Below are 57671 nucleotides of genomic sequence, written 5' to 3' on the forward strand. Positions count from 1 at the left end.
CCGGGGCCGGGAACGGGATCGGCGCGGGGAAGGCGGCCGGGGCCGGGAACGGGATCGGCGCGGGGAAGGCGGCCGGGAACGGGACCGGGACCGGGGCCGGGAACGGGAACGGGGCCGGGGCCGGGAACGGGAACGGGGCCGGGGCCGGGAACGGGAACGGGGCCGGGGCCGGGACCGGGAACGGGGCCGGGGCCGGGGCCGGGGCCGGGGCCGGGACAGGAGAGCGGACCGGGGCGGGGAACGGGACGGGAGAGCGGACCGGGGCGGGGAACGGGATCGCGGCGGGGAACGGGATCGGCGCGGGAAGCGGGATTGGGATCGGGTTGGGGAACGGGATCGCGGCGGGAAACGGTCGTGAACGGGCGCTGGTCGACGCTGTGCTGCGGTTCGCGCAGGACACGGGCGTCGAGTGCACGGTCGCCGGCGCGGAAACGGTGCCGCCGCGGGCGGAGAGCGCTCTCCAAAATTCGTCGTGACCTCTTGACAGCGGGGCCCCGGGGCGTGAGGCTCAGTCCTTGGAGAGCGCTCTCCCGGTACCGAGGAAAACCCGCCCCGAACCGCTCCGCGGCCACCGCCATCCGGCCCGGAGCCCGACCCCCACCGGCCGGACCACCGCGGCTCGCGGTGGCGCTGGCGCCTGCCCTGACACCGGGAGCACAAGCATGCGAACCGCCGTACCGCCGACGGCCCTCCGCCACCGGCGCCGAACTCTGCTCATCGCCGCCGTCGCCACGTTCGTGCTGCTCGCGACGTACGCGGTGACGACCACCCTCACCGCCAGCGCCGCCGACACGCTCATCTCGCAGGGCAAGCCGGCCCTGTCGTCCTCCGACGAGAACGGCGGCACCCCCGCATCGGCCGCCGTCGACGGCAACACCACCGGCACGCGCTGGTCCAGCCAGGCCGCCGACCCCCAGTGGCTGCGCGTCGACCTCGGCGAGACCGCCAGTATCTCCCAGGTCAAGCTGTACTGGGAGACCGCGTACGCCACCGCGTTCAAGCTCCAGACGTCGCCCGACGGCAACACCTGGACCGACATCAAGACCGTCACCGGCGCGACCGGCGGCACCCAGACCTACGACGTGACCGGCAGCGGCCGGTACGTGCGGATGTACGGCACGGCCCGCGCCACCGGCTACGGCTACTCCCTCTGGGAGTTCCAGGTCTACGGCTCGTTCGGCACCAACCCGACCGCCGGACCGTGCAACACCGCCGTCAACGCCGCCCAGGGCCGCCCGGCCGACGCGTCGAGCACCGAGAACGCCGGCGCCAACCCGGCCTCGGCCGCCGTCGACGGCAACGCCGGCACCCGCTGGTCGAGCCAGTTCAGCGACCCGCAGTGGCTGCGCGTCGACCTCGGCTCGGTGCAGAGCATCTGCCAGGTGACGATCAACTGGGAGGCCGCGTACGGCAAGGACTTCCAGGTGCAGACGTCGACCGACAACGCGAACTGGACCACGATCAAGACCGTCACCGGCGGCACCGGCGGCAACCAGGTGCTCTCCGGCCTGTCCGGCTCCGGGCGCTGGCTGCGCGTCTACGGCACGGCGCGCGGGTCCGGCTACGGCTACTCGATCTGGGAGCTGGTCGTGAACGTCGGCGGCACCGTGCCGACCTCGTCGTCGCCGTCGGCGTCCCCGTCGCCGTCCACCTCGCCCAGCGGCCCGCAGCTGCCCGGCGGCGGTGACCTCGGCTCGAACGTCATCGTGTTCGACCCGTCGATGTCCAGCGCGTCGATCCAGGCCAGGCTGGACCAGATCTTCACCCAGCAGGAGCAGGCCCAGTTCGGCCCGGGCCGCTACCAGTTCCTGTTCAAGCCGGGCTCGTACAGCGGGCTCAACGCCCAGATCGGCTTCTACACGTCGATCAACGGCCTCGGCCAGAACCCGCAGGACGTGCAGATCCACGGCGACATCACGGTCGACGCCGGCTGGTTCGGCGGCAACGCCACGCAGAACTTCTGGCGCTCCGCCGAGAACCTGTCGATCTACCCGGTCAACGGCATCGACCGCTGGGCCGTCGCCCAGGCCGCGCCGTTCCGCCGCATCGACGTGCACGGCGGCATGACCCTCGCCTCGCCGAACTGCGGCTGGGCCTCCGGCGGCTACATCGCCGACAGCCGGATCAGCGGCAACATCAACCCCTGCTCGCAGCAGCAGTGGTTCACCCGCGACTCGACGATCGGCAGCTGGAACGGCTCGGTCTGGAACATGGTGTTCTCCGGCGTGCAGGGCGCCCCGGCGACCAGCTTCCCGAACCCGCCGTACACCACGGTCGCGCAGAGCCCGATCAGCCAGGAGAAGCCGTACCTCTACGCCGACGCGAGCGGCGCGTACCGCGTCTTCGTCCCGTCGCTGCGCACCAACTCCAGCGGCGCGACCTGGATCAACGGCCAGACGCCGGGCACGTCGCTGTCCATCAACCAGTTCTACGTCGCCAAGCCGGGCGTCACGGCCGCGACCCTCAACCAGGCCGTGGCGCAGGGCCTCAACCTGCTGTTCACGCCCGGCGTGTACCACCTGAACCAGACCGTCAACATCAACCGCGCCAACACGGTCGTCCTCGGCCTCGGCTACGCCACCATCGTGGCCGACAACGGCGTCCTGCCCATGCAGGTCGGCGACGTCGACGGCGTCAAGATCGCCAGCCTGCTGTTCGACGCCGGCCCGACCAACTCCCCGGCCCTGCTGCAGGTCGGCCCGGCCGGCGCCACCGGCAACCACGCCGCCAACCCGAACCTGCTCTCCGACGTGTTCCTGCGCGTCGGCGGCGCGGGCGCGGCGAAGGTCACCAACGCGCTCGTGGTGAACAACCACAACACGATCATCGACCACATCTGGTCGTGGCGCGCCGACCACGGTGACGGGGCGGGCTGGACCACCAACCCCGCCGACACCGGCCTCGTCGTCAACGGCAACAACGTCATGGCGTACGGGCTGTTCGTCGAGCACTTCAACAAGTACAACGTGATCTGGAACGGCAACGGCGGCCGCACGATCTTCTTCCAGAACGAGCTGCCGTACGACCCGCCGAGCGCGGCGGCCTGGTCGCACGACGGCATCGTCGGCTACGCCGCCTACAAGGTCGGCAACAACGTCACCTCGCACGAGGCGTGGGGCCTGGGCAGCTACTGCGTGTTCACCAGCGACCCGTCGATCGCCGCGTACCACTCGTTCGAGGTGCCGGTGAACCCGAACGTCAAGTTCCACAGCGTGCTGACCGTGTCGCTGGGCAAGGGCTCGATCACGCACGTCATCAACGACACCGGGGCGGCGGCACAGGCCTCCAACGTCGTACCGTCCAATGTGGTGAGTTTCCCGTAGGTTCGCGGTGCGGGCGGGGGCCGGTGCTCCGGCCCCCGCCCGTGCCCCAGCAATCGTCAGAGCGCCGCGACCAGGCGGAACCTCTGCAGCACAACGGGCGTGTCGTCGTTCACCGTGAAGTCCGGGATGCCCAGCCAGCCCCGGTAGTCCGTTCCGTGCCAGTAGCGCTCGTGCCCGGCTCGCCAGGCCGCGACCGAGTCGTCGCCTTCACCTTCGTCGCGGGCGTGCTCGACGTCGACGTCGCCGAGCCGGCTGATCCGGACCTCGGTCAGCTCGATCACCGCGACCCGGCGGCCGGCCGAGTCGACCACCGCCGCCCGGGCACCCACGACCGGTAGCGGCTCGTCGTCGATCTCATAATCCTGGAGCAGGGCGGTGGTGGCCGTTTTCGTGCCGTCGAGCACGGCAGCGACCAGCTTGTCGCGCAGCGGACCGGGAAACGCAAACTCGAACACAGGCAGACCGGCGGGCATCGGGCCAGGCTACCGGCCCGGATCGGGTCGTGGACAGCACGACGATCGTGTCCGCACTGTGCCGAGCGGGAGATTGTGCCGTTGCCGATGGATGCCACCGTGGGGCATGCGCACACGGTGGCAGGTGCTCGCGGTGCTGGCGGTCGTCGTGGGTGCCTGCGTCGGCCTGTCGTTCATGGCCAGTGGCCTGCGCCAGCAGAACCTGCGAGCGGTCGGGGAGGTGACCGCCGTCGTCGACGGCCGTCGCCCAGGCACGGTCGTGGTTCGCACCGAGCGGGACGCGCTGACAACGCGGTGGCTGGTGGACGACACCGCGGCAGCGACGGACGTCGCGGGCGAGGCCGACGAGGTCCCAGACGTACCACGCACAGCGGACTGCGTGGGCACCGTGTGCTACCGCGTGGCGACGACGGCGCTGCGGGTCGAGGCGAGCGGTGACGGCGGCAGGACCTACTCCACCGCGTGGGAGATCGCCGGTGCGACGTACACGATGCTCACCGAGACATACCCGCAGGTGGGAAACCCGGAAGAGCACCTGTCCTCGCGCTCCGTCGTGGTGCACGCGGTGGCCGGAGGCCACGTCGTGTTCGTTGCCAACGGTCGCGACGGTCTGCTCTACCGGGATGTGGGCGGCGCGTGGCGCCGCCTCGGAGCTCCCGCGTCCGGCGAGGGCTGCTGCTACTACGAGCCGGCGCTGCGCGTTGCCTCCGACCCGCAACCGCTTGACCTGACCAGGTATGCGATGGCCGTCGTCGTGCTCGCGATCCTGCTGTCCGGCGCGATCACCGCGATCCGCCGGCGCGCGCTGCGGTGGACCGGCGCGGTGGCTGTCCTTGCCCTGGCCGGCTTCGCCGGCTACGGGACGCGGTTGGCAGGTCATTTCCCCGGCGCCGGGATGTTCCCGGGGTTTGTTCTCGGCGTCCCGCTCATGCTGGTCATGCTCGCGGGCGGTGTCGCCTTGGCCGCACGGTTCGTCAGGGGCCCTGCGCCCCGTCATCCAGGACCCGGTTCCAGGTGATCGACAAGGCGGACGTGGTAAATCCGGTGACGTCGGTGGTCATTCCCGCGATAATCGCCGGCGTGGAGCAGGTCGAGGTCGTCGTCGCCCATGACGAGCGGGCGACCCTGCGGGTCGGTGATGTGTTCCTGAAGGTCGACGCCGATCAGACGCGCATCGACGTCGAGGTCGAGGCGATGGCTCTGGCGCCGATCCCGACTCCGCAGGTGCTGTGGCGCAAGCCGCCCGTGCTCGCGCTCGCCGCCCTGCCCGGGACGGCACTGGGCCGCCTCGGCGAGCCGTCGCCCGCGTCGGCGGCGGCGTGGGCCGCGGCGGGTGCCGCCGTACGGATGCTGCACGACGCGCCGCTGCCGCCGTGGCCCGGCCGGAGCCTCGACGAGATCGCATCGCGCCTCGACGGCGAATGCGAGTGGCTCGTCGCGAACGGCGTCCTTCCGGCCGACCTGGTCGCCCGCAACCGCCAGGTTGCCGAGGCCGCGCTGCGGCCGTCGACACCGGTGTTCATCCACGGCGACCTCCAGCTCACCCACGTGTTCGTCGACGCTGACGAGATCACCGGCGTGATCGACTGGTCCGAGGCGAGCCAGGGCGACGCCCTGTACGACCTCGCCAGCCTGACGCTCGGGCACGAGGAGCACCTGGGCGACGTCGTCGCCGGCTACGGCGCCGACGTCGACCTCGACGTGATCCGCGCCTGGTGGTCGCTGCGAAGCCTGCTGGCGGTGCGCTGGCTGGTCGAGCACGGCTTCGACCCGTCCTCGCCGGGCTGCGAGTTCGACGTGCTGAGATCCCAGATGTGAGGACGTGCTGAGATCCCGGATGTGAGGACGCGCTGAGATCCCGGAGGTGAGGCGGCACGAGCCCGACGGCCGCGCTGCTCAGGTTCAGCCGGGCAGCACGAGCGGACCGCCGTGGCCGGGCAGGCCCCGGTCGGCCGGGATCGACTCCTCGACGGCGCTGCCGGCGGCGACGCCCTGGCCCCGGGTCTGCTCCGCGAGGCGCTGATGGTAGGCCGAGACCGCCGCCAGCGCCCCGCGCACCGCGCTCAGCAGCGTGGCGCCCGCCTGCTCGACGACGTCGGCCTCGTGGGTCTCGAACGCCCGGATCCCCTGCAGGACCGCGGACTTCAGCTCGCGCAGCAGCAGGATGTCGACGTGCGCGTAGACCCGGCACAGCGCCGTGACGCGCCGGAGGTCGTCGCCGGAGAGCAGGAGCTCCTTGACGGCCGGCACCGACTGCCGGACCAGGGCGACGTCCGGCCGCGCCGCCATCGCCGCGACGTCGGCGTCGTAGGCCCGCACGTCCAGGTGCGGGTCGCAGAAGCCGACGGTGAGCTGCCACAGGGTGCGCAGGTCGTCGTGCACCAGCCCGTCCAGGTAGCTGACCAGGAACCGCCGGTGCGCCTCGAGGACGTACTGCGCCTTGAACGGCGTCAGCTCCCGGGGATCCTCGCCCGCCGTGGTGACCGCCGCGGTGAACCCGTAGTCGGCGGTCAGGGCGTTCTCCATGCCGACCAGTAGGTACACGAACCGCACCCAGGTCCGGAACAGCTCCTCCAGGGGCATGGAGTGCAGGCCGTCCTCGGTGAGCACCACGCCCCACCGGGCGCCGAAGCGCAGCCGGCGCAGGTGCCCGATCTGGTACATCGCGAGCTGCGCGTCGATCTCGGCGTGCGCATGGTGCAGCACCTTGCGGTACGCCGCGGTCGCGTCGAGCCCGACGTGGTTGCGGATGATGTGCGGCCCGCCGACGTGCAGGTGCAGGAACTCGCTGACGTCGAACACCGCCCCGCCGACCGCCATCCAGTAGCCCGCGTCGGCGGTGTTGTGCCGCGCCAGGTCCGACACCTCGAACCGGGGACCCTGCTGCGCGTGGCCCAGATAGGTGGTGAAGACGTCCTCGCCCAGCCGGCCCTCGGCCGAGAGCCGGCGCAGGAACTCGCGGCCGTCGCCCGGCACGACGCCGGCCAGCGCCTGGAGCACGGAGACGGCGAACCGCGCGGTGCCGCACACGTAGACGTGCGCGCCGCGGCCGCCGTCCTCGACCGGCCGCACCAGGTCCCACAGCGCGTCCGCCTCGGCGCGGATCACGTCGTCCACCCGGCGTCGCTGCCCGGCCTCGACGACGTGGCGCCGGCCGTCGAACCCGATCGCGGCGTCGGCGCGGGAGAACGCGACGGACAGCCGCAGCCGGCCCGCGGCGGCAGCCGTGTCCAGCGCGGCGTGCTCGACGAACTCCTCCGGCGTGCGGATTCCCAGATAGAGCCGGTTCTCGCCGGGCCCGGTGCGTGCGGCGACGAACGCCAGGAACGGCGCGATCCCGGAACCGGCCGCGAACATGACGACGGGCCGCGCCGGATCGGCCGGCAGCCGGAACCGGGGCGTGGGGACGATCCGCAGCGACAGCCGGTGCCGGCCCTCGGCGCTCACCCGGCGCAGGAAGTGCGACGCCGTGCCGCGCCGTTCCCGCGGGTAGGACCACGGCGTGCGGGCGGAAGTGTAGTCGAGGCCGGCGACCACCAGCCGCAGCGTCGTGGCCGGCGCTCCGGGCGGCGGCGCCGAGGCGATCGAGTACAGCCGGAACGGCTCCGGCGGGATCACCGCGCAGAACGCGTCGTCCTCGCCCGGGTCGGCCTTCCACAGCCGGGTGACGTCATACCCGCCCGAGTACAGCAGGTTGAGGACGTCCCACAGCTCCCACTGGTCCTCCATGCGGGCGTCCACCACGCGCTGCCAGGCACCGACGGCGGTCAGTTGCACCAGCCGCTTCGCGACGTCCCGCCCGATCGGCCGGAGCCGGGCGAAGCGCAGCAGCGTCCGCAGCGGCAGCACGTCGACGTCGCCGTACCCGGCCCGGCAGGCCACCGCCGCCACCCACGCCGGGGTGAGCCGCACCAGCTCGTCACCGGTCGCCTGCAGCGCGGCGACGGTCCGGCGCACCAGCTCGTCGTCGTTCTCGGCCAGCACGCCGACCCGGTCGCCGGGCAGGTGGTGCACGCCCTGCCCGGTGACGTCGAGCTCCAGGTGGCAGGTCCAGGCGCCGGACGCCCCGGTGACGACCCGGCCCCGCCGGGCGGTCCCGAACACCACCGGCGGACCCACCGGCGGGCGGCGCTCGTCGCGGACCACGGCCAGCTCGCCGTCCACCTTGTCCCAGGTCCGGTCCTTGAACAGGCCGGTGAACCGGGCGCCGGTCGTGACCTGCCGGCCGACCTTGAACGCCACCTCCAGGAACCCGTACGCCTTGATCCGGTGCAGGCCCATCCAGCCCCGGTCGCCGACGTAGGCGTCGAGTACCGCGTTGTACACGCCGCGCAGGGTGCTGTTGCGGGTGTCCTCGACGTACTGGCGCACCGACACCTCGCGCAGCGCGGCCACCAGCTCCTGCCAGTGCCGCGGGAAGAAGCCGGCGAGGTAGACGCTCTGCTGCCCGACGAGCGAGCCGTAGTCCCGCCGCTCGAGGAACGCGTCCAACGCGTGGACCTGCGGTTGCGCGGTGCCGCTCGGGCTGGGTGCGCCGTCGAAGATCGGCACACCCGCCGTGCCGACCGTCTTGGCCCACAGCACCTGGTCGAGCGGATACCGGCCGCGGGGGTTGGGGTCGATCTGCGGATAGACGGTCTGGGTGACGTACTGCAACCGGTCCAGGATCACCAGCAGCGCGCGCTCCACGGCGGCCGGGTCGTCCGCGACGGCGGCCTCCTGCGCGTCCAGCATGGCGCCCAGCACGGGCGTGAGCCCCATCGCGAACTCGGTGGTGACCAGGTAGAACACCCGCTCCGCGGCGTTGTTCCAGGTCGGCACCAGCAGGTCCAGGTTGTCCAGCGCCCGCGGCCCGGCCGGGTCCCGCAGCCGCCAGTTGTAGAAGAACAGGTCGATGTACGACACGGACGGCACCTGCTTGCCCAGCCGGCGCGACACCGTCCGCCACGGCCGCAGCAGCGACTCCGGCAGCTCGGCCGGCGGGTCGATCGCCATGTACTGGTAGGCGTGCGCGAACACGCCGAGCAGCGTCGAGGCGCGCAGCAGGTAGCGGTCGGGCAGCGCCTCGGGCCGGGCGTCGAGGACCGGCATCGCGTCGAACGCGCGGCGCAGCGACAGCCGGCGGAACAGCTCGGGGAGCCGGTCGCTCATCTCGTCCCAGGCCCGGTGCGACTCGGGGAAGGCCAGCAGCGGCGGCTCGACCGGCAGGAACCCGTGCGCCAGCGACAGGAACCCGTCCAGCTCGTGCCCGACCCGCCGGTTGTGCGCCTCGGCGGCCTGCACCACGCGGCGCGCGGCGACGCCCGGCGGCACCACCGGCCGCAGCGCCGTCAGCTCACCCGGGTCGATGAACGCCGTCGCGTCCGGGTCGAGGAACAGCCACGCCAGCTCGTACCGGCCGACGCGCACCCGGTCCCCGGGGGCGAGCACCCGGCGGGACACCCGCTCGTCGTTCACGTAGGTCCCGTTGGTGCTGCCGAGGTCGGTGAGCACCAGCTGGTTGTCGAGCAGCTCGAGCCGCGCGTGGCGCCGCGAGACGTCGCGGTCGTCCAGCACCACCGCGGCCGCGGCGCTGTCCCGGCCGAGCGTGGCCGGCAGCGCGCACACCCGCTCGCTCGTCTCTCGGGTGTGCCGATCGGTGAGGACCAGCCGCAGGTCAGGAATGGTAGATCACCGCACGACACAGATCGGCCCGGGACAGCGTGCCCACCAGGGCCCCGTCGTCCACCACGGGCAGCCGCCGGATGCCGCGGTCGATCATCACGATCGCCGCCCGGGCGAGCTCGTCGGTCGAGCGCACCGTCGCCGCGTCGCGCACGACGAGCGGGTCGACGACGCGGTCGGCGAGGGAGCGGCCCCGATCGAGGAACAGCTGGAACGCGTCGGCGAGCGTGCCACCGGCCGCGGTCACGTCGTCGAAGCCGGGCAGCATGGCCCGAACCAGATCCTCCTCGGCCAGCGACCCGACGAACCGGCCGTCGTGGTCCAGGACCATCAGCTGGCCGACCTCCGACACGCTGACCACCTCGGCGGCCCGCCGGATGGTCGCACCGAGCCGGATGTAGGCCGGGAACGCCGTCATGACGTCGCTGACGAGCACGCCACCTCCCAGGTCCGCCCCTGAGGTCACTCACCGCCACCCGTGTCCGGCCGAGTGTAGCGGGAGCGGATCACCGGCGACGATCAGACGATCGGCGGACACCGTGGCCCCACTCGGCGGCCCGGGCGGCCGGTGTCCGTTGCCGGCCACGTGCCGCGTGCCGGACCGAGGAGGACCTCGGCATGGACGAGGCCGGCGCCGACCCGATGGTCTGCCGCGCCTGCAGCACCACCACCGAGGCCAGCACCAGGGCGCCGCCGGCGAGCTGGACCGGGGTCAGCGACTCGCCCAGCAGGAGCGCCGCCAGGCCGGCGGTGACCACCGGCTCGAACGTCGAGAGGATCGCCGCGGTCGAAGGGCCGGTCCGGCGCAGACCGGCGAAGAAGGCGAGCACCGCCAGCACCGTCGACACCACCGCGATGCACGCCAGCCACCACCAGCCCGCCGGGCGGAAGCCCAGATCCAGCTCGCCGGCGAGCAGCGCCCGCGCCACGAAGGCGGCGGCCGCGCCGGCCATCACCAGGGTGGTGAGCACGACCGGCGGCAACTCGTCCACGACGGTGTCGGCGACCAGGATGTACACCGTGTAGGTCACCGCGGAGCCGAAGCCCAGCAGCACGCCGAGGGGCTGGAAACCGCCGTCGCCCGCGCCGAGCAGGACGAGCAGCACACCGCCCGAGGCCGTCACCAGCGCGGCCGAGCGGCGCCGGGTCAGGCGGTCCCGGCCGAGCAGCACCGCGCCGACCGTGACGAGCACCGGGTACGTGTACAGGACCAGGGACAGCGGGGACGCGTCCATCCGTTCGAGCGCGGCGAAGTAGAGGCCGGCCTGCGCGGCGTACCCGACGGCGCCGAGGCCGAGCGCGGTGAGCACCGCCCGGGGACGCACCGCCGATCCGGTGCGGCGCAGGGCCGGACGGAGCACCAGCAGTACCGCCAGCAGCACCGCCGCCATGGCGAACCGGACGAGCAGGGCGCTCGCGGGGGTGACCCCGGCGGCGTAGGCGTACTTGCCGAAGATGGCCATCGCGCCGAAGCAGGCGGCGGAGAGCAGACAGAGTGCGGGTCCCACGCCGTCGAGCATCGGGCACCCGACTCACCAGATCCAGTGAAGATTTGTGGACCTTATTGGTTAGCATTTGTGCATGGACCTGCGCCGCCTCCGCCTGCTGCGGGAGTTCGAGGAGCGCGGCACCCTGGGCGCGGTCGCCGCCGCGCTCGGCTACAGCCCGTCCGCGGTCTCCCAGCAGCTGACCCTGCTGGAGAAGGAGACCGGCGCGCGGCTGTTCGAGAAGGCCGGCCGGGGCGTGCGGCTCACCGACGCCGGGCGGCTGCTCGCCGGGCACGCCAGGCTCCTGCTCGCCGCCGCCGAGGCCGCGACCGCCGACCTCGCGGCGCTCAGCGGCGAGGTGCGCGGCACCGTCCGGGCCGGCGGCCTGCAGTCGGCGGCCCGCCGCCTGCTCGTCCCGGCCGTGGCCCGGATGCGGACCGAGCACCCGCGGCTGCGCCTGGAGATCTTCGAGCTGGAGCTGGAGCAGTCCCTGCCCGGCCTGCGGCTGGGCACCGTCGACCTGGTGATCGGCGACGAGTACGACGGGCATCCGCGTCCCCGCGCCGACGGGCTGCGCTTCGAGGTGCTGCACGAGGAGCCGCTGCGGCTGGTCCTGCCGCCCGGCCATCCGCTGGCCGCGGCGGGCGGCCCGGTCGCGGTCGCCGACCTGCGCGGCGAGGTCTGGACCTCGTCCGCCGAGGGCACCGGGCACCACGCGATGGTCGTCGGCACCTGCCGGGCCCTGGGCGGCTACGAGCCCGACCTGCGCCACCGCTCCAGCGACGCCGACGTCCAGCTCGAGCTCGTCCGCGCCGGGTGCGCCGTCGCCCTGCTGCCGCCGCTGGTCCTGCCCCCGGACGACCCCGCGGTCGCGGTCCGCCCGATCGTCGAGGCCGACCTGCGCCGTCGCCTGTTCGTCGTCACCCGCGACGGGCCCCGGGCGCCGGCGCTGACCGCGTTCCTCGACGCCGTGCAGGCAAAGGCCCGGACACTGCACCCGAGTTCCTAGGAAGCTTTGAGGCTCGCGGGCGCCTGAGACGCACGTGGTCGGGCACACTGCTCTCGGCGCTAATCGGACAAATGTCATGGAGTGGTGATTGTGCCCGCTTTTCGCCTGCCGGGTCGGCTCGCGTTCTGGCGTTCGCCCGCGGACCAGCCGGCCTGGGCCCGGCCGGCGCTGCTGGCGATCGCCGCCGTGTGCGCCGTGCTGTACGCCTGGCGCATCCGCGACAGCGGCTTCGCCCTGTTCTACTCCGTCGCGGCCAAGAGCATGTCGGTGAGCTGGAAGGCGTTCTTCTACGGCGCGCTCGACCCCGGGGCCACGGTCACCATCGACAAACTGGCCGGCTCGTTCGCGCCGCAGGCGGTCTCGGCGCGGATCTTCGGATACCACGCCTGGTCGCTCACCCTGCCGCAGGTCGTCGAGGGCCTGGTCGCGGTCCTCGTGATGTACCGCATCGGCCGCCGGTCCGCCGGCCCGGCGGCCGGACTGCTGGCGGCCGGGCTGTTCGGGCTCACCCCCGTGGTCGCCTCCATGTTCGGGCACCCGATGGAGGACGGACTGCTCACCATGTGCCTCGTGCTCGCCGCCGACGCGTTCCAGCGGGCCCTGCTGGAGGGGCGGCTCGCCGCGCTGGTGCTGGCCGGGGTGTGGGTCGGCGTGGGATTCCAGGCCAAGATGATGCAGGCGTGGATGGTACTTCCGGCGATGGCGATCACCTACCTCGCCGCCGCGCCCGGGTCGTGGCGGCGCCGGCTCGGGCACCTCGGCGCGGCGGGCACGGTGCTGCTGGCCGTGTCGCTGTCCTGGGTGGCGCTCTACGAGCTCACCCCCGATGCGAACCGACCGTACGTCGACGGCAGCACGAACAACAGCGCCATCGCGATGGTGTTCGGGTACAACGGCTTCGACCGCTTCGGGCTGCACGTGCCCGGCGCCGTCGAGTCCATGTTCACCGGCGGCGGCCGGGTCACTGGTGGCGGTCCCGGACCGGACGGCGGTCCCGGACCCGGCAGCCCCGGACCGGACGGCGGCCCCGGACCCGGCGGTCCGGGCGGCGAGGGCCTGGCGAAGCTCGTCGGCCTCCGGTACGGCACCCAGGTCGGCTGGCTCTACCCGCTCGCCCTGCTGGGCCTGGTCTTCGGCCTGCTCGCCCGGGGCCGCGCGCCCCGCACCGACCCGGTGCGCGGCGATCACCTCTTCTGGGGCCTCTGGCTGGTCACCGTGGCCGCCGTGTTCAGCGCGATCATGATCCCGCACACGGCGTACCTGGCCTCGCTCGCCCCGCCGCTCGCCGTGTTGTCCGCCGGTGCCGTCGTGCGGGCGTGGCGGGGGCTGCGGGACCGCACCGCACCCTGGCTGCTGCCGACGCTCCTCGTGACCGAGGTGGCCTGGACGGTGTACCTCAGCAGCCGCTTCTCCGGCTTCCTCCCGTGGCTGCCGTGGACCGTCCTGGCCGCCGCCCTCGTGGCGCTGCCGGTGCTCGCCGCCGCCGCGGTGCCCCGCCGGCCCTCGCCGCGCCGGCCCGTGCTCGCCGCGGCGATGACCCTCGCGGTCGCCGCCATGGTGGCGGTGCCGAGCCTCTGGGCCGGTTCGGTGCTCGACGCCCGCTACGGCGGCAGTGCCTTCGACGCCTCGGCCGGCCCGGCGGCGCTGCCGGGCCGCGCGGCGCGGGGACCGGACGGCGGGCGCACCCCGATGGCGTACTTCCCGGGCGCCGTTCCCGGCGCCGTTCCCGGAAGCGTTCCCGGAAGCGTTCCCGGCGGCGGCTTCGGGGGCGGCCCCGGCGGCTTCAGGAACGGGCCCGGCGGCGACCTGACCGCCACACTCACCGCCGAGCAACGCCGCATCGACGACTACCTGCTCGCCCACCGCGGCGGCGCGCGGTACCTGGCCGCGACCACGTCCTGGCGGACAGCCGGCCCGTACATCATGGCGACCGGCCGGCCGTACCTGCCGATGGGCGGCTTCAGCGGCACCGTGCCGCACCCCACCCTCGCCGCGGTCCAGGGCATGGTCGCGCGCGGCGAGCTGCGCTACGTCCTCCTGCCGGAGGAGAACGGCGGGAACGGGGGGAACGGGGCGAACCGCTTCGGCCGGGACCGGACGGGCGCCACCACGACGGCCATCACCGACTGGGTCCGCTCGTCGTGCACCGCCGTCGGGGACCTCGCCGGCCTGTACCGCTGCGCCGCCGCCTGACGCCTCAGGGAACGAGGTGGATCCGCACCTTGCGGGCGGTCACCGCCGCCTCCTCCAGCACCGCGAGGCGCGGCTCGGCGACCTCCAGCAGGTGCGGGTGACGCTTCGCGGCGAGCGGCGCGAGGCGGCGGTCGGCGAGCACGGCGTCGACCATGCCCCGGTCGCCGCCGCACACCAGCGCGGCCAGCTCGCCGGCGTGGGGGAGCAGCACCCGCGCCGCGATGTCGGCGGTCTTCCCGGCGACGGCGTCGGACTGGTTGTCCCGGCGGCGCGCGTAGCGCTGCTGCGACCATCCGCCCGCCGCGGTGCGCCCGTGGACGTGGAAACGCTCCACCTTGGACAGTCGCACGGTGGTGCCGTCGACGACCGCCACCGCGGCCGCCCCCTTGCGCGCGAGCAGGAGCCCGATGGCCGGCGGCGCCGGCAGCCCGGCCAGCAGCCCGTCGAGGTCGGTGACCGCCTCCAGGCCGGGCGGCGGGTGGACCGCGGCCGTGTCGCCGTTGCTCGCGCCGGTGAGCGTGAGCCCGTCCTCCTCGGCCCCGTCGTGCCGCCCGTAGAAGCCGTCGAGCCACCCGCGCAGCCGATCGGGTGAGATCTCCACCCACCGGCCGCCCCCGGCCGCCGGCCGTGCCGTCACCATGGCCTCCACCTTATGCCGTACCCCGTTCGTGGTCGCCCGCACACCGGAAGACTCTGCCGGCGGAGACGGTGCTGTCCGGATCCCGCTTCGATACAAGTTGACCCATGGAGCCTGAGCGCCGGCTGCTCGTCGCGGTCGATGTCGAGCGGTACAGCCGGCAGGACAACCTCGCGCAACATCGCACCCAGGAAACGCTCCAGCGGGTCATGGCCGAGGCGTGCGCGCGGCTCGGGCTGGACCGCGCCGCGTGGCGGACCCAGCCGAGCGGCGACGGCGAGCTGGCGGTGCTGCCGGCCGGTACGCCGGAGACGACGGTCGTCGCGCACCTCGCCGACACCCTCGACGTCCTGCTGCGCCAGCACAACGGCGACCTGCTGCCGCAGGCCCGGGTCCGGCTGCGCGTGGCGCTGCACACCGGCCTGGTGCACCTCGACGGCGCCAACGGCTACCCGGGCGCGGCGGCCGTCACCGTGTGCCGGCTCGTCGACGCGGCCCCGGTGCGGCGGGCGCTGGCCGACGCGCGGTCGGCCGACGTCGTGCAGGTCGTGTCGGACCGGGTCTACGAGGACGTGGTCGCGCAGCGGTACCGGGGGCTCCGGCCGGACCGGTACACCCGGGTCCGGATCGACCAGCCGGAGAAGGGCTTCACCGCCGACGCCTGGCTGTCGGTGCCGGGGGAGCCGGGCCGCCCGGCAGCCGCCCCGGCGCAGCCCGCCCGGCCCGCCGACGGCGGCGGCAGCAGCAGCACGTTCACGTTCGGCACGCTCACCGTCAACGGGCCCGCCGCCTTCGGCGACCACAGCCGGGCCACGTCCATCCTTCCCGAGGAGCGGCAATGACGATCACCGGCACCACGCCCGGACCCCGGGTCCCGCCGATCGTGCCGCCCGGGCCGGGGCACCGGCCGCTGTTCAGCCATCCCGAGCCGCGGCCCCGCGGGCTGCTCTCCGACACGACCCGGCGGCTGTGCGCCGCCGCCTACCTCGACGACGCCTTCGCCCACCTGGTGATCGAGGAGACGACCGGCGACGACCAGCGGGCCGTGCCGCCGTCGTTCGGCTTCGACCTCGAACCCGTGGTCCGCCACGCGTTCCGGGCCCGGACCATGCTGATGATCCGCGACGCCGCGCTGACCCTGATCCTGGCGGCCGGCCTGCTCCTCGTCCCCGCCGCCACCATCGCCTGGCTGCTGCTGGCCTGGGTGATCCGCCGCACCAAGGCCGGCGTGCGGGCCGACGCCCGCACCGGCGTGGCGCTCGGCGCCGCCGTGGTCCTGTACGCCTGCCTCGGCTGGCTGTCGCCCCTGTTCCTGATGCTCGGCAACGCGCAGCAGGACACGTCGGCCTACGGCGTGCCGCAGGAGAGCCTCGCCACGCGGGTGCTCGGGACGTACAACACGATGCTCTTCGTCGTCGTCCTCGCGCTGCCGTTCGTGCTGGCGCTGGCCACCCTCGCGGTCGCGCTCACCACGCGGCTGCGGCGGCTGCTGTCGCTGTCCCGCTCGCTGGCCCCCGGGGCGGCCGAGGCACTGCCGGCCCTGCCCGACCGGCGGGTCGAGCGCCGGGTCGCCTGGCTCGCCGCCGCGCAGCACGGCAACGTCACGCTGCACTCGACCGAGCCGTTCATGGGCTCGGGCGCGCCGGTGCAGTCGTGGTCGATGGCGCTGCTGCTGCAGGGCAACGCCGATTCAAGTGAGCGGGACCGCCGCTTCGACCTGCGGACCGTGTCGGCCCGCGACATGCAGCTGCGGGTGAGCGCGGCGGTGCTCGGGCTGCGCAGCGAGCAGTTGCCGGTGCACCAGCGGGTGCCCGGCGTTTACGTGGTCGACCGGGTCATCGCCGACGGCGAGCGGTACCAGGGTGACCCGCTCGTCGACCAGCGGACCCGCACCCCGCTCGGCTGCGCCTCCCCGGAGGCGATCGCCGCGATCACCGAGCAGCCGCAGGGCGGCGTCCGCCACTACCTGCACGCGTTCGTGGGTGTGGAGGGCCGGGCGGTGACCGCCGCCGACGGGCGGCCGGTCCTGCCGCCGCAGCCGCAGGACATCATGATCTCGGCGCACGTCCACGTCGCCGTCGAGGGCGCCAAGCTCTACCTCGAGTTCGTCGGGACGGTCCTGCCGCCGGTGCGCAAGGAGTACCGGGTCGTCGACCGGATCGGCCCGCAGGTCGGACCGCTGGTGTACCGGTCGCTGCCCCGGCTGCCGGCCGACTGGCTCGCCTCGGTCGACGCCCCGGCCCGGCTGTGGCGCGCGTTCCAGCTGATGCGCGACATGAACCAGCGCGCCCGGGTCGCGCACTCCGACGCCAAGCTGTTCCGCTCCTACGACCACGGGGCCCGCCTCAGCGTCCGGGAGCTGGCCGCGTCACCGCCCGAGTTCACGTTCCTGCAGACGCTGGACGCGGTGAAGTACCTGAAGATCGTCGAGCGGACGGTGCTGGAGACCGTCCTGGACTATCTGGAGAGCGTCGGCGTCGACACCGCCGAGTACCGCTCCCGCATGACCCACATCGAGAACCATCAGACGATCTTCACCGGCGACACGCACATCACCGGACCGGCGGCGTTCGGCAAGGGCGCCACCGCCCACCAGGAGACGAGGAGCGCTTCGGCATGAGCGACACGTTCGAGTTCCACCAGGTCACCGCCAACGGCCCGATGGCGGTCGGCGCCGGGGCGACGGCGTTCACGACGGCGTCCGGGCTGGACGCGATCCTGGCCGAGCTGCGCGCCCGGCTGCCGCGCGAGCCCGGCCCCGCCGAGGAGGTCCACCGCGCCGCCGACGAGGCGGCCGCGGAGACCGACCCGCAGCGGCGCCGCAGCCGCCTGACCCACCTGGCGACGCTGGTCACGGCCGTCGGCGGCCTGACCGCCATCGCCGATCGCATCCGGGCGTGGGCCGACCGGTAGCGTTCGGGGGCATGAGGGCGGCGCGGTTGTTCGGGATCGGGGACATCAGGGTCGTCGAGGAGGAGCCACCGCGGCCCGGGCCGGGCGAGTGCCTCGTGCGCGTGACCGCGGTCGGGCTGTGCGGGTCGGACCTGCACTGGTTCGGCGAGGGCGGCATCGGCGACGCCGTGCTCGAGCGGCCGCTCGCGCTCGGGCACGAGATGGCCGGCGTGATCCTGGACGGGCCGCGGGCCGGGCAGCGGGTGGCGATCGACCCGGCGATCGCCTGCCGCACCTGTGCGTACTGCCTGCGCGGCCACCCCAACCTCTGCCTCCGCCTGCACTTCGCCGGGCACGGGCGAACCGACGGCGGGCTGCGGGAGGTCATCGCCTGGCCGGAGCACCTGCTGCATCCGCTGCCGGACTCGGTCAGCGACGCCGGGGGAGCGGTGCTCGAACCGCTCGGCGTCGCGCTGCACGGGCTGGACCTCGCGCACCCGCGGGTCGGGGCGACCGTCGCGGTCGTGGGGTGCGGGCCGATCGGGCTGCTGACCATCCGGCTGGCGAGGGTCGCCGGCGCCGCCCGGGTGGTGGCGGTGGAGCCCCGGGCGCACCGCCGCGCGGCCGCTGTGGCGGCGGGCGCGGACGCCGTCTACGCGCCGTCGGACCCGGACGTCGCGGCGATCGACGGCGTGGCCGACGTCGCGTTCGAGATCGCCGGCACCGACGCCGCCGTGGAGGGCGCGATCCGCGCCTGCCGCCCCGGCGGCAAGGTCGTCCTGGCCGGCATCCCTGACGACGACCGCACCTCGTTCCCGGCCTCCCTGGCCCGGCGCAAGGGCCTCACCCTCATCCTCGTGCGCCGGATGCAGGAGATGTACCACCGCACGACCGCCCTCGCCGCGAGCGGCGCGATCGACGTCGAGTCCCTGGTCACGGCCCGCTACCCGCTCGAACGGGCGGCCGAGGCGTTCGCCGCCGCGACCGCCCGCGAGGGCCTCAAGACGGTCGTGGAAGTTTCATAGACATCGAGCGTCATCTTCATGTTGTGATTGACAACGGTCGTTATGTTAGCGCTCACTTTCCGGCATGAGACGCAGGTTGGTGCTCGCCGCGGTGGCGGCCGTGACGCTCGTCGGCAGCACGGCGATCGACGCCGAAACGGCGCGCCGTGGACGACCGCCTACACCGGCGGCAGCCGCAACCTGTGGGCGCCCGACGTGTCGTACCGCGACGGGCGGTACATCCTCTACTACTCCGCCTCGACGTTCGGCTCGAACCGCTCGGCCATCTTCCTCGCCACCAGCCCGACCGGGGCGGCCGGCAGCTGGACGAACCAGGGCCTCGTCATCGAGTCGCGCACGAGCGACACCTTCAACGCCATCGACCCGAACCTCGTCGTCGACGACCAGGGCCGCTGGTGGCTGGCGTTCGGCTCGTTCTGGTCCGGCATCAAGCTGGTCCAGCTCGACCCCGCCACGGGCAAGCGGTCCGACACCACGATCCGCTCGATCGCCGGCCGCAACGGCGGGCCGATCGAGGCACCCGTGATCGTCAAGCGCGGCGCCTGGTACTACCTCTACGTCTCCTTCGACTACTGCTGCCGCGGCGCCGCCAGCACCTATCGGATCATCGCCGGCCGCTCGTCCAGCGTCACCGGCCCCTACACCGACCGCAACGGGGTGGTGATGACCGCCGGCGGCGGGACGGAGATCCTGGCCGGCCACGGCTCGGTGCACGGGCCCGGCCATCAGGCGGTCCTGCCGGACACGGACGGTGACATCCTGGTGTACCACTACTACGCCGACAACGGCACCGCGCTCCTCGGGATCAACCGGCTCGCGTACGACGCCGCGGGCTGGCCCATGGTCACCTGATGGCCACCCGAGTTCGGTGGCAGACTGACCAACCATGCCGACAGCACAGCCCTCCGGAGTGGTCATCCCAAGCGTCGACGGGAAGCCGAGCACGTCGGCGCTGGGCCGCGGGGTGGTGGCCGACGCGCTGCGGGCCGTCGACCCGGTCGGCGCCCGCGCCGCGGAGTCGGCGACCAACTGGCGGCACGACTACCTGCCGCACTTCCGGCGGCTGGTCGAGGCCGGCCTGCCGTCCCGCGACGCGGCCCTGACCATCGCCCGCGACGGGCTGGCGTCGCTGCACGAGCGGATGCGGTACTGCGACGGCACCGCCGAGCGGCCCCTCACCGACGCGTTCGAGCAGGCTGCGGCGCTGCAGGAGCCGCTCGCGACGCGCGTCGTCGAGGGCGGGGGTGCGCCGCAGACCGCGTTGATCCTGCCGTACCGTGGGCGCCGGCTCGAAGGCGAGGACCTCCTGCGCCAGCTCGACACGTGGGTCGCCGACGGGGTCATCGAGCCCTCCTGCGCCGACGCGGTGCGGACCGTCGCCGCCAACCCCGACTGGCTGCGCCTCGACGGCCACCGCGTGGCGGTGCTCGGCGCGGGCGCCGAGATGGGCCCGCTGCGCGCCCTGCTGCGCTGGGGCGCCGAGGTGGTCGCCGTCGACCTGCCCCGCCCGCCGATCTGGCAGCGCCTCACCGACCTGGCGACGCGCTCGGCCGGCCGCCTGGTGCTCCCGGTGTCGGGCGACGAGCCGGGCGCCGACCTGCTCCACGATCTGGGCCGGGTCGCCGCCTGGCTGGCCGAGATCGAGGGCCGCCTGGTGCTGGGCAACTACGTCTACGCCGACGGCGCCGTCAACGTCCGCGTGGCGATGGCGGTCGACGCCCTCACCCAGTGGCTGCGCGAGCGCCGCCCGGACCTGGCCCTGGCGTTCCTGGCCACGCCGACGGACGTCTTCGCCGTCCCGGACGACGTGGTCGACGAGTCGACGGAGCGCTACCGCACGGCGACCGGCATCGGCCGCCTCCGCCGCCCGCTGCGCGTGCTCAGCGCGGGCCGCCTGCTGACCGGCAACTACCCGCCGGGCAGCTACCCCGGGATCAACGACAGCCTGGTGCCGCAGCAGGGCCCGAACTACGCCCTGGCCAAGCGCCTGCAACGCTGGCGCGCGGCGGAGGCCCGCGCCGCGGGCGTGCCGGTCTCGCTCACGGTTGCCCCGGCGACCCGCACCCGGAGCGTCCTGAAGAACCGCCTGCTGGCCGCGGCCTACGCCGGCGCCCACCGCTTCGGCATCGAGATCTTCGAGCCCGCGACGTCGAACGTGCTGATGGCGGCCCTGCTCGTCCACGACCTGCACGCCGGCCGCCCGACCCGGCCCCACCCCTGGCAGGACGAGGCACACGCCGCGGCGCACGGCGGCCTGTGGCGCCAGCCGTACTCCCCGCGCAGCGCCCTGGGCATCGCCGTCCTCCTGGGCATCGGCGCCGCCCGCGGCTGACGCCCGCCGCCGATCGCTCCCGCCGCCCCGGCCTCCCTTCGCGTCGATCTTGCAGTTGTGGTGCCGGGACACGCCCGTAATGCCGGCTTTGCGGGGCACCACAACTGCAAGATCGACGCGAACTGGGGCGGTCGGGAGCGGGACGGGGTTTATCGATCTTTGAGGTGGGGTACGCGTCGGAGCGTGTCGATGAAAGCGCTTTCAAAGCCGACGATCTATGAGGTCGCTCGGCGGGCCGGGGTGTCGATCGCCACCGTGTCGCGGGCCCTGCGGGACTCGCACCTTGTCACGGCCGAGACGCGGCGGCGCGTGCAGGAGGCGGCCGAGGCGCTCAGCTTCACGCCGAGCCGGTCCGCCCGGTCGCTCGCCGAGGGGCGGCACGCGGCCAACGGGATCGTGTTCCCGCACCTCGTCGGGCCGTACTACGCCGAGGTCCTGCTCGGCTACGAGGAGGCCGCCGCCGAACTCGGGCGCAGCGTGCTCATCCTCGGCACCGAGGGGCGGCCCGACGCCACCGCGCAGGTGCTCGACCTGGCGAGCCGGGTCGACGGGATGGTCGTCATGGGTCGTACGGTCCCGGACGACGTCGTCGTCGAGCTCGCCGCCACCGGACTGCCGATCGTGCTGCTGGCCCGCGATCCCGTGGACGGGCTCGACACCATCCGGTCCGAGAACCGGGCCACCGCGCGCGAGCTGACCGCGCACCTGCTCGGTCACGGGCACCGGCGGCTGGCCTTCCTCGGCGACCCCGACGCGTCCCCCGACGTCGCCGACCGCTACGCCTGGTTCTCCGAAGCGTTGGGCAGACGACGCCCGGCACCCGTGCGGTGCGCGTTCGACGTCGAGGCCGGACAGCGGGCCGCGACCGCGCTGCTGCAACGGCGGAACCCGCCCGAGGCGCTCGTCTGCGCCAACGATGAGATCGCCCTCGGCGCGCACCTCGCCGCCGCCAAAGCCGGCCGTGACGTCCCCGGCGACATCGCGATCACCGGCTGGGACGACGTCATGGCCGCCCGCTTCGTCGGCCTCACCACCGTCCGGCAGCCCATGCGGGAACTCGGCGCGACCGCCGCCCGCTGGCTGCACGACCGCATGTCATCGACCGACCCCGCGCGGACCCCCGCCCGCCGCCGGGTCATCCCCACGCGGCTCGTCATCCGGCGCAGCTGCGGCCCTGATCCCTGCGAAGGAAGGCAGGTCGACCCATGAAACGAAGCATGACCGCCGTGGTGCTGGCGGCGGCCCTCGCGCTCGCCGCGTGCGGCCGGGACGCCGGTGGCGACCAGGAGGACGCCAGGCCCGTCGGCGAGGGCAAGGCCAAGGGCGAGATCACCGTGTGGGCGATGGGTGCCGAGGGCGAGAAGCTCGGCGCGTTCGCGCAGGCGTTCTCGAAGGACAACCCCGACGCCAAGGTGACGGTCACCGCGGTACCGTGGGATGCCGCACACCAGAAGATCGCGAGTGCGATCGCGGCAAAGCAGACGCCCGACGTGTCGATGATCGGCACCACGTGGATGGGCGAGTTCGCCAAGACCGGGGCGCTCGACCCCACGCCGACGCTGTTCGACAAGGGCGACTACTTCTCCGGCGCGTGGGACACCACCGTCGTGGGCGGCACCTCGTACGCGGTGCCCTGGTACGTCGAGACCCGCGCCATCTACTACCGCACCGACCTCGCCCAGAAGGCCGGCCTCAGCAAGCCGCCGCAGACCTGGGACGAGCTCAAGGCCATGGCCAAGGCCATGCAGCAGCAGGGCGGCGCCCAGTGGGGGTTCAACCTGCAGCCCGGCAGCACCGGCGCCTGGCAGTCGTTCCTGCCGTTCGCCTGGTCCAACGGTGCCGAGATCGTCAAGGACGGCAAGTTCACGCTCGACACCCCCGAACTCGTCGAGGCCATGACGTACTGGCAGTCGTTCTTCACCGAGAAGCTCTCGCCGAACGACCTGCCCAAGGAGGGCGCGCTCGAGGCCGGGTTCGTGGGCGGCAGCATCGCCTCGTTCATCTCCGGCCCGTGGCACGCCGGGATCATCGACGAGCAGGGCGGCAAGGGTAAGTTCGCGGTCGCGCCGATGCCCACGAAGAAGACCGCGACGTCCTTCATCGGCGGCTCGAACCTCGCCGTCTTCAAGGACGCCAAGAACCGCGACGGCGCCTGGAAGTTCGTGCAATGGCTCAGCCGGCCCGAGGTTCAGGTGCAGTGGTTCCAGGCGGTCAAGGACCTCCCGGCGGTACAGCAGGCGTGGCAGGACCAGTCACTGTCCGGTGACCCGATCCTCGGCGTGTTCGGCAAGCAGCTCCAGGACGCCAAGGCCCCGCCGGCCGTGCCCACCTGGGAGCAGGTCGCCGCGGCGCTCGACGCCGAGCTGGAGAAGGTGGCCAAGGCCGGCGAGAGCCCGGCGGCGGCCGCGAAGGCGGCCCAGGAGAAGGCCGCCCAGATCGGCACCGGGGCCTGACCATGGCGGCCATCTCGGTTGCCCGCGCATCGGTCCGGGCGGTCCCGGCACAGCACCGCCGCCGGCGCCGGGCGCTGACCGGCTGGGCGTTCGCCGCCCCGTTCACCGTGCTCTTCGCGGTGTTCATGGCGCTGCCCGTGCTCGCCGCGCTGGTCATGAGCTTCACCGACCTGCGCTCGACCGACCTGCGCCACCCGTTCGCGGTCGAGTTCGTCGGCGTCGACAACTACACCCGGCTGTTCGCCGACGACCTGTTCCTGCGGGCCGCCGGCAACACGCTGGTGTTCGTCGGCGCCGGCGTGCCGCTCACCATGGTCGCCGGGCTCGCCGCGGCCAGCGCGCTCAACTCCGGGCTGATCCGGTTCCGCGCGCTGTTCCGCGTCGGGTTCTACCTGCCCGTCGTCACCAGCATCGTGGCGATCGCCGTCATCTGGCGGTTCCTGCTCGACCCGCAGGCCGGGCTGGTCGACAACCTGCTCCGCGCGGTCGGGCTGCCCGGGCCGAACTGGCTCAACGATGCCGACCTCGCCCTGCCGTCGATCATCCTCATGGCCGTCTGGCGCAACTTCGGCTTCCTGATGGTGGTCTTCCTGGCCGGGCTGCAGGCCGTGCCCGCCGAGCTGTACGAGTCGGCGCGGCTGGACGGCGCGAGCCGGTGGCAGCAGTTCCGCAGCGTGACGCTGCCGCTCATGCGCCCGACGCTGCTCTTCGGCGGCGTCGTCACCGGCATCGGCTACCTCCAGCTGTTCGAGGAGCCGTTCGTCATGACCCAGGGCGGGCCGCTCAGCTCGACGCTGTCCGTCTCGTACCACGTCTACAACCAGTTCGGCTTCGGCAACTACGGCTACGCGGCCGCGGCCAGCTACGTGCTGTTCGTCGCGATCGTCGCGCTGTCCGTGCTGCAGTTCCGGCTGATCGGAGGGAGGGACTGATGCGCCGCCGGGACGCCGTCGCGCGCACCGGGCTCTACGCGGCGCTGCTCGCGGGGCTCGCCGTCGTCGTCGGGCCGTTCGTGTGGATGCTGCTGTCGTCCGTCAAGCCCGAGGGCGAGATCCGGCGGGTCCCGCCGACCTGGTGGCCCGAGACCGTGACCCTCGAACACTTCCGGAGGCTCTTCACGGACCTGGATTTCCCGCGGTACTTCGGGAACTCGCTGCTCGTCGCGGTGCTCGTCACCGCCGGGAACCTGGTGTTCTGCTCGATGCTCGGCTACGCCCTCGCGAAGATCGACTTCGCCGGACGGCGACTGCTGCTGCTGGTCGTGCTCGGCACGCTCATGGTGCCCGGGCTCGCGGTGTTCGTCCCGCAGTTCGTCCTCGTGAGCAACCTCGGGCTGGCCAACACCTACGCCGGGCTGGTCCTGCCGTTCCTCGCCGGTCCCTTCGGCGTCTTCCTGATGCGGCAGTACCTCCTGTCGATCCCCGACGAACTCATCGAGGCCGCCCGCGTGGACGGCGCCGGGGAGTTCCGCATCTTCTGGCGGGTCGTGCTGCCGCTGTGCCGGCCGGCGCTCGCCACGCTCGGCATCCTGACCTTCCTCACCTCCTGGAACAACTTCCTGTGGCCGCTCGTCGTGGCCACGACCGAGGACAAGTACACCCTGCCGGTCGCGCTCGCGCTGTTCAGCGTCGGGCAGCACCGGATCGACCTGGGCCTGGCGCTCGCCGGGGCCGTCGTGGTCGTCCTGCCCGTGCTGGTGGTGTTCCTGCTGCTGCAGCGGCACTTCATGCGCGGCATCGCGACAACCGGACTCAAGTGAGGCTCACTGTGCGACGAATCATCCTGCCGCTCGCGGTGCTGCTGGCCGCGGCGCTGCTTCCGCCATCCGCCGCGTCCGCGGCGCCCTCGGTGCTCCAGCGGTACGCCGCCGACACCTGGCGCTCCATGGACGCCATGGCCGACCCGGCCACCGGCCTGCCGGCCGACAACATCACCGGGGACCTGGCCCCGGCCGGGCGCTCCGCCTACACCTCGCCGACGAACATCGGCGCCTACCTGTGGTCCACCGTCGTCGCCCGCGAGCTCGGGCTCGTCTCGCGGGCCGACGCCGACCGGCGGGTCGGGCAGACCCTCGCCACCCTGGCCCGGCTGCCGCGGCACCCCGCGTCGGGCATGTTCTACAACTGGTACGACCCGCACACCGGCGCCGTCCTGCACACGTTCCCCGAGGACGGCAGCGCCATCACGCCGTTCCTGTCCAGTGTGGACAACGGCTGGCTCGCCGCGGCGCTGCTGGTCGTGCAGGGCGCGGTGCCCGCGCAGCGTTCGCAGGCCGCGGCGCTGCTGCGGCCGATGGACTTCGGGTTCTACTACAACCCCGAGGTCAGGCTGATTCGCGGCGGCTTCTGGGACACCGCGCCGCCCGGGTGCTCCGTCGCCGGGAACTACCGCAGCCGGGGGCCCGACGTGTGGTACACCTGCAACCACTACGACATCACGGTGACCGAACCCCGCATCGCGAGCTATCTCGGGATCGCCTTCGGCCAGATCCCGCCCGAGCACTACTTCGCGACGCACCGGACGTTCCCGCCGACCTGCGACTGGTCGTGGGTCGAGCAGCAGCCGACCGGCACCACCCGCACCTACCTGGGCGTCGACGTCTACGAGGGCGCCTACACCTACCGCGGGATCCGGTTCGTGCCGAGCTGGGGCGGCGACATGTTCGAGGCGCTCATGCCCGACCTGTTCGTGCCCGAGGCGCGGTGGGGCGCGCGGAGCTGGGGGCGCAACCACCCGGCGACCGTCGCCGGCCAGATCGAGCACGGCCTGCGCGACGCGCGGTACGGCTACTGGGGCTTCTCGCCGGCGTCCGACCCGTTCGGCGGGTACAAGGCGTGGGGCGTCGACGCGATGGGCATGGATCCGGGCGGGTACCCGTCCGATGTGGAGGGTGCGAACTACGACGCCGGCTTCGGCGACTGCCGGCCGGCCGGTCCCGCGCCCGCCTACGGCGACGGCGTGGTCACCCCGCACGCCGTGTTCCTGGCCCTGCCCTACGCCCGGCAGGCCGCGCTGGACAATCTTGCTGCCCTGCGGTCGAACCTGGACGTCTACGGACCGGGCGGCTTCTACGACGCCGTCGCGGTGCGCAGCGGTACCGTGGCGAAACGGTATCTGGCGCTGGACCAGGGCATGATCATGGCCGCGCTCGGCAACGAGCTGCGCGGCGACCTGATCAAGCGGGCGTTCGTGACCCCGGCCTTCGAGCGGGCGGTCCGTCCCCTGCTGGCGATGGAGGAGTTCAGCGTATGACGACCTCTGCTGCCGAGCGCTGGGCGGCCCTCATGGGGGCGGGCGGCGCGCAGGACCGGGCGCCGGGCCCGGCCGAGACCGCCGATCTGCCGGCACCCACCGGGGTGCGTGTCGCGGCCGGGCGGGGACAGGTGACGCTCGACTGGGATCCGGTGCCGGGCGCGATCGGCTATGCCGTCATGCGCGCCCCGCTCGACGGCCCGTTCGAGGTCGTCGACCACGGGGGCGGCGACGTCCTCGCGGTGCCCCACGGTCCGTACGCCGACACCACGGTGACACCGGGCGGCTCGTACCGGTACGCCGTCGCGCCGCTGGCCACGGTGAACGCCATCGGCGAGCTGAGCGAGCCCGTCCCGGTGGCGGCCGACGGGGGCGACGGGACGGTGGTGGTGGCCGTCCGGGCCGGCGGGGACGACGGTGCCCTGCACCGGCCGTGGCGCGCCATGGTCGGCTCCGAGCACCTCACGCACCTGCTCTGCACCGACACGTCGGGCGGCCGGCCGATCGGCGCCGAGCTGCGCGACGCGCTGCGCCGGGTCCACGAGGAGCTCGGCGTCGCCTCGGTGCGCGCGCACGGCATCCTCAGCGGCGTGCTGCGCGACGGCGAGCTGGACTTCGCCGCGGTCGACGCGGTGTACGACGCGGTGCTGGAGCTCGGGATGCGACCCGTGGTCGAGCTGTCGTTCATGCCGCCCGAACTGGCCCGCGACCCCACCTCGACGGTGTTCGCCTACGAGGCGGTGATCTCGCCGCCGCGCGACTGGGAGCGCTGGGCGTGGCTCGTGCGGTCCTTCACGGCGCATCTGGTGCAGCGGTACGGCCGGGAGGAGGTCAGGAACCACTGGCCGTTCGAGGTCTGGAACGAGGCCAACCTGTCGGTGTTCTGGTCCGGCACGCCGGACGACTACTGGAAGCTCTACGACGTCACCGTCGCCGCCGTCCGGGACGTCGAACCGGGCATCCTCGTCGGCGGCCCCGGATCGGCCGCCGTCGGCTGGATCACCGAGCAGCTCCGCCGACCCTCGGTCGACTTCCTCTCGACGCACGTGTACGGCAGCCCGCCGCTCGACCTGCGCCCGGTCGCCGGCGGCCGGCCGCTGCTGTGGACCGAGTGGGGCGTCACCGCCACCCACGGCAGCGACATCAACGACACCGTGTTCGCGGCGACGTTCCTGCTGCGCGGCATGCGCTCGGCGTCGCGGCGCATCGACGCGCTCGCCCCCTGGGTGGCGTCCGACCACTTCGAGGAGCTGGGCCGCCCGCCCCGGCTGCTGCACGGCGGCTTCGGCCTGCTGACGGTGGGCAACCTGGCGAAGCCGAAGTACTGGGCGCTGCGGCTGCTCGACCGGCTCGGCCCGGTGCAGCTGCCGGTGCGGCTGTCCGGCGACGGTGCCGGCAGCCTGCTCGAGTGCTGGGCGTCCCGCGACCCGGCCACCGGCGTCGTCGGCATCCTGCTGTGGAACGGCACGCTCGACCACGGCAAGGCGGGTGGGTCCGCGTTGCTGGACCGTTCCGCGGTGGTGCACGTCGAGGGTCTCGCGGCGGCGCGGTACACGCTGACCCAGTGGCGGGTCGACGCGGAGCACCACAACGTCGCGGCGCGGTGGGCCGCCCTCGGCGGTGGCGACTGGCCGACGCCGGAGCAGTGGTCGGCCCTGGCGGCCGGCGACGTGCTGTCGCCGCTGTCCGATTCGGTCGGGTCCCCGGTGGGCGGTGCCCTGTCGGTGGAGGTTTCGCTGCCGATGCCGTCGATCGTCTTTCTCGAGCTCAGCCCGTGACGGGTCGCGGCCCGGCGTCCTGCTGGACGCCGGGCCGGCGGTCCGGTTCGCCCGAACGTACGCCGCCCGTCGTACGGCCGATGCCGCTCCCCGACGGACGTGCTCGTGCCGTCGCGGGGCGCACGATCGGGGCATGACGAACCCGCTCAACGACCGGGTGGCCCTGGTCACCGGCAGCTCCCGCGGCCTCGGCGCGGCCATCGCCACCACCTTCGCGGCGGCGGGCGCCCAGGTCGTCCTCCACGGCCGGGACGCGTCGGCGCTGGCCGCGGTCCGGTCCCGCCTCGGCGCCGCCGCGATGCCCGTGACCGGCGACATCACCGTGTCGTCGGACCTGGCCCGCATGCGCGACGAGATCCTCGCCCGCCACGGCCGGCTCGACATCCTGGTGGCGAACGCCGGCAGCACGACCAGCCGCCCCGCGCCGATCGAGGACATCACCGAGGAGAGCTGGCGCGCCGACATCGACCGCAACCTGACGGGCACGTTCCTGACCGTGAAGACGTTCCTGCCGGTGATGAAGGAGCAGCGCAGCGGCACCATCATCACGCTGTCCTCGGCCGCGGGCCGCAAGCCGAGTGAACGCACGATCGTGGCCTACGCCGCCGCGAAGGCCGGCGTGCAGCTGTTCACGCAGGACCTGGCGGCCCAGGCCGGCCCGTACGGCATCCGCGCCAACTGCCTGGCCCCGGAGACGATCCTGACCGAGACGAACCAGCGGTGGATCCCGGCGGACGTGCAGCGCTCGCTGGCCGAGGCCCACCCGCTGCGCCGCCTGGGCACTCCGCAGGACGTGGCGCAGGCGGCGCTGTTCCTGGCCTCGGACGCGTCCTCCTGGATCACGGGCGTGGTCGTTGACGTGGCGGGCGGCGCCGTCCTGGCCTGACCGCGCCGCCGCGGGGCGGAGACCCGCCGACGCGCCGCGGGCGTTTGCGCTCACCGCGAACGGACCTTCTCCTCGCAGCGAGCGTCCGGTGAGGTGGATGGATGGCGCGGCGCAGGCAAGCGGGCGGGGTTGACGATGCACCGGCATCCGCCGGCGCTGCGCCGGTCCAACGCCGGCCGGGCGGGTCCGCGGCGGATCGGCCCGGGGTGGCCGGTAGCGGGCTCGGCCGGAACTTCAACCGGCTCTGGGCGGCCGCCGCTGCCGGCAATCTCGGCGACGGGATCTACCGGGTGGCCATTGCCCTGCTCGCCGCGCGCCTCACCAGCGATCCGGTCGCGTTCTCGGCGCTCACCGCGCTCGGCTACCTTCCCTGGCTGGTGCTCGGGCTGCCGGCCGGGGCGCTGGTTGACCGCTACGACCGCCGGCGGCTGGCGCTGCTGGTCGGCGTGGTCCGCACGAGCGCACTGGCGACGCTGCTCGGCGCGGTGGCCCTGGACCGCGCATCACTGTGGCTGCTGTACACGGTGGTGGTGGTGCTCGGCGCCTGCGAGACGATCTACGACAACACGTTGATCTCGATGCTGCCCGCAGCGGTCGGCGACCGAGGACGACTCGAAACCGCGAACGGCCGGCTGCAGGGTGCCGAACTCCTGGCCCAGAGCTTCGTCGGACCGCCGCTGGCCAGTGCCCTGTTCGCCCTCCTGGCCAGCGCGGCGTTCGGCCTCAACGCCGCCTGTTACGCCCTGGCGGTCCTGCTGCTCCTGGCGTTGCCGGGCACCTTCCGTGCGCCGGACGAACGGCGCACGCCGATGGTCCGGGCGATGGGGCAGGCTCTTCGGTTCGTCCGTGGCCACGAGATGCACCGCACCATCCTCTCGGTGGTGCTCGTGCTCGGATTCGCCAACGCCATGGCGACGGCGCTGATCGTGCTCTGGACCCGGGAGGTCCTGGGCGTGCCGGAGGCCGCATTCGGTTTCTTCGTCCTGACCGGCGCGGTCGGCGCGCTCATCGGCAGCCAAACCGCCGCACCGGTTGCCAGGCGCATAGGCCGCGGCCGGACGATGGCGCTGTCCGCCGTCGTCACCGGCCTGGGCATGCTCCTCGCGGGTGCGACCCGCTCGCCGTACGTGGCTGGTGCGGCCTGGGCGCTCTCGGGGTGGGCAATCCTGCTGTGGAACGTCATCTACGGCTCGCTGCGACAGCGGTTGACACCGGATCCGCTGCTGGGCCGGACGATCGGCATCTACCGTGTCGTGGCCTGGGGTGCCATGCCGTTGGGAGCGCTCGTCGGCGGCGTGCTGGCGGGCATCGGCGGCCTGCGTGCGCCGTTCCTCGCCGCCGGCGTCCTCACCCTTGCCATCAGCGTGTACGCCGTGCTCCGCCTCACCAACGCCCGCGTCGAAGCCGCGATCGCCGAAGCCGACGCGGCAGCCTCGGGCACTGCGTAGCGGCGCGTCCTCGCCACCGATCCAGCGACAAGACCGCGACGTGGTCGGTGGCCTTGGTGGAGACGCGTGCCTCCGAATTTCTACCAAGCGTTTGCTTGATTCCCGGCCCGCCTCCACTTAATCTTCTAAAACATAAGGTGATTCAACGGGGAACTCACGGAGGTGGAGCGTGAGCACGACCGAGACACTGCGACAAGGTGGGACCGCCGTCTGGGCGCCCCGCATCACGCCGCCCATCGGGGTGGAGCTCGACGACCGCCAGGCCCTCGCCTGCGCGTTCCGGATCCTTGCCCACGGCGGCTTCAGCGAGAACATCGCCGGCCACATCACCCAGATCAAAGATGACAGCGGCGCCATGTGGATCAACCCGTGGGGCCTGTGGTGGGAGGAGGTCAGCGCCTCCGACCTGTGCGTCGTCGACCGCGACGGCGCGCTCGTCGACGGGCGCTGGGACGTCACCCCGGCCTTCCACATCCACACCGAGCTGCACCGCCGGCGACCCGACGCGCGGGTCGTGGTGCACAACCATCCGTACTACGTGACCGTGCTGGCCGCGGTCGGTGTGCTGCCCGAGATCGTGCACCAGACCGGGTCGATGTTCGACGGGGACCTGGCCTTCGTGCACGAGTACACCGGTGAGGTCGACGACGCCGAGCTCGGCCGGGACCTCGCCGAGCGGATCGGCGACAAGTCCGTCGTCATCCTCGCCAGCCACGGCATCATCGTCACCGCGCCGACCATCCAGGAGGCGACCTACAAGTCCGCGAGCATCGACCGGTTCTGCCGCCTCGCCTACGACGTCATGCTGCTCGGCCGCGACCCCCTGGCCATATCCGAGGGCATCCGGCACGGCATGAAGCGCTCGCTGCTCGAACGCGGCTCGGACGTGTTCTGGGCCGGCGCCGTCCGCGCCCTCCTGCGCCGCGAACCCGAAGTCCTGGACTAACCGAGAACAGTAAGGACACCCCCACATGGCATCCATCGACGAACTCCTCAAGAACACCGCCTTCACCACCGCCGACCGCGGCAAGGTGACCTTCCTGCCCGACCCGCCGCGGCAGGAGCGCAAGTACACGTTCATCTCCGTCGACGACCACATCGTCGAGCCGCCCGACGCGTTCGACGGGCGCATGCCGGAGAAGTACAAGGACCAGGCGCCGCACGTCATCGAGAAGGACGGCAGCCACGTCTGGGTGTACGACGGCAAGGAGTTTCCGAACGTCGGCTTCAACGCCGTCGTCGGGCGGCCCGTCGACGAGTACGGCATGGAGCCCTGCCGCTTCGACGACATGCGCCGCGGCTCGTGGGACATCCACGAGCGCATCAAGGACATGGACCTCAGCGGCGTGTACGCCTCGCTGTGCTTCCCGTCGTTCCTGCCCGGCTTCGCCGGCCAGCGGCTCCAGCTGTCCACACAGGACCCCGAGCTGGCCCTCGCCGCCACGCGCGCCTGGAACGACTGGAACCTGGAGGCGTGGTCCGGCGCCTACCCGGACCGGATGATCCCGTGCCAGCTGCCGTACTTCCTCGACCCCGAGGTCGGCGCCCAGGAGATCTACCGCAACGCCGAGCGCGGCTTCAAGGCGGTGACCTTCTCCGAGGCCCCGCACATGCTCGGCCTGCCGTCGCTGCACACCGGCCACTGGGACCCGATCATGCGCGCGTGCGCCGAGACGGGGACCGTCATCAACCTGCACATCGGATCGTCGGGCACGTCGCCGTCAACCGCCGAGGACGCACCGCCGGACGTGGTGGGCGTGCTCTTCTTCGGGTACTCGATGTTCTCCGCGGTCGACTGGCTGTACTCGCGGATCCCGGTCCGGTTCCCCGACATCAAGATCGTGCTGTCGGAGGGCGGCATCGGCTGGGTGCCGGGCCTCGTCGACCGGCTCAACCACATGCTCAGCTACCACTCGATGTACGGCACCTGGAAGGGCATCGAGCTGACCCCGGCCGAGGTCCTGCTGCGCAACTTCTACTTCTGCGCCGTGGAGGACCCGTCGTCGTTCGCGCTGCGCGACGTCATCGGCGTCGAGCACATCTTCCTGGAGCAGGACTACCCGCACTGCGACTCGACCTGGCCGTACACCCAGAAGGTCATCGACGAGGAGATCGGCGGCCTGCCCGAGGCGGACATCCGGAAGATGACGTGGGAGAACGCGGCGCGCGTCTACCGCCACCCGGTTCCCGCCGCCGTGCAGGACGATCCGAACGCTTACTAGGGTGATCCCCGTGGAGCCCCAGGTGCGCGTCCATCGGCTCGCCGAGCAGGTGGCCGACCACATCCGCGCGCGGATCATCCGTGGCGACTTCGCCGACGGCGACCCGCTGCCCACGGCGGAGGAGCTGATCCGGCGGTATCCCGTGAGCATGCCGACGTTCCGCGAGGCGATGCGCATCCTGGAGGCCGAGGGGCTCATCACGGTGCGCCGGGGACGGCTGGGCGGTGCCATCGTGCACCGGCCGTCCCCGGCGGGCCTGGCCTACAACCTGGGCCTGGTGCTCGCGTCCCAGCAGGTCGCGATCGGCGACGTCGCGGTGGCCCTGCGACACGTCGAGCCGGCCTGCGCCGCCCTCTGCGCGAGCCGCCGCGACCGGGCCCGCGCCGTCGTGCCGGAGCTGCGCGAGCTGCACCAGGCGTACCTCGACAGCATCGAGGACCTGGTCGAGGTCGTCGCCGTGTCCCGCCGCTTCCACGAGGCCCTCGTCCGGCTGTGCGGCAACGAGCCGCTCATCGTGCTCGCCGGCGCGCTGGAGGCACTCTGGTCGGTGCACGAGCAGGACTGGGCGACCCGGATCCGGGAGACCACCGGGGTACCGCTGAGACAACGCCGGGCGGCGGGGGAGGAGCACGGCCGGATCCTCGCCCTGATCGAGGCCGGCGACAGCGAGGGCGTGCACCGTCTGGTCACCGGCCACCTCACCACCGCGCAGCGCAACCCGAAGCCGGCCGACGCGCAGGTCGACCTGGCAATGGTCGTCTGTTTGAAAATGTTCGATACTTAGCTATTCCGTTGATGTCTGATGTCGTCTTACGATGAGTCCGCCCCGGCCGGGTCCCCTTCGCACTCCACCGCCAAGGAGACCGCATGCCCCGACATCTCCTGCGTCTCGTCCTCGCCGCCGTCACCGGGCTCGCCGCCGCCGTCGTCGCCGCCGCCCAGCCGCCGGCCGCCGCCGCCCCGGCCCAGCCGTCGCCGCTGACCACCCCGTGGACCAGCCAGGCCCTCAACGGCACCCCGCTGCCCGACTACCCGCGCCCGCAGATGGTGCGGCCGGACTGGATGAACCTCAACGGCGAGTGGCAGCTGCGCCAGTCCACCACCAACGACAACCCGGTCTTCGGCCAGACCCTCCCGGAGCGGGTCAACGTCCCGTTCCCGGTCGAGTCGGCGCTGTCCGGCATCAAGCGACCGGCGAACGACAACCGCCAGTACCTCTTCTACCGCCGCACCTTCACCGTCCCCGCCGGCTGGGCCGGCCGCCGCGTGCAGCTGCACTTCGGCGCCGTCGACTACCAGGCCACGGTGTGGGTGAACGGCGTGCAGGTCGGCACGCACACCGGCGGCTACGACCGGTTCGAGTTCGACGTGACGGCGCAGCTCAACGGCGGCACGAACGAGCTGATCGTGCGGGCCTACGACCCGACGGACGCGCCCGGGCTGAACATCGCCCGCGGCAAGCAGGTCCGCAACCCGGGCGGCATCATGTACACCCCGTCGTCGGGCATCTGGCAGACCGTCTGGATGGAGCCGACGCCGACGTCCTCCATCTACAGCACCGACTACTACCCGAACCTGGCCAGCAACACCCTGCGGACCAGGGTCTTCACCCGCGGCGACGTGACCGGGTACTCGGTGTTCGCCGAGGTCCTCGACGGTTCGACGGTCGTCGGCACCGCCACCGGCGGCTTCGCCGACTTCAGCGTCCCCGTGCCGAACGCCCGCCGCTGGTCGCCCGACGACCCCTTCCTGTACAACTTGCGCATCTCCCTGCGCAACGCGGCCGGCGTCACCGTGGACCAGACCATGCACTACTTCGGCATGCGCGAGGTCGGCACCGCCGTCGTCAACGGCCGCCGGGTGCCCACGCTGAACGGCCAGTTCGTGCTGCAGAACGGCGTGCTCGACCAGGGCTTCTGGCCCGACGGGCTGTACACCGCGCCGACCGACGCCGCCCTGGCGAGCGACCTGCAGAAGATCAAGGACCTGGGCTTCAACATGGTCCGCAAGCACATCAAGGTCGAGCCGCCGCGCTGGTACTACCACGCCGACCGCCTCGGCCTGCTGGTGTGGCAGGACATGCCGAGCATGGGCGAGTCGCCCGGCAGCGCCGCCTCCCACACCCAGTGGGAGAGCGAGGTCCGCGAGATCGTCGACGAGCACCGGTTCTCGCCGGCCGTGGTCGTGTACGTGCCGTTCAACGAGGGCTGGGGCGAGTGGAACCTCGCCGACACCACCCGCGTCGCGCAGAACGTCAAGAACCAGGACCCGACCCGGCTGGTCAACCCGCACAGCGGCTACAACTGCTGCAACTCGCACGGCGACCCCGGCAACGGCGACATCATGGACTGGCACATGTACGTCGGCCCGGACAACCCGCTGCCGTCGGCCACCCGCGCCGGCGTCCTCGGCGAGTACGGCGGGCTCGGCGTGCGCACCCCTGGCCACGAGTACAGCCCCAACGGCGGCTTCGGCGCCTACGAGATGCACCCCGACGCGACGTCGATGACCGACCGGTACGTCAGCCTCATCAACCAGGCCGCGAACCTCGTGTACAACAAGGGCGTCGGCGCGCTCGTCTACACCCAGCCGTTCGACGTCGAGGGCGAGGTCAACGGCCTGTGGACCTACGACCGGCAGGTGCTGAAGTTCGACGCCAACCGGGTCCGCGCCGCCAACCAGGGCATCATCATCGCCTCGAAGCGGCTCAACACCACCGGCCCGCCGCCCGGCCGCAACGTCAACGGCCCGGGCGGCAAGTGCGTGGACGTCGCCGCCGACGACACGGGCGGCAACGGCGCCGCCGTGCAGCTGTGGGACTGCCAGATCCACGCGGTCGACCAGCGGTGGAGCTGGAACGGCTCGGCCCTGCAGACCCTGGGCCGCTGCCTGGACGCGACCGGCAACGGTACCGCCAACGGCACGCCGCTGCAGCTGTGGGACTGCAACGGCGGCGGCGCCCAGCAGTGGGTGGCCCAGGCCAACGGCTCGCTGCGCAACCCGCAGTCGGGCCGGTGCGCCGACTCGCCGAGCGGCTCCACCGCCAACGGCGCGCGGCTGCAGCTCTACGACTGCAACGGCACCGGCGCGCAGGCCTTCCGCCTCGGCGGCGGCTCGCCCGGCGCGACCTTCGTCAACGGCCCCGGCGGCAAGTGCGTGGACGTCGCCGCCGACGACACCGGCGGCAACGGCGCCGCGGTACAGCTGTGGGACTGCCAGACCTTCGCGGTCGACCAGCACTGGACCTGGGACGGCTTCGGCCTGCGCACCCTGAACCGGTGCCTGGACGCGACCGGCAACGGCACCGCCAACGGCACGCCCATCCAGCTCTGGGACTGCAACGGCGGCGGGGCGCAGCAGTGGATCCCGCAGCCCGACGGCACGCTGCGCAACCCGCAGTCGGGCCGCTGCCTGGACTCCCCGAACGGCTCCACGGCCAACGGCGCCCGCCTGCAGCTGTGGGACTGCAACGGCTCCCTGGCCCAGACGTTCCGCAAACAGTGACGCACGGGTGGTGCGGCGCGCCGGCGCGCCGCACCACCCACCCGGTGCGTTCGCCGGCTCGTTGCGCGTCGATCTTGCAGTCGTGGTGCCTGACGAACCGGGACATTCACGGAGCGTCCCGGCACCACGACTGCAAGATCGACAGGGATGGGTGGGGCGCCGGAGTCAGTCGTCGAGCGCGATGCCGCGCCGGCGGGCCTCCTCGCGGTGTGCGGCGCTCAGCGCGTCGATGTAGCGGGCGAGCATCTCGTCGGCCGGCAAGGGCCGGATGAGCTTGACCTCGAACCACTCGCGGTCGGCGTGGAACGCGGACTGCACGTCCGGCCGGGCGGCGAGCTGCTGCTCCAGCAGGTCGTCCTCGCCCTCGCCGGGCCCGGTCTCGACGATCGACCTGACCTCGTCGCTGAGGCTCAGCTCATACGTCCACCCGTCGCCGGCCACGTGCAGGAACGCGCACAGGTCCGCCCGCGCGATCGAGAACTCCGGGTCGTCGTCGATGAGGGCGAGGAACACCCGCGGTGCGCGGGCCAGCGCGGCGGACACGGGATCGGCCGCGGTGAGCCGGCTGCCGGCGTAGCTTGCCGCGCCGTCCGGGTGCAGCCGGTCGGGTTCGACGTCGGGCACGGCGTGCACCGCCGGCCCGGGCCGCGCCTTGCGCGCGCGTTTCGCCGCGGCGTCGGCCGCTGCCTGCCGGCACTGCGCGACCTTCTGCCGCTCGGCCTCCGGTCGATCGCGCAGCCAGCCGTCCAGGTCGGTCCGCTCGCCGTCGGTGAGCTCGGCGCCGCACAGGAACTCGACCATCTCGTCGATGTACGGGTCGCCGTCGTAGGCCCCCGCCGCGGCCGGGAGCCGGCCGGTCCACAGGTCCAGGCCGCGCCGGACGAACCGGGTCCCGCGGGGCGCCGGCGACCTGGGCGTGCGGTGCCACTCGTCCGGGTCCGGCGCCTCGGTCAGCCGCCAGACCAGCTCGTCATACTGCTCGCGCAGCGCGGTGCGGAAGCCGGTCGGGTCCGGCCGGCCGTCGCCGTCGCCGAACACCACGTCGCCGAGCCGCGGCTTGTCCGCGTTGGCCACCCGGCGGTCGGCGGTGAACGCGGCCTCCACCGCGGCGGCGTTGAGCTTGCCGGCCGCGTGCAGCGCCGAGAGGACCCGCGCCGCGGCCGGCCGGCCGGTGAACCCGACCGGCGTGGACAGCAGCCGCCGGAGCAGCCGGATCCGCGCCGGCTCCGGCGGTGCCGCGATCGCCTCCTCGGCCAGCGCGTCCAGCACCGGCTGGCCCGGCCGGCCGTCGTCGGAGTCGACCACGGACAACAGCGCGGCGGTGCGCCGCGACGTCGGCCAGGGCCCGTCGAGCACGTCGGCGGCGAACACCAGCCGGTGCGGTGACCCGGCCGGCGGCGCGGCACCGGCGTCCGGTGGCGGAAACACGGCGTCGCACAACGCCTCGAGCTCCGCCACCTCGTCGTCCAGGTCCATCAGCCGCGCGAGGAACGGCTCGACGACCTCGCGCGAGAACGCGCTCACGGTGCTGGTGAAGCCGGCCCGGTCGCCGGTGCTCGCCTGGGCGCGGGCCTGGGCGAGGAGCCGGCGGAACGTCTCGCGCTCGGGATCGGCGCCATCGTCGAAGCCGCCCGACGCATCCATGGCACGGTGCCCCTTCCCCATCGACACGGCTGAAAGCCAGGGGGCACCGTATCAACTTTTCGGACGGCCGGGCGCCCGGCCAGGCGTCAGGTGATGGCGTCAGGCGCAGGTCTGGCGCTGGCGGCCCAGGCCGCTGATCTCCAGCTCCATCACGTCGCCCGCGCGGAGGTACGGCTGGCCGGGCAGGCCCATCGCCACGCCGGCCGGCGTCCCGGTGTTCACCACGTCGCCGGGGTGCAGGACCATGAACTGGCTGAGGTACCAGACGAGGTGCGGCACGTCGAAGATCATGTCGGCGGCCCGTTCGTCCTGGCGCGCCTCGCCGTTGATCCAGGACTGCAGGCGCAGCTCGGGCACGGCGATGCCGTCCGCGGGCACCAGCCACGGGCCCAGCGGGTTGAACGTCTCGCAGTTCTTGCCCTTGTCCCACTGGCCGCCGCGCTCGAGCTGGAACTCGCGCTCGGACACGTCGTTGCTGATCGCGTAGCCGGCGATGTGCGCGGCCGCGTCGGCCGGGCTGTCGAGGTAGCGCGCCTTGCGCCCGACGACGACCGCCAGCTCGACCTCGTAGTCGGTCTTCACGCTGTTGCGCGGGATGAGCACGTCGTCGTCCGGCCCGACGACCGTGTCGGCGCCCTTCATGAACACGACCGGCTCGGCGGGCGGCGTGGCCCCGGACTCGGCGGCGTGCCGGGCGTAGTTGAGGCCGATGCAGACGATCTTGCCGATGCCGGTGACCGGCGCGCCGACCCGCAGCCCCTCGGGGTCGACCACCGGCAGCTCGCCGGCGTCGAGCGCGGCGCGGGTGCGCGCGATCCCGTCCGCGGCGAGGAACGCGCCGTCGAGGTCGGCGGTGAGCGGCGTGAGGTCGTGGGCGGTCCCGTCGGCGGCGAACACGACGGGGTGTTCGGCGCCGATGGGGCCGAGTCGGGCGAGTCGCATGCCCGTGACCGTACTGACGAGGAGGCCAAGTGGTCAAGCCAATCCCTGCGTGGTGTCGTGGTGCCGTAGGGTGCTGACCATGACGCGCGGCATGGACCTCACCGGCAAGGTGGCCCGGGGCGGGGTCGCGGCCGACGACCACGGCCGGGGCGACGGCGAGCCGAAGGTCTCCCTCGTCCTGCAGCGCGTCACCGTCGTCCACGGCTGACCGGCGTGCGCCACGTCTCCGACGACGAGCGGCGGGCGCGGCTGGCGGTCCGCCACGCACTCGCCCCGCGGCACCGTCGCGGATCCCCGCACGACGCGACGCGCGCGATGACCGTGCTGCACGCCACCGAGCCGGCGACGGTGTACCTCAGCTGCTGGGCCCGCGTCGCGTCGCTCACGGCCGGCGACGTCGACCGGGCGCTCTACGACGAGCGCACCCTCGTCAAGCAGCTCGCCATGCGCCGCACCCTGTTCGTGTTCCCGCGCGACCTGCTGCCCGCGGTGTGGCCCAGCGCGTCGGCCCGCGTCGCCGCCACCGAGCGTTCCCGGATGGCCAAGGATGTGGTCGCGGCCGGGATCGCCGGCGACGGCGGCGACTGGCTGGACCGGGCCCGCGCCGGCGTGCTGGCCGCGCTCGCGGACGCGCCGGAGGGCCGCACGGCGGGTGAGCTGCGTCAGGCGGTACCGATGATCGACGTCAAGGTGACCGTCACCCCCACCGACCCGTGGACCGCCTCGCGGGTGCTCACCCAGCTCGGCGCGACCGGCGACGTCGTGCGCGGCGCCAACACCGGCGGCTGGCACACCTCGCGCCCGCGGTGGACGCTGACGCGGCACTGGCTCGGCGAGACGGCCGAACGGTGGAGCGCCGGCGACGGCTGGCGCGAGCTCGTGCGCCGCTGGCTGCACTCCTTCGGTCCCGGCACGGAGGACGACCTGGCCTGGTGGCTGGGCGCGCCGAAGACGGTGGTGCGCGCCGCGCTCACCGGGCTCGACGCGGTCCCCGTCTCGCTCGACGGCGGCGCCACGGGCTGGCTGCTGCCCGGCGACCTCGCCGAGGTGCCCGACCCCGGCCCGTGGGTGGCGCTGCTCCCGGTGCTCGACCCGACCGTCATGGGCTGGCAGGGCCGCGACTTCTACCTCGGGCCGCACCGCGACCTGCTCTTCGAGCGCCGCGGCAACGCCGGCACGACCGCCTGGGTCGACGGTCGCGTGGTCGGCTGCTGGGTGCAGGACGACGCCGGGGTGGTGCGGGTCCGGCTGGTGGAGCCGGTGCCGGCGGCCGCGCGGCGGGCGCTCGACGACGAGGCGGCGCGGCTCACGGCGTGGCTCGCCGGGTTCCGGGTGCCGACCGCGTACCTGTCGCCGGCCATGAAAACAGCCTGAAACTACCGCGGCAAAACCCCGCAATCCGGGCAAGACCTTGCCCGACCGATCGACGTCACCCTATCCTCGCGATCAGGCAACCACAGGAAAGCGCTTTCCCCGGCAAGCGCTTTCCAAGCCGGATGGCGCCGCCAACGCCAGGCCGGTCCACCGGGATCACGCCGCCGCCCCGGCGCGAGCCACAAGCACACGCCCAGCACGCGACGACGAAGGTGAGACGAGATGAGACGACCAGTCGCACGGCGACTGCAGGTGGCGTTGGCCGCGGCCGCCACCGCCGTCGGGACCACGGTCGGTGTGGTCCTGGCGATCCCCGACGCATCGGCCGCGACCGGCGGCGTCACCGGCTACGCGACCCAGAACGGCGGCACGACCGGCGGCGCCGGCGGGCAGACGGTCAAGGCCACCAGCGGGACGGCGATCCACGCCGCCCTGTGCAACCGGGCCAGCAGCAGCACCCCGATCATCATCCAGGTCGAGGGCACCATCAACCACGGCAACACGACCAAGGTGTCCGGCAGCAGCTGCAACACCGCCGCCGACAAGATCGAGCTCAAGGAGATCAGCAACGTCACGATCATCGGCGTCGGCAACGGCGCGGTGTTCGACCAGCTGGGCATCCACATCCGCGACTCGAGCAACATCATCATCCAGAACGTGACGGTCAGGAACGTCAAGAAGTCGGGCTCGCCCACCTCCAACGGCGGCGACGCCATCGGCATGGAGAGCACCGTGCGCAACGTCTGGGTCGACCACGTCTCGCTGGAGGCGTCGGGCGGCGAGTCGGCGGGCTACGACGGCCTGTTCGACCTCAAGGACGACGTGCAGTACGTGACGCTGTCCTACAGCACCCTGAAGAACTCCGGCCGTGGGGGACTCATCGGGTCCAGCGAGAGCGACCGCGGGAACAGCTACATCACGTTCCACCACAACCTGTACCAGAACATCGACTCCCGCACCCCGCTGCTGCGCGGCGGCATCGCGCACATCTACAACAACTACTACGTGCAGCTCAACGAGTCGGGCATCAACTCCCGGGCCGGCGCGCGGGCGCGCATCGACAACAACTACTTCAAGAGCTCGAAGGACGTCATCGGCACGTTCTACACGAGCGAGGCCGGCTACTGGCAGGTCAACGGCAACATCTTCGACGCCGTGACCTGGTCCAGCCCGGGCACCGACAACAACCCGGCCGGCCCGAACCCGACGTCGAACACCAGCGTCAGCATCCCGTACTCGTTCGCCCTCGACAGCGCCTCGTGCGTGCCGAGCGTCGTCACCGCGACGGCCGGCGCCAACAAGGGCCTGCAGGTCTCGAACGGCAGCTGCACGCCGACCAGCCCGACCGCCGGCCCGACGACGCCCGGTCCGACGACGCCCGGCCCGACCACGCCGGGACCGACGACCCCCGGCCCGACCCAGGGCGGCACCAACCTCAGCATCGGCGCCGGCTCGGACGGGTCCAGCAAGGCCGACGGCACCAGCTACGGCGACGTCCGGGACGGCAACATGAGCACGTACTGGTCGCCCAGCGGTACCACCGGATCCATCTCCATCAAGTGGGGCTCCGCCACCGCCGTCTCCCGGATCAACATCCGCGAGGCGTCCGGTTCGACGGGCGTCATCCGCAACTGGCGCGTCCTCAACGCCGACACCGGGACGGTCCTCGCCTCCGGCACCGGCGCGGGCGTCATCACGTTCAGCCGCACCTCGATGAAGAAGGTGACCTTCGAGATCACGAGCGCGACCGGCACGCCGAAGGTCGCCGAGTTCGAGACCTACGCCTAGACACCCCGCACGCGGACTGCGGTCGGAGCAGCCTCAGGGCAGCTTCTGGCCGCAGTCCATGCAGAACAGCGCGCCGATACGGTTGGCCTCGCTGCCGCAGCCGCCGCAGCGCACCCGCGGCGCGAGCGCCGAGCCGCAGGCCGAGCAGAACCGCCCGCCGTCCACCTTGCTCCCGCACGACGGGCAGGCCACCACGGCCCGCGCGCTCATGTCCACGTCGGCCGTCCAGTCCGCCTGCTGGGCCCGCTCCCGGATCTGGTCCCGCTGCGCCGCGGCCTGCGCCCGGGCCACCTCCTCGGCGACGACGGGCGCGCACCGCAGGCACTGCCCGATCTCGTCGTTCCAGCACATCGCGGCGCACATCCAGTCACCGCACCCGCGACACTGCCGGAACTCCTGCCGCGCCCGCTCGACCGCCTCGGCGAGCGCCCGGTCCTTGGCCGGCGAGTTGCTCGTCCGGTCGTACTGCCACTGGTCCACGGTCCGGCTGACCCGCTGCGTGAACCCGCCCAGCACGTGCCCGGCCGCCCGCAGCACCTTCCGCCCGGTCTCGACCGTGTCGCGCCTGAACGCCGACCGGTGCCCGTTCCCGCACCGCTCGCAGCGGAACTCGAACTGGTAACCCTGCTGGTTGGACAGGTCGCGGACGTTGTCGGTGAAGGGTACGAGCGCGCTCACGCGGCTCAGCGTAGCCAGCACGGTCCAGTCGAACAGTCAGGGATTTAGCCTTGCTTGGTCTCCCAGAAGATCTTCGCGATCTCGTCGATCGCGCTGAGCAACCGTTCGGCCACCGCCGGGTCGGCCGAGCCCTTCGCGCCGCCGGCGCCCGCGAGCTTGGTCGCCTCGTTGAACAGGCCGTGCAGCTGCGGGTACCGCTCGAAGTGCGGCGCCTTGAAGTAGTCGGTCCACAACACCCAGAGGTGGTGCTTCACCAGCTCGGCGCGCTGCTCCTTGACGACCAGCGCGCGGGTCCGGAACTCCGCGTCGGCGCTGTCCTGGTACTTCTTGCTGATCATCAGGATCGACTCGGCCTCGATGCGCGCCTGGGCCGGGTCGTAGACCCCGCAGGGCAGGTCGCAGTGGGCGCTGACGACGATCCGCGGGCGGAGCAGGGATGACAGGAACATTCCGGTACGCTAAAACCTCAACCGAACTTGAGGTCAACGGCGGGGAGACGGTGCTCACAGCCCGACGTTCGGTGCCGCCGTGGTGCGGGAAGATGCTCTTGAGGGAGGGCCGCACATGGCATCGCGTACAGAGCTGGTCGAGGACCTGATGAGCCGGTTTCCGCACGTGCCCCGGGAGGCCGTGATCAAGGAGGACCTGCTGCGTGGCGGCCTGGCCTTCGACGACTCGGCGCTCACCGACAACGAGGGCGGTGACGTCAAGCCGAAGTCGTACTTCATCTTCTCGTTCGACCACCGCACGCTGCCCGAGCTGGGCACCGCCGCGCTGCGCCGGCCGCCGGAGGAGATCGTGCTCACCGGCGGGCCGTACGGGCTGCGCCGCACGGTCGTCTCGGTCCGCACCAACCCGGCGTCGCCGTACCGCGTGCGGACGGACGACGACGGCCGCCTGCGCCTGCACCTGGACGGCCGGCCGATCGCCGACGTCGGGCTGCCGCCGATGCCGGAGTACTACCGGCACACGCTCGCCAACGGCAAGTCGGTCATGGAGGTCGCCCCGACCATCCAGTGGGGCTACCTGATCTACCTGACGGCGTTTCGCGTCTGCCAGTACTTCGGCGCCAAGGAGGAGTGCCAGTACTGCGACATCAACCACAACTGGCGCCAGCACAAGGCGGCCGGCCGCCCGTACACCGGCGTCAAGCCGGTCGACGAGATCCTGGAGGCGCTGGAGATCATCGACCGCCACGACACCGGGAAGACGTCCAAGGCGTACACCCTGACCGGCGGCAGCATCACCTCACACGTCGGCGGCAAGGCCGAGGCCGACTTCTACGGCCAGTACGCCCAGGCGATCGAGGAGCGCTTCCCGGGCCGCTGGATCGGCAAGGTGGTCGCCCAGGCGCTGCCGCGGGCCGACGTGCAGCGCTTCAAGGACTACGGCATCCAGATCTACCACCCCAACTACGAGGTGTGGGACAAGCGGCTGTTCGAGCTGTACTGCCCGGGCAAGGAGCGCTACGTCGGCCGCGCGGAGTGGCACCGCCGCATCCTGGAGTCGGCCGAGGTCTTCGGCCCGCGCAACGTCATCCCGAACTTCGTGGCCGGCGTCGAGATGGCCGCCCCGGCCGGCTTCACCAGCGTCGACGAGGCGATCGACTCGACCGCGGAGGGGCTGCAGTACTTCATGTCGCGCGGCATCACCCCGCGGTTCACGACGTGGTGCCCCGAGCCGACCACCCCGCTCGGCAAGGCCAACCCGGAGGGCGCACCCCTCGAATACCACATCCGGCTCCTCGAGATCTACCGCGCGACCATGGCGGCGAACGGCCTGTCCAGCCCGCCCGGCTACGGCCCGCCCGGCCCCGGCCACGCCGTCTTCTCGGTCAGCTCGTTCATGGACAGCCTGCCCGCGAACGTCGAGCAGGAGCTGGTCGACAGCTGAGCGCCCACCGGCCCGCCCGGCACCGGCGCATGATCGGGTCCGTTTCGGGCAGCCCTGTTGGTTCCGACGGCAACAACCGACGTCGCACTGCAGGGAGGCCAGAGATGACCAGTCAGCGGCAGCGCTGGGCGGCCCTCCCGGTCACCGATTGGGAACCCACGTACGACACGCTGCACATGTACACCCAGATCATCGGGAAGATCTCGCTGGCATTGCGGCCCATGACGAACCACTGGTGGCAGGTCGCCCTGGAGCTCTCCGCCAGGGGCCTGCGGACCGCGGCCATCCCGCACCCGGCGCGCACCTTCGAGATGGACCTCGACCTCATCGACCACGTGCTCCACATCGACGCCGAGGGCGGGCAGCGGCGCACCGTCGCGCTGGGCGGGTCCGTGCGCGACTTCTACACCGACACGATGGCCGCGCTCGACGACCTGGGGCTGCACGTGCCGATCTGGACCATCCCGGTGGAGGTACCGGATCCGATCCCCTTCGACCAGGACACCGTCCACTCGACGTACGACCCGGCCCAGGCGGAGCGGTACTGGCACGTCCTGTGCCAGGTCGAGGGGATCTTCGACGAGTTCCGGGCCCTCTTCGCCGGCAAGGCCAGCCCGGTCCAGTTCTACTGGGGCTCGTTCGACCTCGCCACGACCCGCTACTCCGGCCGGCCCACCGAGCCGCCGCCGGACGCCGACACGATCACCCGGTTCACGTACACCGCCGAGCAGAGCTCGCTCGGTTTCTGGCCCGGCGGCACCTGGGTCAACGGCATGCGCGTCGACCAGCCGGTCTTCTACTCCTACACCTACCCGGAGCCGCCGGGAGTGCGGGACCAGCCGATCAGCCCGCCGTCGGCGTCCTTCGACGCCGGACTCGGCGAGTTCGTACTGAGCTACGACGAGGTCCGGCGGGCGGACAACCCGCGCCAGACGATCCTCGACTTCGCCCAGACCACCTACGAAGCGGGTGCCCGGCTCCAGCACTGGCCGCGCGACGTGCTCGAATGGACGCCGCCGACGCCGCCGAGCTACCGCCGGGCGACGTCGTAGCCACAGCGAACGGCGGCACTCACGACGGTGGTGCTGGTGACGGCGGTCCTAGAGCAGGGCGCGGCACGCCTCGCGGTCGTAGGGGAGGCCGGCCTCGCGGAACGACAGGGACGCGTTGCCGTTCGTGGGGTCCCAGCACCAGCGTGGCCCGTTCGTCCGGGCCGGCGTCGGCGGCGAGGCCGTGCAGGCGCGGGCCGAGCGCGGTGGCCTCCGGGGCCGCACCGCAGGCGCCGATGGCGTACGCGGCCTGGGGTGTCGGTGGCGGGGCCGTACGCGTGCAACAGCGTCGCGAACCGCCCGGAGCCGATCGGGGTCACGGCGAAGATGGTAGGACTGGAACCATGACCGAACCGATCTCGGCCCGCAATCTCGACCGGTACGGGTCTGCCGCGCCCTACAGCGCGCCGAGCGCCGGGCCGGCCCCGTGGTACCTCTACCGGCTCACCGTGCGCACCGCCCACGGTGTCGCCACCGCCGAGCCGCACGGCGCGACCGCCTGGGACTTCGCCTGAACGCCGTCGACGTCACGCTGACCGTGCACCTCGCTGTCGACCGTCCCGGCGCGGTATCGGCCGACGTCACCGTGGGACCGGTGTAAGCAATACGACACAGGTTTTCCCGGAACGATTCTTGCGGACCGGTTACCGACTGCGACAGCGTTCCTACTCGTCGGGTCGTATGTCACGGGGGGTGACCGAGCTTGGCGGTTGAGTTCGCCGCTCCCGCCTGGCGCCGCGGTCTGCTGCGGCGGCTGCCCAGGCGGTCGGCGCGGCAGCTCGTGGAGTCGGTGGCGGCGCTCGTGCTCATCGTGCTGTTCGCGCCGCTGCTGCTGGCGACCGCCGTCGCGGTCGCCCTGACCAGCCGGGGTCCCGTCCTCTTCCGGCAGGACCGGGTCGGGCTGCACCGCGAGGTGTTCACGATGCTCAAGTTCCGCACGATGTACGTCGACAACGACGACGCCGAGCATCGCCGGCTGATGCGCGCGCAGCTCACCGCCGACGAGCCGCCGACCGGCGGCGAACCGGGCATCTACAAGCTCGCCCGGGACCCGCGGATCACCCCGGTCGGTCGGTTCCTCCGCGAGTGCAGCATCGACGAGCTGCCGCAGCTCTGGAACGTCGTGCGCGGCGAGATGTCGCTGGTCGGCCCGCGCCCGTACGTCCCGTGGGAGGCGGCGTTCTTTCCACCCAGCGCCGAGCGGCGCTTCGCCGTGCGCCCCGGCATGACCGGACTGTGGCAGGTCAGCGGCCGCAGCACGCTCGACTACCGGACCGCGTTGCAGATCGACGTCTACTACGCCGACCACAAGTCGCTCTGGCTGGACCTGCGCATCCTGGCCCGCACGGCGGTGGTCGTGTTCGACCGCGCGGCGAGCAGGTGACCCCGATGGCCCGCCGCCGGACACACATCGCCATCGTCGTCGCGAACCTGCCGGCCGAACGCGACCGGCGCGTCATCCGGGAGAGCCTGAGCCTGGAGGCCCGCGGCTACGAGGTGACGGTCATCGCGCCGCGCGGCGACCGGACGCTGCGGACCCTGCCCGGCAGCCGCAACGTGCGGCTGCGCCCGTACCCGCTGCTGCTGTACGGGTCGGGGGTCGTCACCTTCGCCGTCGAGTTCGTGTGGTCCTTCGTGTGCGTCGCCGTCCGGCTGGCCGGCGAGGTGGCCCGCGGCCGCGCCCAGGCGGTCCAGGTCTGCAACCCGCCCGACGTGTACTGGCCGCTGGCGCTGGTGTTCCGGGCGCTGCGCCGGCCCTGGGTGTTCGACCACCACGACCTCTGCCCCGAGATCCTCGCCACGCGCGGCGGCGGCGACGCCAAGGGCTGGGCCTACCGGATCCTGGTCCTCTTCGAGTGGCTGACCCTGCGCACGGCGACCGCGGTCATCGCCACCAACGAGTCGTTCCGGGAGAACGCGCTGCGCCGCGGCGTGCCGCCCCGGAAGGTGACCGTGGTGCGCAACGGCCCGTCCGCGGACGAGATCGGGCCGGCCGCCCCGCGGGCCGATGAGCACCACCGGATCGTGTACCTCGGCGTGCTCGGGCCGCAGGACAACGTCGAGGGGGCGGTGCTCGCGGCCGACGAGCTGACCCGCCGGCGCGGGCGGACCGGCTGGCGGCTGACCATCGCCGGCGACGGCGAGAGCATGCCGGCGCTCACCAGGCTCGTCGCCGAACGCGGCCTCGGCGACGTCGTGGAGTTCGCCGGCTGGCTGGAGGGGCCGCAGGTCGACGCGCTCCTGCGCTCGGCGACCGTGGCGATCCAGCCCGACCTGCCGACGCGGATGAACGACCGGTCGACGATGGCCAAGACGGTCGAGTACCTCGGGCGCGGCGTGCCGGTGGTCGCGGCCGACCTGACCGAGACGCGGCGGACCGCGGGCGACGCGGCGGTGTACGTGCCGACCGGGGACCCGGCCGAGTTCGCCGCCGCGCTCGACGCGCTGCTGGACGATCCGGCGCGGCGCGCCGCGATGCGCGCCTGCGGCCGGCGGCGGTTCGCGGACGTGCTCGCCTGGGAGCACCAGGCTCGGGCGTATCTGGACGTGTGGGGCCGGCTGCTTCCCGGCCCGGTCACGGTCGTGCGGCAGCGCCGTCAATCAATTTCGAAAAGTTCCGAAATCCATTCCGCCCGGCGTCGTGAATGACTATCAAGACAGCATATCCAATGTGGCGCGGACGTCCGACTCCTATTTGGCGCGGACGTTTGACTCCGGTGCGGCGCGGACGTCCGACTCCTATGTGGCGCTGACGTTCGACGACGGGCCGAATCCGGTCACTACCGGGGCGCTGCTCGACGCGTTGCGGGACGCCGGGGCGAGAGCGACGTTCTTCGACATCGGCGGGAACGCGCAGGCGCATCCGGCCCTCGTGCGCGCCAAGCGGGACGCCGGCATGTGGATCGGCAACCACAGCTGGACGCACCCGCACCTGCCCGGGCTGCCCGCCGCCCGGGTCGCCGCCGAGCTGGGCCAGACCCAGGCGGTCCTGGAGCGGCTCTGGGGCGAGGCGCCGCGGCTGTTCCGCCCGCCGTACGGGGAGACCGACGCCACCGTCCGCGCCGCCGAGGCGCGGCTCGGGCTCACCGAGGTCCTCTGGACGGCCGACACGCGGGACTGGAACGGCGCCGACACCGACCGGATCGTCGCCGCCGCCGGCGCGCTGGAGCCGGGCGGCGTGCTGCTCATGCACGACGGCTACGCGGCCACCGTCGCGGCCGTGCCGCGGATCGTCGCCGGCCTGCGCGCCCGCGGACTGGAACCGGGCATGATCTGCCCGTCGTCCGGCCGGGCCGTGGGCTTTTCGAAATAGCTCCGGATCGGATATTCCCCGGAAAATGTTTCGACGAATTCCCATACGTCACTCTTGACGGCGAAACTCGCCGCACAATAGCGTTTCGGGAAACGGTCCGAAACATTTCCCGCACCCGGATTTCCCTGGGTGATCCGAGCACGGTAGCCGTGGCGAACGGTCGCCTGAGGGAAACAGAAGCACCGTTTTCCCCCTTAGGAGCATCGATGAGATTACGACGAATGGCCACCGCGTGCGCGTGCGCCGTGGTGGTCGCCGCGTCGCTCGGCAGCGTGTCGGCCTCCGCCCACGGCCCCCGCCCGCCGAAGCCCCAGGACCAGTCGCTGAAGGCGCTCGCCGCGCGGCACAACCTGTACATCGGCACGGCCGTCGACCTGAACGCCTATGCGGATGCCGGTGACCCGCAGTACAAGACGATGGTCAACCAGCAGTTCAACACCGTCACCGCCGAGAACGCGATGAAGTGGGAGAGCCTCGAGCCGACCCGCGGCGTCTACAACTGGGGACCGGCCGACGCGTTCGTCAACGAGGCGATCCGCAACCGCCAGCTGGTCCGCGGCCACGTGCTGACCTGGCACAGCCAGCTGCCCGGCTGGCTCAGCGCCGGCATCGACGACGGCAGCATCGGCCGCGACGAGGCCCGTGCCCTGCTGCGGCAGCACATCACCACCGTCGTGTCGCACTTCCGCGGCAAGATCTGGCAGTGGGACGTGGTGAACGAGGCGGTCAGCGATCCGTGGGAGACGCCGAGCGCGATCCACCTCGGCGGCAACACGGGCTCGTTCAAGCAGAAGTGGGCGGACACGCTCGGCCCGGACTACGTGGCGGACGCGTTCCGCTGGGCCCGCGCCGCCGACCCGAAGGCGCTGCTGTTCTACAACGACTACAACCTCGAGGCGTTCGGCGACGGCGGCCCCGGCGACAAGACCCAGTTCGTCTACGACATGGTCAAGCGCCTGCGCGCCCAGGGCGTCCCGATCGACGGGGTCGGCAGCCAGGGGCACTTGGGGACGCGCTATGGCAACTATGATGTGTTCCAGGCGAGTGAGGCGCTGGAGAGGTTCACCGACCTGGGCCTCGCGGTGGCCTTCACCGAGGTCGACGTGCGCAGCCTGATGAAGAACGCCGACGACCCGACCGTCGATGCAAACTCGGCCGACGAGGCGTCGCGCGACCAGGCCGCGGCCTACAACCACTGGGTCCTGCTGCAGGCGTGCCTGATGAACCGCCACTGCCTGTCCTTCACGGTGTGGGGCTTCACGGACAAGTACTCCTGGATTCCCAACTGGTTCAAGAACCCGCCCGAGGGCGCGGGCTGCCTGTGGGACGCCAACTACCAGCCGAAGAAGTCCCTGCGCACGGTCCAGGGCACACTGCTGGCGTCGACCCCGCTGACGCGGATCCCGCAGACTCCGCGCCGCTGACGTCCCCTCCACGTCCCGGGTCCGGAGGGATGGCCGGACCCGGGACCCCTTTCTTGTTCGCACAGAGGCCGCGTGCGGGGTTCGAGCACCCCGCACGCGGCCTACTGCCGTCGACGCCCCGTTGATCGGGTTCACGTGCCGGCACTGATCCCGCCCCGGACGTTGCTGCGTCGTTGCGAGGACGGAAACTTCCACGCCGGAGCCGGCTCACCCCATGATCAGGGGAAGCTCCTGGTTGCCGGGGCAGCCACGCGTTGGACGTTTGGTGTGACGGCTCAGGTCCGCACGGCTTTGAGTGTGGGCTGAATATCCGATCTCGTTCCGGCAGAGGCATGTCGGATCATCTACGCGTGGCCGGCCGATGAGTGAAGGCGGTGACCGTTGTCGGCGTCATCTCCTTTTGCCGTCGGTGCAAGCCCCCATCTCTCGATGATCATCGGCGGCGTGGCCGCTGGGGTCGTCCTACTATTGCTGATCTTTGGGACGTAGCGTCCTGACGCCGGAAATTCGTTTGCAACATCGGGCAATTGATTCAAGCGTTGTCTTCGACCAATACAGCACCACACTGATCGGACCCGCAGAGGAGGATCGATGGTGGCAACGTGTCAGGTCGACAACTGCGGTGTCGTTGCGATCGCGCGATGCTCGAACCCGGGCTGCCAGGTGCCGGGCGGTGCCGCATTCTGCCTGTCGCACGGCACCATCGGCGGACATTGCGGGCTCTGCCTTCGAGTCACCAAGGAGCGCATCGACGATATCGCGGCCAGGTGTGCAAACGCCAGGAACCGCATTCGCGTGATGGCCGAACTACTGACGAGCGAAGGGTTCAGCCCGCCGAATCGTTACTTCCGGGCAACGGCGACCAAAACCAACTGGCGTGGCAAGGTGATCGAGGTCGACGATCCGGCAGCCGATGGCTATGGCTGGCCCGTTGGTATCCATGAGTGGGTGTGGTCCGTCGAAGTTGGATGGCCTCACAACAACCGTCAGGAAAGGCGCGGTCGCCGCCAACTCTTTGTGAACAACAACGGCGAGATCATTGCCCACGGCAACAGGTCTGCTTCAGGGCGTCCCGCTGTCTCCTCGCAGTACGCATTCATGCAGGGTCCTGAAATCGTTGAGTTCTGGGACGGAATAGTCGAGCGCATGGCTGACATCGTTCGCAGCCATGGCTTGACCGTACCGTCATAGTCACGGACGCCAGGCTACCCGAAAGGCTGCAGGGGCTTTCCGGCCGGAATCGGCAATATGCAATACAACTCCTTCGTCGGCCGGCCGGCCGGCCGACGGTGTCGTGGCCGTGCCGGGTGGGGTGGTGCCGCCGCTGGCGGACTGCCGGCAGGACCGCCCGGCTGAGCGTGCGAAGCCCGGGAACCGGGCGTCGCCGCCAGGGCGGGCCTGGACCCGCGCCGGGGACCGGGCCGCCGATGCCCGGTCCCCGGAGTCTCCGCGGTGCGGGCGTCAGCCCTTCACGGAGCCGGTCAGGCCGCCCACGATGTGGCGCTCGGCGAAGACGAAGAAGCCGACGGCCGGGATCATCGAGGCCGCCGTGTAGGCCAGGATCTTCGCGGTGTCCTGGGAGTACTGGCTCTGGAACGCGGCCACGCCCAGGGGGAGCGTGAAGTTGTCCGGGTTGCTCAGCACCAGCAGCGGCAGCAGGTACGCGTTCCAGCTCGTCACGAAGGCCAGGATGCCGACCGTCGTCAGGGCCGGGCGGCTCAACGGGAGCAGGATCCGCCAGAAGAAGCCCAGGCGGCTCGCCCCGTCCATCGCGGCCGCGTCCTCCAGCTCGCCCGGGATGGCGGCCATGAACGGGCGGAGGATGACGATCGTGATCGGCAGGGCGAACGCGGCCTGCGGCAGCGCCACGCCCAGCGAGGTCTCCAGCAGGTCGAGCTCCCGCAGGAGCAGGTACAGCGGGAGCGCGGCCGCGGTGACCGGGAACAGCAGGCCGATCGTGAAGAGGGTGTAGAGCCCCTCGCGGCCCGTGAAGCTGTACCGCGACAACGCGAACGCCGCCATCGAGCCGACCACGAGCGTCAGCCCGGTCGCGATGACCGCGATGACGGCGCTGTTGCCCATCGCGTTCCAGAACACCTCGGACGTGAACACGTCCGTGAAGTTCGACAGCACCCACGGGTCGGGCCAGCCGGCCGGGGCGTTGTTGATCTGCGCGTTGGTCCGGAAACCGCCGAGGATCGTGAACAGCAGCGGGATGACGGTGATGCCGACGACGAGCAGCACGGTGAGGTACGTGAACGGGGTGCCGAGCGTCAGGGCGGCGGCGCGCCGCCGGGTTGACGAGGTTGCAGCGGTTGCAGCGGCCACGCCGGTCACCCCACCATCCGGGTCAGCGCGCCGTCGGTGTCCCGGCGCAGCGCGAAGCGCTGGTAGATCAGCGCGAAGATGAAGCACACGACGAAGAGCACGACCGCGACGGCGCTGCCGAAGCCGAACTCGTACCGGTTGAAGCCGTGGTCGAGCAGGTAGGTCGCCATCGTCGCCGAGGCGCTGGCGGGGCCGCCGAGCGTCATGATCCAGACGATGTCGAACAGCTGGAGCGACCCGATGATGGACAGGAAGATCCAGATCCGGATGGTCGGGCCGAGCAGCGGCAGCACGATGCTGCGCGTGGTCTGCCAGGACGAGGCGCCGTCGGTGGCGGCGGCCTCCCGCAGCTCGGCCGGGATGCTCTGCAGGCCGGCGAGCAGCAGGATGATGCCGAAGCCGATGTACTTCCAGGTGATCACGACGAACAGCGTGTAGAGCACGAGATTCCCGTCGGCGAGCCACTCCTGGATCAGCCCGCCCAGTCCCACGGCCTTGAACGCCTGGTCGACGAAGCCGCCCGGCTGCAGCATCAGCAGCCACACCACCGCCGTCACCGCCTCCGAGAGCACGTACGGCATGAAGACGACCAGCCGCAGTACCGCCCGGCCACGAATCTTGCGGTTGAGCAGCAGCGCCAGCCCGATCGACAGCGGCAGCTGGACGGCGACCGACAGCACCGCGATGATGATGTTGTGCCACAGGGCGCTGCGGAAGACCTCGTCCTCCAGCACCCGCTGGTAGTTGCCGAAGCCGTACGGCGTGCGGGGGCTGAAGCCCGTCCACTTGTAGAAGCTGTAGTAGATCGCCACCGCGATGGGCAGCAGCACGAACCCGACGAAGAGCACCAGCGCGGGGGTCAGCAGCAGCGCCAGTTCGAGGCGCTTGCTGCCGCGACGCGGGCGGCGGGCCGGCCGCGAGTGCTCGCGGCCGGCCGTCGTGTCGGGGCCCGCCGAGACGGCGGGGTCACCCACTCTGGTCATTTGTTCGCTACGGCCTTGTTGAACGCGTCGACGATCCCCTGCGGGCTGCCCTTGCCGGCGAAGAAGTCGGCGATGGCGTCGTTGAGGGCCTGACCGACGCTGGTGGGCAGGGCCTGGTCGAAGTACACCTGAATGTAGGGCGCCTTGTTGAGGGCCTCCTGCACCGTCTTGAGCGACGGGTCCTGGATCGCCGAGATGGCGGCCGGGTTGGCCGGCAGCGTCGCCGTGTTCGACGTGACCAGCTTGGTCTGCACCTCGGTGCTGGCGATGTACTTCAGGAAGTCGGCGCAGGCCGCCCCGCCCTTGACGCTGCAGGAGAACCCGTCGCCGCCGCCGAGCGCGGTGCCCGGGGTGCCCTTGCCGCCCTCGACCTCGGGGAACGGGAACCAGCTGAGCTTCTTGGCGTAGTCCTTGTCCTCGGTGAGCGGGATCATCGTGGGCAGCTCCCAGTCACCCTGCAGCTCCATCGCGGCCTTGCCGTTGGCGACCAGGCCGGCCGAGCTGCCGGCGCCCTGCTGGGCGGGGGTGCCGAGGAACGCGTCCTGGAACGGCTTGGAGTCGATGAGCTTCTTGAGGTCCTCGCCGGCCTTGACGAAGCAGGCGTCGTCCATCTTCAGGCTCTTCACGGTGTTCTTGAGGACGTCGAGCGAGCACTCGCGGATCGCGAAGTACGACCACCAGAACGCGTCCGGCCACTTGTCCTTGCCGCCGAGGGAGACCGGGGTGATGCCCTTGGCCTTGAGCTTGGTGACCGCGTCGTTGAACTCGGTCATCGTCTTCGGCGGGGCGGCGATGCCCGCCTGCTCGAAGAGGTCCTTGCGGTACCAGAACCCGACGACGTGCAGGTCGTAGGGAATGCCGTACTGCTTGCCGTCGACCGCCCAGCCCTGGGCGGACGCACCCATGGAGCTGATCCAGTCCTTGGTGTCGGCGGTCATGTCGTACAGCTTGCCCGACTCGACCTGCGTGGCCAGGGCGCCGCCGCCCCACTGCTGGAAGATGTTCGGCGGGGTCGGCGACTGCAGCGCCACCGAGATCTTCGTCTTCAGTGCCTCGTTCTGCGTCGGCTCCACCTGGAACTTCACGTTCGGGTGGGCCTTGCTGTACTCGTCCGCGATGCCCTGCCAGACGCTCTTGCCGGGGTCCTGCGCGCCGTTGTGCCACCAGGTCAGGGTGACGGGGGCGTTGGGGTCACTGGAACTTGGTTCGTCGTCGCCGCATGCGGTCAGGGAGGGCAGGGCCATCGTCAATGCGATGGCGATCGTTGCCAGCCTCCGTGGGGTGCTCAGGCGGACGTTCAAAGTGATCATCTCCTGACGGGGGCGGGGCGAGCTAGGCGCTCGGCCCTCGATGCCGCCAGAGTCTCCGCCTTAGTTCCAACTCTTGTCAATCGTTGTTGATAACGTTATCGGAAGCTATTGTGCCCTCGTGAAACCCAGTTCCCGCGTCACGATCCGGGACGTCGCGGTCGCCGCCGGCGTCTCGGTCGCCACGGTGTCCAAGGTGCTCAACGCCCGTTACGGCGTCTCCGCGGCCACCAGCGCCCACGTGCAGAGCGTCATCCGCGAGCTGGGCTACGAGGCCAGCCTCGTGGCGCAGAGCCTGCGCAACCACCGCACGAACGTCATCGGCATCCTGGTCGCCGACCTGGAGCCGTTCAGCACCGAGCTGCTCAAGGGCGCGGCGAAGGCGATCAAGGGCACCGGGTACGAGCTCGTGGTGTACTCCGCGGGCGGCCGGTCGAGCGACCACGCGGGCTGGGAACAGCGCTACCTCTCCCGGCTGTCGGGCACCCTCATCGACGGCGCGGTCCTGGTCACCCCGACGGTCGTCGACGTCGACTACGGCACCGCCGTCGTCGCCGTCGACCCGCACGCCGGCCCGAGCGGGCTGCCCACCGTCGACTCCGACAACCTGCTCGGCGCGCGGCTGGGCACCCAGCACCTGCTGGACCTCGGCCACCGGCGCATCGCGATGCTCAGCGGCCGGCCCGACCTGGAGTCGGCGAAGCTGCGCGAGCTGGGGTACACCGACGCGCTGCGCGCGGCCGGCGTGCCCATCGACCAGGCGCTCATCCAGGTCGGCAACTACGACCCGGACGCCTCGGCCGAGGCCGCCCGGCGCCTGCTGGCGGGGCCCGACCGGCCCACCGCGATCTTCGCGGCCAACGACATCTCGGCCATCGCGGCGATCGAGGTCGCGGTCGGCATGGGCCTGCGGGTCCCGGAGGACCTGTCGGTCGTCGGGTTCGACAACGTGCCCGAGGCCGCCCTCGCCACGCCGGCCCTCACCACCGTCGAGCAACCCATCCACGAGATGGGCCACCGCGCGATCGACCTGCTCATCCAGCTGATGCGCGGTGAGCAGGTCGAGGCGACGCACGTCCGCCTCACCACGAGCCTCGTGGTGCGGCAGTCCACCAGGGCAATTGGAGCTAACGCGTGACACTTGACAGCGGCGTCGCCGCCGGGACCTGGCGGGACGCCTCGGCGCCCGTCGCGGTGCGGGTGGCGGACCTCATGGCCCGGATGTCGCTGCGCGAGAAGGTGGCGCAGATGTACGGGATCTGGCTGAACATCGACGAGACCGCCGGGGAGGTCGCCCCGCACCAGCACGACCAGGCCGCCGAGCCGGTCGACTGGCCGGAGCTCATCCGCCACGGACTCGGCCAGGTCACGCGGACCTACGGCACCATCCCGATCGCCCCCGCCGACGGCGCCGCCCGCGTCGCCCGCCTGCAGCGCGAGATCGTCGCCGCCGGCCGCTTCGGCATCCCGGCCGTCATGCACGAGGAGGTCCTCACCGGCCTCGCGGCCTGGCAGGCCACCATCTACCCCGGCCCGCTGTCCTGGGGCGCCAGCTTCGACCCGGCGCTCGTCGAGGAGATGGGCGCCCGCATCGGCGCGACCATGCGCCGCCTCGGCATCCAGCAGGGCCTCGCCCCGGTCCTCGACGTCGCCCGCGACCTGCGCTGGGGCCGCGTCGAGGAGACGATCGGCGAGGATCCGCACCTGGTCGGCACGATCGGCAGCGCCTACGTGCGGGGCCTGCAGTCCGCCGGGGTCGTGGCCACCCTCAAGCACTTCGCCGGCTACTCCGCCTCGCGCGCCGGGCGCAACCTCGCGCCGGTCTCCATCGGCCCGCGCGAGGTCGCCGACGTGCTGCTGCCGCCGTTCGAGATGGCACTGCGGGCCGGCGCCCGCTCGGTCATGAACAGCTACACCGACAACGACGGCGTCCCCGTCGCCGCCGACCCGACCGTCCTCACCGGGCTGCTCCGCGACGAGCTGCAGTTCACCGGCACCGTCGTCTCCGACTACTTCGCGGTCGCGTTCCTGCAGACCCTGCACGGCGTCGCCGGCAGCCGCGCCGACGCCGCCGCCCAGGCCCTGCTCGCCGGCATCGACGTCGAGCTGCCCGGCGTCAACTGCTACGGCCCGCCCCTGCTGGCGGCGATCGAGTCCGGCCACGTCGACGAGACCCTCGTCGACCGGGCGGTGGCCCGCATCCTGACCCAGAAGTGCGAGCTCGGCCTGCTCGACCCCGACTGGCGGCCCGAGCCGCCGGCGCTGGACACCGGCGACTTCGAGGTCGACGACCCGGCCTCGCGCGACCTCGCCCGGCGCCTCGCCGAGCGCGCCGTCGTCCTGCTGCGCAACGAGCCCGTCGCGGACGGC

49 protein-coding genes (1 of these 49 running past the window's edge) are annotated in these 57671 nt (G+C 72.2%); 36 read left to right on the plus strand and 13 right to left on the minus strand.

All coding sequences use genetic code 11. The annotated features are described in order from the left end of the window. Positions 1-400, minus strand: a 400-nt coding sequence (locus IEZ31_RS57055; protein WP_229836085.1) for a hypothetical protein, incomplete at its 3' end; no start/stop codon positions are given. 262 nt (positions 401-662) lie between these two features. Between IEZ31_RS57055 and IEZ31_RS34050 the strand changes: the two genes are divergently transcribed. Further along, on the plus strand, positions 663-3323 hold the full coding sequence (locus tag IEZ31_RS34050; protein WP_190254168.1) for a discoidin domain-containing protein: 2661 nt from the start codon (positions 663-665) through the stop codon (positions 3321-3323). Positions 3324-3379: 56 nt separating this feature from the next. Here IEZ31_RS34050 and IEZ31_RS34055 read toward each other — a convergent pair whose 3' ends face one another. After that, positions 3380-3796, minus strand: coding sequence for an ASCH domain-containing protein (locus IEZ31_RS34055; RefSeq protein WP_190254169.1), 417 nt, complete (start codon positions 3794-3796; stop codon positions 3380-3382). Positions 3797-3902: 106 nt separating this feature from the next. Here IEZ31_RS34055 and IEZ31_RS34060 point away from each other — a divergent pair, with 106 nt between their 5' ends. Then, a complete protein-coding gene (locus IEZ31_RS34060; protein ID WP_190254170.1) occupies positions 3903-4814 on the plus strand; it encodes a hypothetical protein in 912 nt (303 codons plus the stop codon). Positions 4815-4876: 62 nt separating this feature from the next. Further along, positions 4877-5614: a phosphotransferase family protein gene (locus tag IEZ31_RS34065; RefSeq protein ID WP_190254171.1), complete on the plus strand. Its 738-nt coding sequence runs from the start codon at positions 4877-4879 to the stop codon at positions 5612-5614. Positions 5615-5698: 84 nt separating this feature from the next. Here the strand turns inward: IEZ31_RS34065 and IEZ31_RS34070 are convergent, their stop codons facing one another. From IEZ31_RS34070 to IEZ31_RS34080, 3 genes are all read right to left on the minus strand, one after another. Beyond that, positions 5699-9403: an FHA domain-containing protein gene (locus IEZ31_RS34070; protein ID WP_190254172.1), complete on the minus strand. Its 3705-nt coding sequence runs from the start codon at positions 9401-9403 to the stop codon at positions 5699-5701. Between the two features lie 49 nt (positions 9404-9452). Beyond that, positions 9453-9896, minus strand: a complete 444-nt coding sequence (locus IEZ31_RS34075; RefSeq protein ID WP_190254173.1) for a CBS domain-containing protein — start codon at positions 9894-9896, stop codon at positions 9453-9455. 70 nt (positions 9897-9966) lie between these two features. Next, on the minus strand, positions 9967-10968 hold the full coding sequence (locus tag IEZ31_RS34080; protein WP_190254174.1) for a DMT family transporter: 1002 nt from the start codon (positions 10966-10968) through the stop codon (positions 9967-9969). A 73-nt stretch (positions 10969-11041) separates the two neighbouring features. On the opposite strand from IEZ31_RS34080, the gene IEZ31_RS34085 reads away from it, so the two are divergent. Both IEZ31_RS34085 and IEZ31_RS58305 read left to right on the plus strand, forming a co-directional pair. After that, the gene (locus tag IEZ31_RS34085) at positions 11042-11956 is read left to right on the plus strand and encodes a LysR family transcriptional regulator (RefSeq protein ID WP_190254175.1); all 915 of its coding nucleotides are present in this window, start codon (positions 11042-11044) and stop codon (positions 11954-11956) included. A 90-nt stretch (positions 11957-12046) separates the two neighbouring features. Then, positions 12047-14149 carry an ArnT family glycosyltransferase gene (locus tag IEZ31_RS58305; protein ID WP_268241708.1) on the plus strand — a complete coding sequence of 701 codons (2103 nt, stop codon included), beginning with the start codon at positions 12047-12049 and terminating at the stop codon, positions 14147-14149. A gap of 4 nt (positions 14150-14153) precedes the next feature. Here the strand turns inward: IEZ31_RS58305 and IEZ31_RS34095 are convergent, their stop codons facing one another. Continuing rightward, positions 14154-14789, minus strand: a complete 636-nt coding sequence (locus IEZ31_RS34095; protein ID WP_190254176.1) for an acVLRF1 family peptidyl-tRNA hydrolase — start codon at positions 14787-14789, stop codon at positions 14154-14156. A gap of 104 nt (positions 14790-14893) precedes the next feature. On the opposite strand from IEZ31_RS34095, the gene IEZ31_RS34100 reads away from it, so the two are divergent. The 18 genes from IEZ31_RS34100 to IEZ31_RS34185 all read left to right on the plus strand — a co-directional run bounded on the left by IEZ31_RS34100 (position 14894) and on the right by IEZ31_RS34185 (position 36578). Further along, on the plus strand, positions 14894-15628 hold the full coding sequence (locus tag IEZ31_RS34100; protein ID WP_190254177.1) for a hypothetical protein: 735 nt from the start codon (positions 14894-14896) through the stop codon (positions 15626-15628). Next, on the plus strand, positions 15625-17406 hold the full coding sequence (locus IEZ31_RS34105) for an AbeC-like domain-containing protein (RefSeq protein WP_190254178.1): 1782 nt from the start codon (positions 15625-15627) through the stop codon (positions 17404-17406). The genes IEZ31_RS34100 and IEZ31_RS34105 overlap by 4 nt, the downstream gene beginning before the upstream one ends. Next, positions 17403-17699 carry a hypothetical protein gene (locus IEZ31_RS34110; protein ID WP_190254179.1) on the plus strand — a complete coding sequence of 99 codons (297 nt, stop codon included), beginning with the start codon at positions 17403-17405 and terminating at the stop codon, positions 17697-17699. The genes IEZ31_RS34105 and IEZ31_RS34110 overlap by 4 nt, the downstream gene beginning before the upstream one ends. An 11-nt stretch (positions 17700-17710) precedes the next feature. Next, positions 17711-18703 (plus strand): zinc-dependent alcohol dehydrogenase, encoded by a 993-nt coding sequence (locus tag IEZ31_RS34115; RefSeq protein WP_190254180.1) that lies wholly within the window; start codon positions 17711-17713, stop codon positions 18701-18703. Positions 18704-18745: 42 nt separating this feature from the next. Continuing rightward, positions 18746-19555 (plus strand): arabinan endo-1,5-alpha-L-arabinosidase, encoded by an 810-nt coding sequence (locus IEZ31_RS34120; RefSeq protein ID WP_190254181.1) that lies wholly within the window; start codon positions 18746-18748, stop codon positions 19553-19555. Between the two features lie 34 nt (positions 19556-19589). Beyond that, positions 19590-21035: a hypothetical protein gene (locus IEZ31_RS34125; protein WP_190254182.1), complete on the plus strand. Its 1446-nt coding sequence runs from the start codon at positions 19590-19592 to the stop codon at positions 21033-21035. Between the two features lie 189 nt (positions 21036-21224). Beyond that, entirely contained in the window at positions 21225-22244 is a 1020-nt protein-coding gene (locus tag IEZ31_RS34130; RefSeq protein WP_190254183.1) for a LacI family DNA-binding transcriptional regulator, read from the plus strand. Beyond that, complete coding sequence (locus IEZ31_RS34135; RefSeq protein ID WP_190254184.1) at positions 22241-23488, plus strand: sugar ABC transporter substrate-binding protein; 1248 nt, start codon at positions 22241-22243, stop codon at positions 23486-23488. The genes IEZ31_RS34130 and IEZ31_RS34135 overlap by 4 nt, the downstream gene beginning before the upstream one ends. A 2-nt stretch (positions 23489-23490) precedes the next feature. Continuing rightward, positions 23491-24420: a carbohydrate ABC transporter permease gene (locus IEZ31_RS34140; RefSeq protein ID WP_190254185.1), complete on the plus strand. Its 930-nt coding sequence runs from the start codon at positions 23491-23493 to the stop codon at positions 24418-24420. Further along, on the plus strand, positions 24420-25247 hold the full coding sequence (locus IEZ31_RS34145; protein ID WP_190254186.1) for a carbohydrate ABC transporter permease: 828 nt from the start codon (positions 24420-24422) through the stop codon (positions 25245-25247). Before IEZ31_RS34140 ends, IEZ31_RS34145 begins: the two co-directional genes overlap by 1 nt. Before the next feature lie 8 nt (positions 25248-25255). Then, positions 25256-26740, plus strand: a complete 1485-nt coding sequence (locus tag IEZ31_RS34150; RefSeq protein ID WP_229836086.1) for a glucoamylase family protein — start codon at positions 25256-25258, stop codon at positions 26738-26740. Further along, complete coding sequence (locus IEZ31_RS34155) at positions 26737-28518, plus strand: GH39 family glycosyl hydrolase (RefSeq protein ID WP_190254188.1); 1782 nt, start codon at positions 26737-26739, stop codon at positions 28516-28518. Before IEZ31_RS34150 ends, IEZ31_RS34155 begins: the two co-directional genes overlap by 4 nt. 133 nt (positions 28519-28651) lie before the next feature. After that, positions 28652-29404, plus strand: a complete 753-nt coding sequence (locus tag IEZ31_RS34160) for an SDR family NAD(P)-dependent oxidoreductase (RefSeq protein WP_190254189.1) — start codon at positions 28652-28654, stop codon at positions 29402-29404. Positions 29405-29610: 206 nt separating this feature from the next. Continuing rightward, positions 29611-30852, plus strand: a complete 1242-nt coding sequence (locus tag IEZ31_RS34165; protein ID WP_190254190.1) for an MFS transporter — start codon at positions 29611-29613, stop codon at positions 30850-30852. Positions 30853-31021: 169 nt separating this feature from the next. Beyond that, a complete protein-coding gene (locus IEZ31_RS34170; protein WP_190254191.1) occupies positions 31022-31798 on the plus strand; it encodes a class II aldolase/adducin family protein in 777 nt (258 codons plus the stop codon). A 25-nt stretch (positions 31799-31823) separates the two neighbouring features. Beyond that, complete coding sequence (locus tag IEZ31_RS34175; protein WP_190254192.1) at positions 31824-33074, plus strand: amidohydrolase family protein; 1251 nt, start codon at positions 31824-31826, stop codon at positions 33072-33074. Positions 33075-33084: 10 nt separating this feature from the next. Continuing rightward, positions 33085-33858 (plus strand): FadR/GntR family transcriptional regulator, encoded by a 774-nt coding sequence (locus tag IEZ31_RS34180; RefSeq protein WP_229836087.1) that lies wholly within the window; start codon positions 33085-33087, stop codon positions 33856-33858. 83 nt (positions 33859-33941) lie between these two features. Continuing rightward, positions 33942-36578 (plus strand): ricin-type beta-trefoil lectin domain protein, encoded by a 2637-nt coding sequence (locus IEZ31_RS34185; RefSeq protein ID WP_190254193.1) that lies wholly within the window; start codon positions 33942-33944, stop codon positions 36576-36578. A 165-nt stretch (positions 36579-36743) separates the two neighbouring features. On the opposite strand, the gene IEZ31_RS34190 is transcribed toward IEZ31_RS34185, so the two are convergent. Then, complete coding sequence (locus IEZ31_RS34190; protein ID WP_190254194.1) at positions 36744-38222, minus strand: hypothetical protein; 1479 nt, start codon at positions 38220-38222, stop codon at positions 36744-36746. Positions 38223-38321: 99 nt separating this feature from the next. Continuing rightward, the gene (locus IEZ31_RS34195) at positions 38322-39164 is read right to left on the minus strand and encodes a fumarylacetoacetate hydrolase family protein (protein WP_190254195.1); all 843 of its coding nucleotides are present in this window, start codon (positions 39162-39164) and stop codon (positions 38322-38324) included. Between the two features lie 79 nt (positions 39165-39243). On the opposite strand from IEZ31_RS34195, the gene IEZ31_RS58310 reads away from it, so the two are divergent. The 3 genes from IEZ31_RS58310 to IEZ31_RS34205 all read left to right on the plus strand — a co-directional run bounded on the left by IEZ31_RS58310 (position 39244) and on the right by IEZ31_RS34205 (position 42326). After that, complete coding sequence (locus tag IEZ31_RS58310) at positions 39244-39372, plus strand: hypothetical protein (protein WP_268241709.1); 129 nt, start codon at positions 39244-39246, stop codon at positions 39370-39372. Between the two features lie 5 nt (positions 39373-39377). Beyond that, positions 39378-40538 (plus strand): winged helix DNA-binding domain-containing protein, encoded by a 1161-nt coding sequence (locus IEZ31_RS34200; protein ID WP_190254196.1) that lies wholly within the window; start codon positions 39378-39380, stop codon positions 40536-40538. A 222-nt stretch (positions 40539-40760) separates the two neighbouring features. Further along, complete coding sequence (locus IEZ31_RS34205; RefSeq protein ID WP_190254197.1) at positions 40761-42326, plus strand: pectate lyase family protein; 1566 nt, start codon at positions 40761-40763, stop codon at positions 42324-42326. 33 nt (positions 42327-42359) lie between these two features. Here the strand turns inward: IEZ31_RS34205 and IEZ31_RS34210 are convergent, their stop codons facing one another. Beyond that, positions 42360-43004 (minus strand): zinc ribbon domain-containing protein, encoded by a 645-nt coding sequence (locus IEZ31_RS34210; protein WP_190254198.1) that lies wholly within the window; start codon positions 43002-43004, stop codon positions 42360-42362. A 44-nt stretch (positions 43005-43048) separates the two neighbouring features. Next, entirely contained in the window at positions 43049-43453 is a 405-nt protein-coding gene (sodN, locus tag IEZ31_RS34215) for a superoxide dismutase, Ni (RefSeq protein ID WP_190254199.1), read from the minus strand. A gap of 115 nt (positions 43454-43568) precedes the next feature. Here sodN and IEZ31_RS34220 point away from each other — a divergent pair, with 115 nt between their 5' ends. The 8 genes from IEZ31_RS34220 to IEZ31_RS34255 all read left to right on the plus strand — a co-directional run bounded on the left by IEZ31_RS34220 (position 43569) and on the right by IEZ31_RS34255 (position 51874). Next, the gene (locus IEZ31_RS34220) at positions 43569-44897 is read left to right on the plus strand and encodes a radical SAM protein (RefSeq protein WP_190254200.1); all 1329 of its coding nucleotides are present in this window, start codon (positions 43569-43571) and stop codon (positions 44895-44897) included. Positions 44898-45001: 104 nt separating this feature from the next. Continuing rightward, the gene (locus IEZ31_RS34225) at positions 45002-45949 is read left to right on the plus strand and encodes a DUF5996 family protein (RefSeq protein WP_190254201.1); all 948 of its coding nucleotides are present in this window, start codon (positions 45002-45004) and stop codon (positions 45947-45949) included. 341 nt (positions 45950-46290) lie between these two features. Then, positions 46291-46461 (plus strand): hypothetical protein, encoded by a 171-nt coding sequence (locus tag IEZ31_RS34230; protein WP_229836088.1) that lies wholly within the window; start codon positions 46291-46293, stop codon positions 46459-46461. A gap of 188 nt (positions 46462-46649) precedes the next feature. After that, positions 46650-47330, plus strand: coding sequence for a sugar transferase (locus tag IEZ31_RS34235; protein WP_229836089.1), 681 nt, complete (start codon positions 46650-46652; stop codon positions 47328-47330). A 5-nt stretch (positions 47331-47335) separates the two neighbouring features. Further along, on the plus strand, positions 47336-48595 hold the full coding sequence (locus tag IEZ31_RS34240; RefSeq protein ID WP_190254202.1) for a glycosyltransferase family 4 protein: 1260 nt from the start codon (positions 47336-47338) through the stop codon (positions 48593-48595). Positions 48596-48617: 22 nt separating this feature from the next. After that, positions 48618-49259, plus strand: a complete 642-nt coding sequence (locus tag IEZ31_RS34245; protein WP_229836090.1) for a polysaccharide deacetylase family protein — start codon at positions 48618-48620, stop codon at positions 49257-49259. Between the two features lie 206 nt (positions 49260-49465). After that, positions 49466-50683: an endo-1,4-beta-xylanase gene (locus IEZ31_RS34250; protein ID WP_190254203.1), complete on the plus strand. Its 1218-nt coding sequence runs from the start codon at positions 49466-49468 to the stop codon at positions 50681-50683. 591 nt (positions 50684-51274) lie between these two features. After that, the gene (locus IEZ31_RS34255; protein WP_190254204.1) at positions 51275-51874 is read left to right on the plus strand and encodes a hypothetical protein; all 600 of its coding nucleotides are present in this window, start codon (positions 51275-51277) and stop codon (positions 51872-51874) included. Positions 51875-52144: 270 nt separating this feature from the next. Here the strand turns inward: IEZ31_RS34255 and IEZ31_RS34260 are convergent, their stop codons facing one another. The 3 genes from IEZ31_RS34260 to IEZ31_RS34270 are packed head-to-tail and all read right to left on the minus strand — an operon-like array spanning position 52145 to position 55304. Then, a complete protein-coding gene (locus tag IEZ31_RS34260; RefSeq protein WP_229836091.1) occupies positions 52145-53011 on the minus strand; it encodes a carbohydrate ABC transporter permease in 867 nt (288 codons plus the stop codon). A gap of 5 nt (positions 53012-53016) precedes the next feature. After that, positions 53017-53994, minus strand: a complete 978-nt coding sequence (locus tag IEZ31_RS34265; RefSeq protein WP_190254206.1) for a carbohydrate ABC transporter permease — start codon at positions 53992-53994, stop codon at positions 53017-53019. Next, positions 53991-55304, minus strand: coding sequence for an ABC transporter substrate-binding protein (locus tag IEZ31_RS34270; protein ID WP_190254207.1), 1314 nt, complete (start codon positions 55302-55304; stop codon positions 53991-53993). Before IEZ31_RS34270 ends, IEZ31_RS34265 begins: the two co-directional genes overlap by 4 nt. Before the next feature lie 118 nt (positions 55305-55422). Here IEZ31_RS34270 and IEZ31_RS34275 point away from each other — a divergent pair, with 118 nt between their 5' ends. Next, on the plus strand, positions 55423-56439 hold the full coding sequence (locus IEZ31_RS34275; protein ID WP_190254208.1) for a LacI family DNA-binding transcriptional regulator: 1017 nt from the start codon (positions 55423-55425) through the stop codon (positions 56437-56439). Beyond that, a protein-coding gene (locus IEZ31_RS34280) for a beta-glucosidase family protein (protein ID WP_229836092.1) crosses the window boundary here: on the plus strand, positions 56436-57671 show its 5' portion. The gene runs 1104 nt beyond the window's last position; the window shows 1236 of its 2340 coding nt (coding positions 1-1236); its start codon is at positions 56436-56438; its stop codon lies off the right edge, out of view. The genes IEZ31_RS34275 and IEZ31_RS34280 overlap by 4 nt, the downstream gene beginning before the upstream one ends.

The organism is Dactylosporangium sucinum, assembly GCF_014647515.1.
GTDB lineage: Bacteria > Actinomycetota > Actinomycetes > Mycobacteriales > Micromonosporaceae > Dactylosporangium > Dactylosporangium sucinum.

Coding starts and splice junctions, on each gene's coding strand:
- IEZ31_RS34050 (WP_190254168.1), top strand. CDS start 663: ATGCGAACCGCCGTACCGCCGACGGCCCTCCGCCACCGGCGCCGAACT.
- IEZ31_RS34055 (WP_190254169.1), bottom strand. CDS start 3,796: ATGCCCGCCGGTCTGCCTGTGTTCGAGTTTGCGTTTCCCGGTCCGCTG.
- IEZ31_RS34060 (WP_190254170.1), top strand. CDS start 3,903: ATGCGCACACGGTGGCAGGTGCTCGCGGTGCTGGCGGTCGTCGTGGGT.
- IEZ31_RS34085 (WP_190254175.1), top strand. CDS start 11,042: ATGGACCTGCGCCGCCTCCGCCTGCTGCGGGAGTTCGAGGAGCGCGGC.
- IEZ31_RS34095 (WP_190254176.1), bottom strand. CDS start 14,789: ATGGTGACGGCACGGCCGGCGGCCGGGGGCGGCCGGTGGGTGGAGATC.
- IEZ31_RS34100 (WP_190254177.1), top strand. CDS start 14,894: ATGGAGCCTGAGCGCCGGCTGCTCGTCGCGGTCGATGTCGAGCGGTAC.
- IEZ31_RS34105 (WP_190254178.1), top strand. CDS start 15,625: ATGACGATCACCGGCACCACGCCCGGACCCCGGGTCCCGCCGATCGTG.
- IEZ31_RS34110 (WP_190254179.1), top strand. CDS start 17,403: ATGAGCGACACGTTCGAGTTCCACCAGGTCACCGCCAACGGCCCGATG.
- IEZ31_RS34115 (WP_190254180.1), top strand. CDS start 17,711: ATGAGGGCGGCGCGGTTGTTCGGGATCGGGGACATCAGGGTCGTCGAG.
- IEZ31_RS34120 (WP_190254181.1), top strand. CDS start 18,746: ATGTTAGCGCTCACTTTCCGGCATGAGACGCAGGTTGGTGCTCGCCGC.
- IEZ31_RS34125 (WP_190254182.1), top strand. CDS start 19,590: ATGCCGACAGCACAGCCCTCCGGAGTGGTCATCCCAAGCGTCGACGGG.
- IEZ31_RS34130 (WP_190254183.1), top strand. CDS start 21,225: ATGAAAGCGCTTTCAAAGCCGACGATCTATGAGGTCGCTCGGCGGGCC.
- IEZ31_RS34135 (WP_190254184.1), top strand. CDS start 22,241: ATGAAACGAAGCATGACCGCCGTGGTGCTGGCGGCGGCCCTCGCGCTC.
- IEZ31_RS34140 (WP_190254185.1), top strand. CDS start 23,491: ATGGCGGCCATCTCGGTTGCCCGCGCATCGGTCCGGGCGGTCCCGGCA.
- IEZ31_RS34145 (WP_190254186.1), top strand. CDS start 24,420: ATGCGCCGCCGGGACGCCGTCGCGCGCACCGGGCTCTACGCGGCGCTG.
- IEZ31_RS34155 (WP_190254188.1), top strand. CDS start 26,737: ATGACGACCTCTGCTGCCGAGCGCTGGGCGGCCCTCATGGGGGCGGGC.
- IEZ31_RS34160 (WP_190254189.1), top strand. CDS start 28,652: ATGACGAACCCGCTCAACGACCGGGTGGCCCTGGTCACCGGCAGCTCC.
- IEZ31_RS34175 (WP_190254192.1), top strand. CDS start 31,824: ATGGCATCCATCGACGAACTCCTCAAGAACACCGCCTTCACCACCGCC.
- IEZ31_RS34185 (WP_190254193.1), top strand. CDS start 33,942: ATGCCCCGACATCTCCTGCGTCTCGTCCTCGCCGCCGTCACCGGGCTC.
- IEZ31_RS34190 (WP_190254194.1), bottom strand. CDS start 38,222: ATGGATGCGTCGGGCGGCTTCGACGATGGCGCCGATCCCGAGCGCGAG.
- IEZ31_RS34195 (WP_190254195.1), bottom strand. CDS start 39,164: ATGCGACTCGCCCGACTCGGCCCCATCGGCGCCGAACACCCCGTCGTG.
- IEZ31_RS58310 (WP_268241709.1), top strand. CDS start 39,244: ATGACGCGCGGCATGGACCTCACCGGCAAGGTGGCCCGGGGCGGGGTC.
- IEZ31_RS34205 (WP_190254197.1), top strand. CDS start 40,761: ATGAGACGACCAGTCGCACGGCGACTGCAGGTGGCGTTGGCCGCGGCC.
- sodN (WP_190254199.1), bottom strand. CDS start 43,453: ATGTTCCTGTCATCCCTGCTCCGCCCGCGGATCGTCGTCAGCGCCCAC.
- IEZ31_RS34220 (WP_190254200.1), top strand. CDS start 43,569: ATGGCATCGCGTACAGAGCTGGTCGAGGACCTGATGAGCCGGTTTCCG.
- IEZ31_RS34225 (WP_190254201.1), top strand. CDS start 45,002: ATGACCAGTCAGCGGCAGCGCTGGGCGGCCCTCCCGGTCACCGATTGG.
- IEZ31_RS34230 (WP_229836088.1), top strand. CDS start 46,291: ATGACCGAACCGATCTCGGCCCGCAATCTCGACCGGTACGGGTCTGCC.
- IEZ31_RS34240 (WP_190254202.1), top strand. CDS start 47,336: ATGGCCCGCCGCCGGACACACATCGCCATCGTCGTCGCGAACCTGCCG.
- IEZ31_RS34250 (WP_190254203.1), top strand. CDS start 49,466: ATGAGATTACGACGAATGGCCACCGCGTGCGCGTGCGCCGTGGTGGTC.
- IEZ31_RS34255 (WP_190254204.1), top strand. CDS start 51,275: ATGGTGGCAACGTGTCAGGTCGACAACTGCGGTGTCGTTGCGATCGCG.
- IEZ31_RS34265 (WP_190254206.1), bottom strand. CDS start 53,994: ATGACCAGAGTGGGTGACCCCGCCGTCTCGGCGGGCCCCGACACGACG.
- IEZ31_RS34270 (WP_190254207.1), bottom strand. CDS start 55,304: ATGATCACTTTGAACGTCCGCCTGAGCACCCCACGGAGGCTGGCAACG.